Below are 57,671 nucleotides of genomic sequence, written 5' to 3'. Positions count from 1 at the left end.
CCGGGTCTTCAAACCGGTGCGCCTCAAAGGCGGGATGGTCCGCGCGCACGCGCCAGACCCCGTCCTCGAAGCGATAGAACTGATACCCGCGCCCGTCAAAGCGGGCGGCAAACCCGACATGCTGACCCGAAACCAGCGCCTCCTGGCGCGCCTCGTTGAGCGCGCGCACCAGCGCCTCGCCCTCCAGCTGTGCGGGCGAATCCTCGGGCTGGAGCATGACTACGGCCACGCCCGTCACCAGCGCGATGATCGCCAGCGCCGCCAGCGTCTCGATCAGGGAGACGCCAGCCTGAGAGGATCGGGGCAGAGGCGACATCAGTCCTGTTCGGCGGTCCAGTTGCCAATGTCGGCGTCTTCGCCCTCGCCGCCTTCGCGACCGTCCGCACCCAGCGTCCAGACGTCAAAGCGGCCATGCTCGCCCGGATAGAGGTAGAGGAAGTCATTGCCCCAGGGATCGGTGGGCAGATTGTTGATGAAGCCGCCCTCGGGGAAGCGCGTCGCGAGGCGGGCGTCGGCGGGCGGGGTGACCAGCGCGTCCAGCCCTTCATCGGTGCTGGGATAGCGACCCATGCGCAGGCGATAGGTCTCCAGCGCCTGTTCAAGCTGGCTGATCTGGGTCTGGGCGGTGGAGGAGTTGGCCTGGCCCAGCATGGGCAGGACATTGATGGTGATGATGGTGGCCAGGAGCCCGATGATCACCACGACCACCATGACCTCCACGAGCGAGAGCCCGGCTTCCTCATCCTCCAGACGGCGCGCGTCATGTTTGGTGAGCAGCATGTCTCAGTCTCCTTGCTGGCCGCGCTATCCCAGCGCAGCAGTGTTCAGTTGCAGGATCGGCAGCAGGATCGACAGGACGATCCCGACCACGATCACGGCCATGGCGATGATGATGCCAGGCTCCAGCAGGCTCAGACCCACCGTGATGGCGCCATCGACCTCGGCCTCCATATGCTCGGCGGAGCGCTGGAACATCTCCACCAGACGGCCCGAGCGTTCGCCCGCGGCCACCATGTAGACCATCAGGGGCGGGAACCAGCGCGCCTGACGAAGCGCATCCGCCAAACCCTTGCCAGTCTCGACCTGTTCGATCACCTCGCCCAGCATCGCCTGGAAGGGCAGATTGTCAGACGCCCGCCGCGCGGCGCGCAGGGCTTCGGGCAGCACCGCACCCGCATTGATCAGGATCGCCATGGTGCGCGCAAAGCGCGCCGCCTCGACCTTGCGCGCGAACCCGCCCAAACCCGGCAGGCCGAGCTGGCTGGTCTGGACCGCGCGTTTGACCGGCTCTCGCCGGATCAGCACCGAATACAGCAGGACCGCGCCCACGATCGCGACAAGGAGGATCGGCCAGCTGGCCTGAAGCCCGTCTGACAGCGCGATCATCACCCGCGTGATCAGCGGCAGGGTCATGTTCATGGTGTCAAACTGCTCGGCGATCTTCGGCACGATGGCCACCAGCAGCACGCAGACCACGAGGAGCGCAACGACGCCCAACACGCTGGGATAGATCAGCGCCGCGCCGACCCGACGCTTCAGCGCCCCCGCCTTTTCAAGATAGTCCGCCAGACGCTCGAGCACCTGCCCGAGCCCACCCGCGCTTTCCCCCGCCGCGACCATGGCGCGGTAGACGCCGGGAAAGCTGTCAGGATAGATCGCCATGGCGTCCGACAGACGTTCGCCCTCGGTGACCTTTTCGCGCACGCCCATCAGCACGCGGCCGACCTGGGCCTTGTCCGCCTGGCCGCCCACGAGACCCACTGCTTCCTCAACCGGCATGCCCGCATCAATCAGCGTGGCGAGCTGGCGCGTGACGCCGGTTAGATCATCTTCGGAGAGGCCCCCGGGCTTGAAGAGGTTCGCGACCGGGTTCGCGCCGGCGCCTTTCTCACTGGCGCGCGACACAGACAGGGGCGCCAGCCGGCGGCGGCGCAACTCCTTGCGCGCGGCGGCTTCGCTATCGGCGGACAACAGACCCCTGGTTCGCTTGCCCGCCGCGTCGAGCGCTTCGTACTCAAACGCCGCCATCGCGCTCGCCATCCTCGCGACACACCCGCATCACTTCGGCCAGTGACGTCTCACCGGCCTTGGCCAGCTCCACGCCCGAGCGCCACAGCGTATTGCGATGGGCGAAGGCGTGACGGGCGATCTCGCTCTCGCGCGCATCCTCGTGGATCATCGAGGCGACCGCGTCATCAACGACCAGAAGCTCATAGACGCCCCGGCGGCCCTGATAGCCCGACCCGCCGCAGCTGTCGCAGCCTTTGGGCTTGTACAAAAGCGCGGTTTCACCCAGCTCCAGCTCAAGCATGCGCTGCTCGCCCGCATCGGGCTCATAGGCCGCCTTGCAGGACGGGCACAGGCGCCGCACCAGACGCTGGGCCACCACCGCCTTGATCGTGGTCGCCAGCAGATAGCTTTCAACGCCCATATCCCGAAGACGCGTCACGGCTGCGGCCGCGGAATTGGTGTGCACTGTGGAGAGCACGAGGTGACCGGTCAGCGAGGCCTGCACCGCAATCTCGGCGGTCTCCACATCGCGGATCTCGCCCACCATCACCACATCAGGGTCCTGACGCAGAATGGCGCGCAGGCCCGCCGCAAAGGTCATGCCGACCTTGGTGTTCACCTGGGTCTGGCCCACACCCTCGACCGCGTATTCCACCGGGTCCTCCACGGTCAGGATGTTGCGCGTCTGGTCATTGAGCAGGTTGAGCCCGGCATAAAGCGTCGTCGTCTTGCCCGCGCCCGTGGGACCGGTCACCAGCACCACGCCATTGGGCTGGCTGAGCACCTTGCGGAAGTCTTCAAGCTGGCGCGGCGACATGCCCAGCTGGTCCAGCGTGAAGCGCGCGCTCTCCTTGTCGAGAAGGCGCAGCACGACGCGTTCGCCATAGCGCGACGGTAGGGTCGAGACCCGCACATCCACGCCCTTGCCCGCCAGCGTCAGGGTCAGACGCCCATCCTGGGGGATGCGCTTTTCAGCGATATCGAGCCGGGCCATCACCTTGATGCGGCTGGTCAGCGGCGGGGCGAGCCGCCCGCTCAGCGACACCATTTCGCGCAGCACGCCATCCACGCGCAGACGCACCGAGACCCGGTCCTCGAACGGTTCGACATGGATGTCCGACGCGCCCGAGCGCACGGCCTCGGCGATCAGACCATTGATCAGGCGAATGATCGGGGCGTCCGACGCGCTGTCGAGAAGATCCGCGGTCTTGGGAATGTCGTTGATGATGTCCGACAGGCTTTCGCCCGCCTCATCCTCGGCCCGGTCCGACATGGAATGGGCGAGGCCGTCAAAGGCGTAGATCTCCGACAGGGCGCGATCAAAGCTGCGCGCATCGAGCGTGCGTACTTCAAACGCCGTCCCAGCCGCCCGGCGCGCCTCCACCAGAGCCAGCGCATCCGCATCCTCGCGCAGGAGGAAGACCGGAACCTCCCCGGTCTGAAGGGCGACGCCGCGTTCGCGGGCAAAGGCGTAGTTCAGCGGCTTCAAGACTTACTCCTGCCCCGCATCGTCACCGGGGAGCGGGCCCGCAAACGGCTGCTGGCCGCGCATCATCATGTCGACAATGGATTCAAGGCTGGACGTGCCGCCCGTCGCTTCGCGCTGCTGGCCCACGGCGTAATCATAGCTCATCCGGGTGACGTCGCGCATGCTGGCCGCATCGCGCACGATGGTGGGCCGGATGAACACCATCAGATTGCGGCGCGTGGTGGAGCGGCTGTCATTGCGGAACAGACGCCCTGCGCCCGGAATCCGGCTGAGCCCCGGCACGCCGCTTTCCGCTTCCTGCTCATCGGTCTCGATCAGGCCGCCCAGCACGATGATCTCGCCATCATCAGCGAGCACAGTCGTCTCGATCTTGCGCTGATTGGTGATCAGCTCGACGAAATCGGCGCTGACCGGCCCGGCCACGGATGAGACTTCCTGGCGGATCTGCAGGCGGATGGCGTCGCCATCATTGATCTGCGGACGCACATAGAGCTGCACGCCCACGCTTTCGCGCTCGATCTGGCGGAAGGGGTTGGAATTGTTCGAGCCCAGGGTTTCTCCCGTAGTGATCGGGATTTCCTGACCCACCATCAGATTGGCTTCCTCGTTATCGAGCACCATCAGCTGGGGTTTGGACAGCACGTTGGAATCGGTATCGCTGTCGAGCGCATTGACGATGACGCCGAAGAGCGAGCCGTCATTGAGCTCGCCGCCAAAGCCGAACGAGCCGCCGCGTGAATTGACCAGCGAGGACAAAGCGAGATTGCGCAGATTCACATCGGTGCTGGAGGTGGTCTCGCCATCGCCAGAGCTGAGCCCGCCCGTCAGAAGCGCGCCTGTCAGCGCGAGGAGGTCAGGCTGGCGGGTCGAGCCATACCGGGTATAGGCGAAGGGCGTTGCGTCATCCCCGTCACCCGCCAGGAGGAACTGAACGCCCAGATCGCGTGCGGTCTGGTCGGAGATCTCCACCACGATGGCTTCCACCTGCACTTGCGGGCGGCGCACATCGAGACGGCTGATCACCTGCTCCAGCTCGCGCAGCACATCGGGATCGGCGTTCATTATGATCGAGTTGGTCGCCGGGTGATGGGCGATGGAGACCGGTCGGCCCGCGCTTTCAGGACCGCTCATCGCCTCGGCGAATTGCTGCAGGATCGGCAGCAGGTCATCGCCCTGGGCGTGGTTGAGCGCCACCACACGGAAGGTCTGGGTGGACGCGCTGACCGCATCAATGCGGCGCACCAGCGAGATCATTTCGCCCACAGCCGACGGCTCGCCGCGCAGCAGGAGCGCGTTGGAGGCCGGAACGGCGGCGACGGTGACATTGGACGGCGCCTGATCCTCGCCGCCCTGATTGCGCTCGCGCAGCCGGGCGATGACTGACGCCATCTCTTCCGCCGGCAGGTTCTCGAGCGTCAGCATCTCCACGGTGGAGGTGTCGCGGTCCGCTTCCCGCAGCGCCGCTTCGATGGCGCGGATATTCGAGGCGAAATCGACGATCACCACAAGATTGCCGGACTCCACCGGGTTCACCGCGCCCGACGGGCTGAGCATGGGCGTCACGGCGCGCACCGCCGAGCGGGCGGAGGTGTTGTTCAGGCGATAGACCCGCGTCAGGAAGACATCGCCATCCCGTGTCGCCGATTGCATGGGCGCGCCGGCGCGGGCGCCTTCGGCCTGCGGCACGATCTGGAACACGCCCGGCGCCGTCTGCACCGCCGTATAGCCGTTCACCCGCAGCGTGGAGAGAAAGACCTGGAACACTTCCTCATCGGTCAGCGGCGCTTCGGAGACGATGGTGACAAGCCCGCGCACATCAGGATCAAGCACGAAGGTGAAGCCCGTCATCAGGGCGATATCGTCGATCACCGCACCGATCTCGGCATTGCGATAGTTCAGTGTCTGCCCGCCATTGGACTGGGCGAAGGCCGCGCCGATCAGGAGAGCCGGAGCCAGGACGAGAACGAGGATGCGAGACAGCAGGGTCACGGTGCTTACTCCTGTCGGGCGGCGTCGGCCGCGGACGGTGTGAGGGTCAGGCGTCGGCCGTCCCGTTCGAGGCTCAGGCGGACATCGCCTGACGCCGAGAGGGCCCGGGCCAGCGCATCAGGCGCGCTGACCGGCGTATCATTGAGGGCGAGGATCACATCGCCCGGCTCGAGCCCGAAGCGGGCGAGCCAGTCGCGATTGGCGTCCGAGCCGATGTCAAAGCCGATCAGCTGGCCGTCGCGCAGATGCGGGCCCAGATCGAGCTCCTCGATCAGCTGGTCGAGTTCAGGCGTACGCGGAGAGGAAGACGGGGTCTGGGTTGCAGCAGGCGTCACGGGCGTCCCGCTGGCGGCCTGGCGCGCCTGTCGGCGTTCGCGGTCGCGCAGATATAGGGACTCCCGCGCGCCGCGGCGATTGATCTCGATCCGGTCGGGATGAATGGCCTCGACCGTAATGCCCGGGGCGATCTCGTCGCCGACGCGGACAATCTGCTGGCGCCCGTTCTCGGCGTCGATGATGGCGGATCCGTCCTGCTCGCTGGCGCCCACGCGCACCCCGCGCAGGGAGATGTTCAAACGGCTTTCAGGCGCCGCCTCGAGGGTCTGATCCGCCGGCCCGCCGCGCGCGGCGAACAAGCCAGTGGCGGGCGCTTGCGCCAAAGCGGGGTCAGAGGCGGAGGCGACGGACAAGGCGCGCGGCGGCTCGATGCGCACATCCAGAGCCGCAGCGCCGAACAGGCCGAACCAGATCGCCCGTGCGACAAGCCAGCCCAGCATGAGCGCCGCCAGGACAGCGCAGGCCGTGGCCAGTGCGCGGTTCACGCGCATCAGGGGGGTGGCTGTGGCTGGAGACTGGGTGCGGGTCATGGCTCTTGATGTTCGCCTCGGTCCGGAGCGGGCGGACTGTAACGGGAATTATCACGCAATGAGAAGCAGCAAGGCGGACTTTCCCGAAAGAAAGCCCGCCTCCCTGTCTCGGATCGAACCCTGGCCTAGAAGGATTTCTTCAGGCTGATCGAGAACGTGGTTCCCAGATCATAGGATTCAAAGTTGCGCTCTTCGCCAAAGGCTTCCTGGTAGGCGGAATAGTCCTCGCCCAGGATGTTGCGAATGGCGAAACGCAGGTCGACATCACCGGCGCGCGGCACGCTGAGGGTGCGGTTGTGCACCAGGTCCAGCGTGAGCGGCGGCTCTTCGATCACTTCCGGGAAGAAGGCCGAGCTTTCAACGTTCGGCGTGGTCGGATTGTCCACGGAGACGTTGAACTGGATGGTGCGAACGCGGTCGCTGTTCCAGTTGAGCAGCAGCGCGGTGCGCGTGCCGGTGCTCTTGGCTTCCCAGCCGATCTGCAGGTTGACGATGTGATCGGACTGACCGTTCAGACGCTGACCATCCAGGATGCGCGAGAAAGCGGCCACTTCGTTCGGCACCACCACGTCGGTGGAGCCGCCCGCCGGCACGCCGGCGGCGATCACGGTATCGGTCTGGTTCACCGAGATTTCCGACTGGCTGTAGGTGTAGTTCGTGTTCACGAACACCTCGGCGTCGCTCCAGAAGCCGTCATCGCCGAACGTGTCGGCCATGTCGAAGGTCTTCTCGAACTCGATCTCGAAGCCGTAGAGGGTGGCTTCGGGCGCGTTCAGATAGGAGTTCACCGGCTCTTCCGCGGCGTTGAAGAGATATTCAACGATCGGGTTTTCCAGCTCTTTGTAGAAGACGCCCGCGGTCAGGAACTGATCGCGGCCGAAATACCATTCCAGACGTGCGTCATAGTTGGTGATCTCGGTGTCCACGAGATACGGGTTGCCCACGAAGCGCTGGTCAAGCTCGGTGTCGGTGAAGAGCGCAAAGCCCAGTTCACGGAATTGCGGGCGGGTGATGGTTTCAGAGTACCCGAAACGCGCCTGCAGATTGTCCGCGAAGGTCCAGGTCAGCGTGGCCGCCGGCAGGAGGTAGTCTTCCTGGGTGGTCACCTGTGTGGACTGGCCCGCATTGTCGAAGTTGAAGGTGCGGGTAGACAGCTCGCCATCTTCCCAGCGCACGCCCAGCGCGGCGCGCAGGAACGGCGTGATCTCGACGTCAGTGGCGATATAGGCGCCTTGAACGTCCAGCTCGCCGGCATAGGCGTCAGCTGCGCCCGACGCGCCGCGTTCGCGGATCTGCCAGGTGCCGCCTTCCGCGGGAACGCCGATATTCGGATCGGCGAAGATGTAATCCACGCGCGCCGAGCGGAACAGGTTCGAGGACGAACCCGAGAACGCCATGTCCCGGCTGAACGCGGAGCGTTCGCGGGTGTTGGAGGCGTAACCGGCTTTCCATTCCCAGGACAGGCCCAGGGCTTCGACCGGCAGGGTGAAGTCGATGCCGTAATCGGTGACTTCCTCATCCACGCGGCTGAACGAGATGTTGTTGCCGCGGGTGTCCGGACGCAGCACCAGCTGTTCGACGCCGTTCACGGTCTCGAACTCGTAGCGGGCGCGACGCTGGTTCGGCGCATTGCGGGACGCGTCGGAGAAGGCGGCGCGCCAGCTGGCTTCCAGCTCGCCCAGCGATTCAAACATGTGATCGCCAGACAGCTGGTAGGTGTAGACCTGACGCTCGTAGAACGCGGTCGAATCGTCGCGGAAATCGTCTTCTTCGGTCGGCAGCAGATTGCCGAACTCAGAGCGGGTTTCCTTTTCGGTGGAGCGCAGGACCAGGGTCAGGAACTGGATCTCGTGCTCACCGAACTCGACGCCGATGGAGCCCAGCGCGTTCAGGGAGATGTCGTTGGTCGTCTCCATGAAGCGATAATCGGTGTTCTGGGTGATGGTCTCGCCCGACACGACCGAGCTGCCGGCGGTGATGTCGCCGCGGCGGCCGTCCTTGGACTGCCAGTCATTGTCAAAACCGACCGAGCCCAGAACGCCGAGTGCGAAATTGTCGAACTCGAAGCGCTGGCCGCCCGAGGCGTCCACGCCCCAGTTCGGCTCGATATCGCCTTCCTGGATGACCCAGAGCTTGGAGTTTTCGAGCGAGCGGCCGAACCGGGCCAGCGTCTCGTCATCCCAGATCCGGTTGTCGGCGCCCACGCGGCTGGTTTCGAACAGCGGCTTGAACTCGTCGGAGATCTCGCGCGTGTTGTCGCCGAAGCCCCAGCGGTCATTGCTGCCGCCATCATGGAGCAGGCCGGTGTTGAAGTTGGTCTCGGTGTCAGCCGACAGGCTCGTGCCGATCTCGAAGAAGCCTTCCGCCGGCAGGGCAGAGGTCTCGATGGAGATCAGGCCGCCGCCGAACTCGCCGGGGAATTGCGGCGAGAAGGTCTTCTGCACCAGAACGTTCGACACGACGCTCGTCGGGAACAGGTCCAGCGGCGCGGCGCGCAGAAGGGGTTCCGGCGAGGCCAGCGGCGAGCCGTTCAGCAGGGTGTTGGAATAGCGCTCGTTCAGACCGCGCACGACCGGGAAGCGGCCGTCCGAGATGGTGATGCCGGAAACACGACCCAGCGCATCAGCCACGCTGGAGTCGCCGGTGAGCACGAAATCGTCAGCGGACAGGAAGCTCGACACCTCGGAGGTGACGCGCTTGTCGTCCGGAACATACTGGTAGCGAACCACCACGACGTCTTCCGCCTGGGAGGCGTCGACCGCCTCTTGCGCTGAAGCCACCGTCAGAGGCGTCACACAGACGCCAGACAGCAGAGCCGCGGTGAACGCGATGCGAGATTTAAGCATCATAGTCCCCAATTCATTGGTTTCACAGGAGCGGCCGCCTCACCTGAGGGGTGAGGCGACCATCCAAGGGCTCTGGCCTTAGTTCGGTGCGCCGGCCGGCAGCAGCGTCCAGCCGGTGAAGCGATCGTCAGCCGCGTTCTCAACGGCGCCCACATAGTCGACGCTGGTGAAGAAGCTGCGGCGGCTCGCGTCGATCACCGTGTCGGTGCGCGGGTCGATCGCGATGACGGCGTTCTCGTTGGCGCCCGGCACGAAGACCTGGGTCAGCGAGGACGTGCCCAGAACGTTGTTCACGTTCGTGGTGTAGGGCGTGACGCCGTTGAAGAAGTCGGCGTGCACGAAGGACGGCAGCTCTTCATCCGCGAACGAGGTGGCGCAGGAGAAGAAGGTCGAGCGCAGGGTCAGGTCGCCATTGGCGGCCTGGGTCTGGGTCGAGCTGTCGTCGATGTGCAGGCATTCGTCGCCAAAGCCGGTGACGACGCCGTTCAGGAAATCGCCTGCGGTGCCTTCGCGGATCAGCATGCCGGTGTCCTGGGTGCCGATCAGGGTGAAGTTGGCGATGGTCGGGTTGGAGCGCGGCTCACGGTCGTCATTGTCTTCGAAGTTGTCGAATTCAAAACCGTTGTCGCCCGAACGCGAACCGTCGAGATCACCCTGGATCACCAGCACGAACTGGGCGTTGCCCGTCCAGCCATCGGTGTAATCCATGGAGTCGTCGCCGATCTGGGTCAGCAGCAGGTTCTTGACGTTGACCGCGCCGCCGAAGAATTCGACGCCATCGTCAAAGTTGTTGTGGACCTGGACGAACTCGACCGTGGTGCCGTTGCCGACGCCCTGGAAGGCAATGCCGTTCAGCTCGTTGTCCGCGGTCACTTCCGCGCCGGCGTACTGGACGCGGGTATAGCGGATGGAGCCGGAATTGTCAGACGCGTCCGCGCCGCCGAACAGGCCCGAAGAGCCTTCGCCGGACTTTTCGCAATCGATGGTGCCGCCGATGGCCGCCGGATCGTCACAGGCGTTGATCGGTGCGCGACCATTGATGATCAGGCCGCCCCACTCGGCGTTGTTGCCAGTGTTGTAGCCGCGGTCATTGCCAGCGGCCGTCGCCAGGATGTCCGCACGCGAGGTCATGATGACCGGCGCGCCGCGCGAACCGTTGGACTGCAGCTGCGAGCCGCGGGAGACCACGAGGTAGTCAGCGGTCGAACGGCCAAAGATCGTCACGCCCGGATCGATGGTCAGCGTCGCTTCCAGAGCGTTCGTGCTCGGGTTGGCGGCGTCCGGACCAGCGTCGATGCCGACGAACACGGCGCCCACGAGTTCATAGAGCGGGCCGGCGACCAGACGGACGTCACGGTCGACGGTGCCGGTGATGCGGCAGACGAACTGGTTGCCGATGGTTTCGCCCGAAGCCACGGTGCCCGTCGGGCATTCGGTGACTTCCGGGAACAGGCCGAAGGTCCAGCCGGTGGCCCAGGAGTTCCCTGCGGATTCGCTCGGCGAGAACGCGCCGATATAGTTCACGCTGTCAAAGAAGGCGCGACGGTCAGCGTCCACCACGGAAGCGGCGGTCGGGTTCAGCGCCGGGACAGCCAGCTCGTTGGCGCCCGGGAAGAAGGTGCCCACCAGGGTGGACGACGCCTGAACATTGTTCTGGTTGGCGGTGTAAGAGGGCGCAACGCCGTTGAAGAAGTCAGCATGCACGAAGGCCGGCAGTTCTTCATCCGCAAACGGGACGTCGCAGGAGAACAGGGTCGAGTTCAGCGTCAGGGCGCCGGCGGCGGCCTGGGACTGGGTCGAGCTGTCGTCGATGTGCAGGCACTCGTCCTGGAAGCCCGTGACGACGCCGTTCAGGAAGTCGCCCGCGGTGCCTTCACGGATCAGCATGCCGGTGTCTTGGGTGCCGATCAGGGTGAAGTTGGAGATGGTCGGGTTGGAGCGCGGTTCACGGTCGTCATTGTCTTCGAAGTTGTCGAATTCAAAACCGTTGTCGCCCGAACGCGAACCGTCGAGCGCGCCTTGCTGAACCAGCACGAACTGGGCGTTGCCCGTCCAGCCATCGGTGTAATCCATGGAGTCGTCGCCGATCTGGGTCAGAACCATGTGCTTGACGTTCACGGTGCCGCCGAAGAACTCGACGCCATCGTCAAAATTGTTGTGGACCTGGACGTAGTCGACTTCGGTGCCGTTGCCGACGCCCTGGAAGGCGATGCCGTTCAGCTCGTTGTCCGCGGTCACTTCCGCGCCCGCAAAGCGAACCTGCATGTAGTTCAGACGACCGGAATTGTCAGACGCGTCGTTGCCGCCGAAGAGGCCCGAATTGCCTTCGCCGGATTTTTCGCAATCGGCCGTGGCGCCGATGGCGGCCGGATCGTCACAGGCGTTGATCGGCGCGCGGCCGTTCAGGATGATGCCGCCCCATTCCGCGTTCGCGCCGTCATTGAAGCCGCGCGGATTGTCAGACAGGGTCGCTTCGAGATCGTCGGACGAGGTGAAGATCACCGGGTTGAACTGCTCGCCGTCCACGACCAGCTGGGAGCCGCGCGAAACGGTGAGGTAGTCAGCGGTCGTGCCGCCGACGATGTAGGCGCCAGCGCCAATGGTCAGGGTGGCGGAGGTCGAACCGGTCAGCGGGTTGGCCGCGTCGCCGCCCGCGTCGGTGCCCACGGCGACCTGGCCGTTCAGGAAGTAGATGGCGCCCTGGCCTGCGGTCGCGGACGCGCCCGGCAGGGTGGTGTCAGCCAGAAGGGTGCCCGAGGTCTGGCAGGCGGTGAGTTCAACGCTGCCCAGGGTCTGGGTCAGGGACGAGAAGCCCGTGGGGCAGCCGCCCGCCGGACGGGCGTCAACCGCCGCAGACGGCGGGGTCGGCGGGTTCGGATTGGTCGGAGCCGGCGGCGTCGGCAGCTGGCCTTCGCCCGGCGAAGAGATGGACGAATCCGAGCACGCGGCGATTACGGCGATAGACACGCCCGCCAACAGCAGCTTGATCTTGGACATTTGGACTTTCATCAGAGAACCCCCCGAGGGACTTTGAGTGGCGCAACACTTCAGGCACGCCGCACTGGCCAATGGCGCAGGCGGTCGCTCGGGGCGTGAAAAGACAGCAAGATTGTAACGCCGGGTTTTCAGAACCGTGACGAAGCCATGACACAGCCCGTTGCACGGGTTCAGGCTCGCATTGCACGGCGTGTCATCGCCCCATGCGCAGGCTGAATCCCGTGCCATGGCAGGCCTTCGCGCCAGGTGTGGCGCCCATGCACGATCCATTTTCGGTTTTATGAAATTTGAGTGACAGGCGCCGCCAGGGGCGAACCGCGTACTGCGTTCACCCGTGCGCGGCGTAACGCGCGTCGAACACGCTCCGCCATCGTGACAGGTCGTGGCCTGCTCCGCGCGCCAGCGCGATCAGCTCGTCAGCCGGCAGGTCCTCGGACCGGGCCAGAGCCCAGCCCAGCATGGACCGGGCGCCGGATCGGCAGAAGCCCAGCACCTTGCCCGTGGCCTGCTCGGTCAGGTCATGAATGCGTTCGACATCGGCAAGGGATATCTCGGCGCCGCACATGGGCGCATGCAGATACGCAAGCCCCGCAGCCCGCGCCGCCGCCTCGATGTCCATGGAATCAGGCTGATCAGGCGCTTCGCCATCCGGACGGTTGTTGATGAGCGCGACAAAGCCCTGTTCTGCAAGCGCCGTCACGTCTTCAGGCGCAATCTGCGCGGATATGAAGAAGCTCGGGCTGACCTGAACCGGCGTCATGGCTCTCTCCTACAGCGCGTCGAAGGGGATTTTCAGATAGCGCACGCCATTATCCTCGGCGGGCGGCAATTCCCCGGCGCGCATGTTCACCTGAACGCTGGGCAGAATCAGAGTGGGCATGTCCAGCGTCGCGTCCCGGCGTTCGCGCATGGCGACGAAGCTGTCCTCATCAATGCCGCCGCCCACATGAATGTTGCTGGCGCGCTCTTCGGCCACTGTGGTTTCCCAGGCGAATTCGTCCCGACCCGGAGCCTTGTAGTCATGACACATGAACAGGCGCGTCTCGTCCGGCAGGGCGAAGATTTTCTGGATCGAGCGATAAAGCGTACGCGCATCGCCGCCGGGAAAGTCACACCGCGCCGTGCCGAAATCAGGCATGAACAGCGTGTCGCCGACAAAGGCGGCGTCGCCGATCACATAGGTCATGCAGGCTGGCGTATGGCCGGGCGTATGCAGGGTGCGGGCCTCAAGCTCGCCAATGCTGAACCGCTCGTCATCATCGAACAGGTGATCGAACTGGGAGCCGTCGCGCTGGAATTCACTCCCCGCATTGAAGACCTTGCCGAAGACATCCTGCACGGTGCGGATATTGGCGCCGATCGCCAATTGACCGCCCAGCTTCTCCTTCAGATAGGGCGCGGCGGACAAATGGTCGGCATGGACATGGGTTTCCAGCACCCAGTCGACATCCAGCCCCTGCTCTTTCACATAGGCGATGATGGCGTCCGCGCTCGTGTGGCTGGTCCGGCCGGACTTCGCATCGTAATCGAGTACGGAGTCGATGATGGCCGCTTTTTGCGTCGCCGGGTCCGACACCACATAACTGACAGTGAAGGTGTCCGGATCAAAGAACGCCTTGACGGTCGGGATCGGGGTCGCAGATGGCGTGGTCATTGAGCGCCTCCCTTGCCGGCTTTGGGACCAAACGCCAGACACAGCGCCGCCACCAGTTTCTGGATGCGGGCGTCCGCGAGACTGTAATAGACATGCTTGGCGTCGCGTCGCGGCGAGACCAGACCGGCGTCGCGCATGCGCGCCAGATCGCGGGACAGATTGGGCTGACGCACGCCGGTGCGCATCTCGATTTCAGAAACCGAGCATTCGCCTTCCATCAGTTCACACGCCACAAGCAGACGCCCGGGATGGGCCAGGATCTTCATCAGGCTGGCCACCTCGTCCGCGCGTTCGCGCAGCTCGGTCAGTTCAAGTTCGGCCATGTCAGTCTCGGCGACCATGGGGCGACCCTTTGTCGGCTTTCAAGTTTCCAATTTTGATAATTGAAATCTTCGCGCGCGCTGACAAGTCTTCCACTCAGTCAGGACGTCTGATCTTATGACGTCAGACCATCAGCCTGATCGGACGGTCCACCCGTTCGGCGAGAGGAGCCTGTCCCGCACCATGAGCGTCCTGCCTTTGCTCGCCTTGAATCTGGCTGCAGTTCTGAGTTTGTTTTCAATCCTTTGGGCGATCGCCCAGTTTCATCGCGATCCCAGCTTCATTGATGCCTTCTGGGCGCTCGGGATCGTGCTCATCGCCCTGGTCGGCCATGCCGCCTCCCCCGGCGCGACATGGCGACACATGCTGGTGCTCGGCCTTGTTCTGGCGTGGGGGCTGCGCCTTGCCGCACATCTGCTGTTGCGGTGGCGTCGGGAGGGCGCGGACCGGCGCTACACGAAGCTGCTCAGTGATGTGCGCGAGAAGCGCGGCTGGAGCTATGCCCGCACGACGCTGGTCTTCATCTTCCTGCCCCAGGCCGTGCTCCTGTGGCTGACCAGCCTGCCGGTTCAGATGGGCCAGGCTTTCGCCACCCTGACGCCGCTCGGCCCCGTGGCCATGCTGGGCGGCGCGCTGGCCCTGTTCGGAATCGCATACGAAGCGCTGGCGGACCATCAGCTGCATCGGTTCCGCCAGGATCCGGGTCGGCACGGCCAGGTGCTCGACACCGGCCTGTGGGCCCGGAGCCGTCATCCCAACTATTTCGGGGAAATCTGTGTCTGGTGGGGGCTGTGGCTGATTGCAGCGGAAACCGGATGGGGCGTCCTGGCGCTGCCCGGACCGCTCTTCGTCACCTTTACCCTGTTCAGATTATCCGGGGTCCCCATGCAGGAAGCCGGACTGGAGGCCCGACGCCCCGAATACGCCGCCTACAAGGCGCGCACCCCGGCGATCATCCCGCGGCTGTTCCGCTTCAAGGGCTAAGTGCTAGCTGCGACGCACCGGCGCAAAGTCGAAACCGTCCGGCGCGCTGTCCAGAAAGCGCTCGACAAAGCGAATCGCTTCTTCCGTCTGTTGCTTGCAGAGACCGGTCTTCAGACCCGTCATCGCCAATCCGGCGACGCCCAGGCTCAACAGGCCCACACCGGCCATTACGATAATCAGTCGCATAGCGCCCTCCCCGGCGAATACGACAGAAGCGTAACATTACACGATGTTCATTAACAAGCAGAAAGGTACGGACTAGACCGAATCCCGGTCCTGCGCGTCCAGCATGTCAGACGCTGTGGGCGCGGACATGGCCGCTCCGGCGCGCTTGAGCGCTTCAAGCGCTTCATGAATGCTGGTCTCCATCAGGCTCGCCGCGCTTTCCACGCGCTGGCTGGCCGCATCATAACGATCCACATCCAGCTGGCCGACCGCCGCCTCGATACGCTGAGCGGCGCCATCCACACGCTGCCCCAACTCGCCAGACAGTGATTCAAGGCTGGCGCGGAAATCCGACAGGGTGTCATCCAGCCCGCCCGCCGGAATGGAGCGGGCGATGGCGCGCATTTCCTCACGGAACGCATTCAGCTCCGCGGCCACATCAAGATTGGACCCCAGGCGGGTCTCGTGCAGGGCGGACGCGGCGATATCATCGATATCGACCGTATCCACATCCTCGTCCCAGATTCCCGGATGGGGCGGACGGGATTCCTCGCCTTCAAGCACGAACTCTTCAAGCTCGTCCTCAATATCGAGGGAGTCCTGCGCTTGCGCATCCTGCTCCAGATCAAAGGACAGGTCCGGCTCATCATCGGATGCCGGCGCGGGGCCGCTCTCGAACGCCGGCTCATCAATCGTCGGCGCAGTCTCTGTCATCGGATCGGCCGCATGCTCGGCCATGTCCATCGAATCGAATTCGCCGCCCTCATCCACGTCCAAGGACGTTTCAGTCGTGTCCGGCGCACTCAGATCCTGCGACTCATCGTCGGAAGCCGCATCATCCGCGTCGGACAAGGCCGCTTCCAGCTCATCCTCGTCCAGAGCCAGGGTGTCCGCTTCCAGCGGACGTTCCAGCTCCCAGTCGTCCTGCGCTTCGGGAGACGGCACGAAATCATCAAGATCGATGGAATCCGCATCCTCATCCAGCGACGCAGACAGAGCCGAAGGCGCAGAGTTAGAACCGGCGCATTCCGTCTCTTCGTCGTTCTGACCGGTTCCGAAATCCCATTCGTGTTCCGCCAGATCATCCATGACAGCCTCGCCCTCCTCGTCGGAGAGCGACTGGTTGCTGATGTGATAATCCTCATCCCGGGGGTGATCGGGCTGGCGGGCCAGATGCACCGCTTTACTGGCGGGATCACCGAACAGGGTCTGCGCCAGCGCATCACAGGCCGCGTCCACGTCCTCGACGCTCGCTGAAGGCGCGCAAAGCGCCCAGGTCAGCGCGCCCAGCGGCGTGAAGCGCACATGATCTGTTGCTGCGCGTTCCAGATACAGAGAGGTGAAGCGCTCGAGCTCCGCGGCCAGCGCCTCGGCATGCGCCGTCGCCGGCGGACGCAATTGCAGGATGAACGCCGCCTCCCCGTCCCGGGGTTGAACAGCATCAGCGGTGGCCAGCTCCATACGTCCCAGCCGGAGCGAATCACCCCGGTCCCTAAGTCATTTAGACACACACCAGAGCGCACCGACCTTGCGAAGGTCTTAACATAGAGTGAAATGGGTTATTCGAAGCCCACCACGTTCGGCAGCCCCTGTCCGCCCGGCGCCATCGCCACGCCATCGGCGTGAATGATCGCCAGCGAATCCGGGCCCAGATAGGCGCCCAGCATGGAGGGCGCATCATCAATGGCATGCACCACAAGGCCGGGCGCGTAACGAGGTCTTGAATTCGCCTCGGTCGGCGCAAGCTCCGCGCTGGACACCTGCAGCAGGGTCAGGTTGGAGAGGGCGCGAACATCCACATCCATGCCCTCGCCTGCCTGCATGACAAGCCGGTCCGCATAGACCCGGAGCGGCGACTGGACATTGGCCGGCGCGTTGTTGATCGCCAGGAACGGCCGATCCACAGGCTCGGAGCGGCCATTGTCTGTCGGCACGAAGCGATAGCTCAGAGCCGCATCCGCCGGGGCGAACAGGGCGAGCGCCTCCGCCGTCACCCGCGCCATCACCAGACGCTGTCGAGCGCTCATCATATCAGGCAGGCGCACATCCAGACCGCCTGCGAACTGCTCGGGCAGGGCGGTGAAGCCCCGCTCTCGCCCGGAGCCGTCAAACAGAAGCGCGCTCTCGCTGGACAGCTGCACGGGGTAGCGCTGCTGGGAGATCTCGCAGCCGCCATCCTCGCGCTGGCGCTGAAGCGCCACGGCGATTTCGTTCGTCAGTCCCTGTCCGTTCTCCGGCAGGTCGACGCGGTACCGCACCTGGCCCGCCCCGGCCAGACGGCGGGAATCGATCAGCTGACCGTTGAGCGCCACATGGGCGACCGTGGTCACGCCGACCGGCCCGTCGGGGAGACGGAAATCAAGACCCACGCCGTCAGCCGCGCGACCACGGGGCGCATTCGCCAGCTCATAATCGAACCGCCATTCGCGACGATCGGAGACCTGCTGCACGCTGGTGTCCACGCCCAGAGCCTCGAGCGACAGCACCGCCGGGCCCTGCGCGTTCAGGAACTGGACCGGGTCGACCGAGACGCCGCGGGCGATGGTGGACAGCTCGCTGGTGAGGAAGCGGATCGTATCGATGCGCTCGGCATCGGTGACGGCGACCATGGTGGCGCCGGCGCGCCGCCACAGGCTGGCGCCCGCCGCAGCACTGTCGCCCACGGGCTGGAAACCAGCCCGCTGAAGGTTTTCACGCGAGGCCGCCAGGATCACGCCCTCAAGCCCCGATTCAACTGCAGCCGTGGCGTCAGCGAGATCCATCATGCTCACGACAAATCCGTTGCGGTTGAGGCGCGCCCCCAGACGCGTGGAGATTTCAAACCAGTCATCCCCCTCATCCATGGCGATCACCACATGACGCGGGGTCAGCGCCAGCACGTCACGCACCGAGGTCAGGGGCCCCTGCAGCTCGATCTCGAGCCCGGACTCTGGGGCGAGGCTCAGAACCGCGCCCATGGAACGGTCCGAATGACAGACCTCTGCGGACACATCGCCCGCGAGCTGCACGCCGATGCGCGCTTCTGTCGAGCCATCCACGATGTCGCTGAGATCAAACACCCAGTTGAAGTCCCGCTGGCCCGGCGCCAGCACGCGCTCCATGACCCGGCGCCCGTTCACCGTGACCCGCAGGGCGGTGACCGCCTCCACGCTGACATCCTGCCGGCCGTTCAGCACCAGCCGCACGGCACGCGACTTCTGGTCCCGAACCAGCGGCAGGGTGGCGGAGGCGTAGGAGGGATAACCGGACACGACGAGACCGTCCTCATGGCCGGCGTCGGCAAAGCTGACCTCATACTGGCCGTCACGCCCCAGGGCCGCCTGCGCGGTTGTGAGCCGATCAAAGACCTGGCGCACGAACAGACCGAACTCGCCCTGCCCCGCATTGAGCTGGCCAGAGACGAACAGGGTCGCCACGCTGGCGAGCGCGATCACGCCCAGCGAGGCGGAGAACCAGGGAAAGCGGCGCTTGTATTCGCGGTTGGTCTTCATCTCGGACCCGCCCTTCTCTCGATCGCGTGCAGGAAGGCTGATCCATCAGCGCCAGTCGCGTTTGAGGGTGAATATCTTCCGGTTCCGGCTGGCGTTCTCGCCAGTCCGGTCGATCTTGTTTCGGCCATCAGCATGAGTGTCGGCCCCTCACAGACTGAGCGAGAAGCCGGCGCGGAAGGTCGCGCCGTCATAATCGCGGGCCTGAATATTGGAGCGATTGTCCAGATAGCCCGCCGCCACAAAGGCGTTCACGCGCTCGGTCAGCTTGCGCTCATAGCGCGCCTCGACCTCGAAGCGTTCATCCGCACGCGCGAAGGGTTCCTGGGTCGAGAAGGCCGCCTCATAGTCCCGGTCGCGATAATCAGCGAGCAGAGCCGCAGAGCTGGCGTCATCGATATTCCAGATGATTTCGCCGCGCAGGCGGGTCTCATCAAAGGAGAAGCGATCCTCGTCCGCATCGGCCTGTTCGAAATAGGCCGACAGCCGCACGACAAGCGCTTCATCCATGGGACGGAAGAACTGTTCGACCCCGATGCGGACCCGCTCTGAGTCGAGCCCCTGCAGGTTCGCCCGTTCAAAGTCATAGGCATTGGCGCGCACCCGGAAAACGGTTTCAAGCGCGCGCCCGCCTTCGGGGCGATAGCGCAGCTGGGCCTCCGCTTCCGGACGGGTCCAGTGTGCGTCGCCATCCCGGCTCAGGGCGCTGTAACCCGCCGACAGGCGCAGTTGCAGCCGGTTGTCGGCGGTCGTGTTCCAGTATTGCAGGCGCGGCGTCACCAGCACCGAGTTGAGTTCGTCCCGGTCCGGGTAACCCCGCAGGCGCAGCTGGCCCTCAAAGCGCAAGACCTGACGCCCGGACAGAGGCTGGACGCGGCGGACCCAGGTGTTGGAATCCCAGCCTGTCTCAAGATCGAACACCCCAGCGCCCAGTGCGGTCAGTTCTTCATCCGCAGAAAACGGATCGGACCGGGTCAACATGTTGGTGGATTGCAGCTCGAACTGGCCGTCCGCCTGGGCCGCGCCCACGCCTGCGGTCGCAGCCAGTCCCACAGCAAAAATGCAGGTGCGCATGGAGTCGTTCATCGTCCCACCCTTGACCCATCTGCGAAGGCAGATGAATTGCCCTTCCGAAAACCAGACTTTAATGCTTCGTTAAGTCTGACAGTTAAACCAGTACGCGGGCGAACCTGAACGCGTCATGAAGCGGTAAGGCGTCGCGCCCATGCTCAAGGACACAGACCCGGCGCTTCGCACCCGCTCAGGCAAGCCCTATGCCGCTGATGCGCCTGCGGATTCCGTCCGGAAACGGGACACGGGGACATCCCACCTCGATGATCAGGGGCGCACCGCCGATTTCTTCAGATCCGTGGATTCAGCCCCGGCGGGCGTATCGATCGCCCGACCGAGATGGGTGCAGGACGTCGCGCTCGTGACCTTCACCTTTTTCGCGATCATCCTGCTGGCGTTGCCGGAACTGGCGCGCGCCACGCTCGACCTAGAGGTACCGCGAGATTTTGTCGGCTTTACGGCTGACCGGATGAATGCGGTTCTGCCGGTCCGCACCTTCCTTCTGAGCTTCTTTCTCACCTATGCGCTGTTCGCCCACGGCTCGGCGGGCAAGCGCACGGTCCTGCTGTTCAGCTTCGTGGTGAAATTCGCCCTGGCCTGCGTGCTGGTGGACCTGGCCGCCTGGGCGAGCTGGAGAGGCGCGAGCGCAGTCTGGCCGGTGCATTTCCAGCAATTTCTTGTCGGCATGGCCGGACTTGTGATCTTCCCGCACACGCTGATCAGCCAGGCCCGTCTGCCCATCGCCTCGGGCACGCCCGTCCTGCGTGGCGGCAAACTGCACGAATACGCCATCCTGTTCGTGACAGGCGCCATCGCCGCACTAACGGCCGTACTGGTCTCCACCGTGTACGCCCCCGAAGCGGAGTATCTACGCTCCATCGCCCTTCTGGGCGGGATGGGCCCGGGGGTGTTCCTCGCCCAGCAAGTAATGGGGGTTCAGCTTGCGCTGATCGGCTGGTTCCGCAATCAGGTTTCGCGCAGGCGCGCCTTCGCGCCGCCTGTCGCCGTGATGATCCCCGCCCATAATGAAGCGCACCAGATCCGCGAAACGCTGCTGGCCGTGGACGCCGCCGCTGCGCGCTATAAAGGCGATGTGCGGGTGATCGTGATGGAGAACTGCTCCAGCGACGACACCGCGCAACTGGCCGAGAACACGCTGGCGAAATGTGAGCATCTGGCCGGCTGGCGGGTAGACGCCAGCACCGTGCCCGGCAAGGCCCGGGCGCTGAACCGCGGTCTCGACCTGATCGAGGAAGGCTTTGTGGTCCGGATCGACGCCGACACCGTCATTGGACGCGACGCCCTGAAAGTCGCCATGCGCCATTTCGCCAGCAACAAGGTTGGCGGCGTGGGCGGCTTGCCCCTGCCCCATGAAGGCGAAGGCCTGCTCTCAAAGGTGCGCGCCATCGAGGTGCTGCTGCGCCATGGATTTGTCCAGGTCGGCTTTGGCGCGTTTGGCGGCGTCTTCGGCCTGCCCGGCATGTTCGTGATCTACCGCAAGTCCGCCCTGGACGAGGCGGGTGGTTTCACCGAAGGCATGAATGGCGAGGACACCGACATCACGCTGCGCATGGCGTCTCTGGGCTATCGGATGGTCGCGGACCCCAAGGCGAAATTCTACACCGAGACTCCCGATTCCCTGGCCTTCCTGCGTGAACAGCGCACGCGCTGGTTCCGTTCGCTTTATCATGTGACGGCGCATAACCGGGACGTGCTGTTCCGTCAGGGCTCGGTGATCGGCAATGTCTCCCTGCCCTTCACCCTCCTGAACGGCGCGCGGCGGGCGATGATGACGCCGCTTCTGATCTACGGCCTCGTGGTCTTCTTCCTGTTCGGCGGCGTCTACGGCCATCCCGGCTTCGCCACGGTGATCGCGGTGATCATGGGCATGCCGTTCGTGCTGGCGCTGTTCGTGCTGATCCTGTGGCGACGGCTCGATCTCATTCCGATCCTGCCGCTCTATATGGGATTCCGCTTCCTGCGCTCGTACTACACGCTCGGCTCGACGCTTTCTCTGATCTATCCCGACAGGGCGGCTGAGCGCGCCTTTGACGCGCCCAAGCCCCGTCAGAAACCGCCCTTCGCCAGCTAGGCCGCAGCCTTGCCCTCGACCTCGTCCGGTTTGATGCGGAAGAACAGGGCGTAAAAGACCGGCGTTGCGATCATGGTCAGCACGGTGGCGAAGGCGAGTCCGCAAATGATGGTCACCGCCATGCCCTGGAAGAAGGCGTCAAAGATCAGCGGCGTCATGCCGAGGATCGTCGTCCCCGCCGCCAGCAGCACCGGCCGCAAGCGACTGACCGAGCCCTTCACCATGGCGTCAAACCGGGCCTGGCCCTTGTTGATGCGCTGATCCACCTCGTCCACAAGAACGATGGCGTTCTTGATCAGCATGCCCGAGAGCGACAACAGCCCCAGAAGCGCGGTGAAGGAGAAGGCCACACCGGTCGCCAGAAGCCCCATCGAGACGCCGCAGATCGACATCGGCACGATCAGCCAGATGATCAGCGGCTGACGCACGCTCTGGAACAAGAGGAAGCTCGTCACCAGCATCACCAGGAAGCTCAGGGGCAGCACGCCGCCCAGGGATTCATTGGCTTCGCTCGAGGCTTCGTGCTCGCCGCCCCATTCCAGAGTGTAGCCATGGGGCAGATCGATCTGGCTGACGATCTCGGCGAAGCGCGGGAAGGCGGAGGCCGCGGTGGTCTCGTCCGATCCCGGATTGCCCTGCACGGTCAGGGTGCGCACCCGGTTGCGGCGCTGGATCAGGCTTTCATGCGCTTCAAGCTCGAACCCGCTCACCACCTGGCTGATCGGCACATAGGCGTTCTGCGACGGGCTCCAGATCAGACGGTCCGTCAGGCTGTCCGGCGTGGCGCGTTCAGCCTCCGGCGCCCGGGCGATAATGGGGATCAGAAGATCACCCTCCCGGAACACGCCCACGCGCGACCCGGATGTGGCGTAGCTCAGGGCCTCGGCGACATCGCCGCGAGTCACGCCGATGGTGCGGGCGCGCTCGGGCAGGATCTGGGGCACAAGCACCAGCTCGCGATTTCGCCAGTCGGTGCGCAGATCGCGGAACTCGCCAGCCTCGTTGAGACGGCGCATGGCCTCTTCGGCCAGCGTGCGCAGCACTTCGGCGTCCGGCCCCATGAAGCGCGCTTCCAGCTGGGCGCCCGACGGCGGGCCGAAGACGATTCTTTCGGACCGCGCCTCGAGCTGGGGATAGGTGTCGCTGACATAGGCCAGGATGGCGTCCGCCAGAGGCGGAATCTCATCCAGCGTCCGGGTCTGGACAATCAGCTGACCATAGGCCGGATTGGGCTGTTCGCTGGCATAGGTGAGCATGAAGCGCGTAGCGCCGCGGCCCACAAAGGCGTCAACAGACCGGGCATGCTCCTGCTCGCCGGCGAACCGGGCCACATCGCGGATCACCTCATCGGTGTCCAGGATGTCCGCGCCCTGGGGCATGGTCATGTTCACATAGAACATGGGCGTGTTGGAGTTGGGGAAGAACGCCTGGCGCACAAAGCCAAAGCCATAGATTGAGCCGATGAAGATCACCACCAGCGCCGCGACCGTGGCGATGCGGTGCCGGAGCGCCAGGACCAGCATGTTCCGGTAGACGCCATACATGCCGCGATCATGGGGGTCGGCGTCCGGGTCGGCCTTCTCGCCCTTGAACAGGTGATAGGCGATCATCGGGGCGACCGTGATGGCGAGGATCCAGCTCAGCATCAATGATATGCCGATCACGGCGAAGAGCGAGAACAGGAACTCGCCCGTGGAGTCCGGGGACAGCCCGATCCCAGAGAACGCCATGATGCCGATGATCGTCGCGCCCAGAAGCGGCCATTCGGTGGAGGAGACCGCATCCTCGGCGGCCTTCATCCGGTCCTCGCCGCGCTGGACGGAGACCTGAATGCCTTCGGTCACAACGATGGCGTTATCCACCAGCATCCCCATGGCGATGATCAGCGCGCCCAGCGAGATGCGCTGCATGGTGATGTCAAAGGCGTTCATGAAGAACAGCGTGCCGAGCACCGTCAGGAGCAGCACGACACCGACGGTCACGCCGGCCCGCCAGCCCATGAACAGGCACAGCACGCCGATCACGATGCCGACCGACAGGGCGAGATTGACGAGGAAGCCGTTGGTGGCCTCGGCGACGACAGTGTGCTGCTCATAGATCGGTTTGAGCTCGACCCCGACCGGCAGGTCCTGCTCGAGCTCGGCCAGACGGGCTTCGACCGCTTCGCCCACATCGACGATATTGGCGTCCGCCAACCCGGACACGCCCAGCGTGAAGGCGGGTTCGCCATTATGGTAGATGTAGACGTCTGCGCGTTCGACCGGCGCCCGGGTGACATTGGCGATATCGGACAGGCGCAGGGTCTGACCTGAATCGCGCGGCGAGATCAGAAGGTTCTCGATCGACTGCACCCCGCCGATGGACTGGGGCATCTCGATCCGCAGCAAGCGGTCGCCCGACGGCGCCTCGCCCGCGGACACCACGGCGTTCTCGTTGGACAGTGTGGACAGCACCGCTTCCACCGGCAGGCCCAGACGCGCCAGATCCTCTTGGGAAATCTCGATATAGATGCGCTCTTCGGGGACGCCGGAGACCTGGACCTTGGACACCCCGTCCACGACCAGAAGCTCGCGACGCAGATCATCGGCGATGTCGCGGATCTCGCGGTCCGTATATCCCGGCGCCACCACGGCATACAGAATGCCGTAGACATCACCGAAATCATCGAGCACCACGGACTCCCCGACACCCGGCGGCAGCGAGCTGGCGGCGTCGCGGATCCGCTTGCGCAACTCGTCCCAGACCTGCGGCAGCTCCGTGCCATCAAATTCGTCGCGCATGCGCACGTGAATTTCACTGACGCCGGGCGAGCTTTCGGAGAACACCTCGTCCAGCTGGCTCATCTGCTGGATGGCCGTCTCGAGCCGTTCGGTGACCTCGTCCTCCACCTCTTCCGCCGTGGCGCCGGGATACGGCGTGACCACAATGGCTTCCTTGATGGTGAAGGCGGGGTCTTCCAGACGTCCCACCGATGTGAAGCCCTGTATTCCGCCAAACAGGCAGAACAGGATCACCAGCCAGGTCAGGACCGGGCGTTCGATGGACAGGCGGGCCAGGTTGAACCGGCCGCCCGTTTCCGACTGTGCGCTCTTGCTCATGACTGTCGCTCCCGGACCCGATCAGTCAGCGATTGCTGGAATTGATGGGGCGAACGAGCATGCCCTCATGCAGGGCGGTCACGCCGGCGGTGACAATTTCCTCTCCGGGCTCGAGCCCTGAATGGATCACCACCTGCCCGCCCTCGATGGGGCCGGCCAGGACATCGCGACGGCTGACGGCGCCCGTCGTCCCGTCATAGATCCAGACCGAGAAAGAGCCGTCCGGATTGGAGCTGAGCGCAGACAGCGGGGCGACAACGCCCTGCTGGTTGGCGGACACGGTCTGGGGCAGGTTCACGGTCACCGACGCCGTCATGCCCGGCAGGATGTTGGCGGGCAGATTGTCCGGCAGGGCGAACAGCGCCGTATAGGTCTGAGACGCCTGATCCGGTTCGGCCACCAGCTCGCGATATTCCAGCGTGAAGCTCTGATCGGGCAGGAAGGGGAAGCGCGCAATCATGTCGGGCTTGTCTTCACGATCGACCTGGGCGATCAGGCTTTCGGGCACCTGGATGGCGACCCGCAACTCGCTGATGTCCTGGATCCGCACCACCGGCTGCCCCGGGGAGACCGTGGTGTAATTGTCCACCAGACGGCGACTGATCAGACCGTCAAACGGCGCCGAGATCGTCGCGTACTCCAGATTCTGGCGCGCATTGTCGAGCGCCACGGCCCGCAGATCATAGGCGGTCTGGGCGTCTTCCAGAGCCGCGTCAGACGCAATGCCGCGTTCGTTGAGCGTGCTCTGGCGGTCCAGATTCTGCCGCGCCTGCTGAAGCTGCACCTGCGCTTCGCGACGAGCGCGTTCGAAGTCCTGCGTCTCCAGACGAGCCACCATCGCGCCCTGCTGGATCAGCTCGCCTTCGGACACTGGAAATTCGGCGAGCCGCCCGCCCACCTGGAAGGACAGATCGACCGTAAGGCGCGCTTCGACGCGCCCCACGAATTCTCTCTGGTTCGAGGTCGCTGCAGCTTCGACCGCCTCGATGCGCGCCGCCCGCGGCGGCGCCTGCTCTTCTGGCTCGGCCGGAGAACAGGCCGCCAGAACGCCGATGGCGCAGGCGGTGAGGAGTACGGAACGGGCAATCATTGGGGAGACTCCGTCACAAGGGCGACGAGGCGGGCTTCTATGGCCCTGCGCTCATCAGGCGAACAGGTTTCAAGTCCGAGAATTTCGGCAAAGTGCAAGCCGTCAGAGGCCAGAAGCGCGATCCGGCCCAGAACCGGATCGGTCGCGTGCGCCAGCATGTCGTCACGCATCTGAACATGCACCTGACGCACAGGCTCGATCAGCTCGGGATTCTCGGCCAGCGCGGCCAGCAGGCCCATATAGACCTGCCGGTCCACATGCTTGTCGTCGAAGAAGGCGCACAGCATGGCGGGCAGTACAGGCGCATTGTCCGAAAGGGCGCGCGCCTTCGCCTCTTCATGACGGGCGAGGAAACGCCCGGTCATGCGTTTGATCATGCCTTCGATCAGCGCGACCTTTGACGGGAAGTTGTAGAGCACCCCGCCCTTTGAAAACCCGCTTTCCTTGACCACCGCGTCAATCGTCAGATGCGCGCCGTCACGCGCGACCACGCGCTCGGCCGCGTCCAGAATCAGGTCGGACGTGCTGACCTTTTCGGTCGCTTCCGGGTTGGGAATTTCAGGCTTCAACCGGTGCTCCATGGGCAGGACAAGACATTTTGCTGCACTGCATTTATACCGTCTGGACGGTTTTACAAGAGCCAAACCGTCCAGACGGTACACATAATGTTACACACGAGCGCCAAACACCTTCTGCGCGTGCTCCCGACCTGTCTGGAGGTGTCTTGATGTGACAGAATCTTGAAAAAGGCGGCTCCAACCGATCCTTTGACTTCCCGGCTCGCCTCGCCCTTGCTATCGGGAGGCGCGCGACGGGCTTACGCTCCGTCAGAGGCCGAACAATTAGGATATGATCTCATGGCGGATCTTGGGCAGCTGGGCATTTTCGGCGTCCCGCTCTTCGGGCTGATAGGCTTCATGTTCGCTGCGTACGCCATTGTGGCGAACGACGTGATCCAGACCCTCGGGACGTTCCTGGCGTCCAACTCCAAACGGCACTGGCTGGTCTTGTGGGCGTTCGCAGCCAGCATCATCGTCGCCGTCATGCTCTACGGATATTTCGGCAATCACGGCGATATCGCCTTTGGTCGCCTGAACCGCATTCCCTATCCCGAAACCGGCATTCATTGGTGGCATGTGCTGCCGCCTCTGGTTCTCCTGATCCTGACCCGCTTCGGCATTCCGGTCTCCACCACCTTCCTCGTGCTCACCATCTTCACCCTGACCGGCGGCTCGGCCACGGCCGGCGTTCTGGGCAGCATGATGATCAAGTCGGTGATCGGCTATCTGGTCGCCTTCGGCGCGGGCATGGTGCTGTTCATCCTGATCTCGCGCATGTTCGAAACCTGGGTCTTCAACACCGATGTGGAAGACCATGGCACGCCCAACTGGCACATCCCGATGGTGGGCGGCCTGACGGCGCTGCTGGTCTACCTGCTGGTCAACGGCCCGGTCCTGCCCGACCTGTCCCAGGCCAACTGGGTCGCGACGGGCATCGTCATTGTCGCCAGCGCCGTCGTTGCGTTCGCCACGCACCGGTTCAACACCTGGTATGTGCTGCAATGGCTGTCGACGGGTTTCCTCTGGTCGCAATGGCTGATGCAGGATCTGGCGAACATCTTCGTCTATCTGCCGCGCGAGACCGTGGTTGATCCGGTCACCGGCGACGTCACGGTCACCTTCTCGATCGGCCTGCTGATCTTCTCCACCCTTCTGATGCTGGGCCTGCATGCGCTGATCTTTGCGGCGCGCGGCGGCGAGATCCAGAAGATCGTCCTGTCCAAGACCAACACCGTGGACGTGCGCGCGGCCACCGTCGTCGACTTCGCCTTCGGCGTGATCCTGATGTACTTCAAGGAGATCAACGACATCCCGATGAGCACCACCTGGGTGTTCCTGGGGCTGCTGGCCGGTCGCGAGCTCGCCATCTCCGTGGTCGCGAAGCTGCGCGGCATCAAGGATGCGGCGTTTGACGTGCTGACCGACATCATCCGCGCCTTCATCGGCCTCGTCATCTCGGTCGTCATGGCTCTGGGCCTGCCCTTCCTGGCCACAGGCCACCTGCCCAATATCGGCGAGGCGCTCGGCTTCGCCCGGGCCGAGCAACCGGTCGCCGAGCAGACCGAACTGGTCCATTTGCCCGGCGCTGATGACAGCGTGCGCTAGCAGCCCGACAATCAAGACCCCTGGATCAACCCCGCTTTCCGGCGGGGTTTTTCATGTCGGTTCCCGTGAAAACTGAAAATTTCGCCATTGTGTGATGGCCCCTAGAGCGTGCCGTGCTAAATCGCGAATGGGCAGGCAATTGATCAGGGGAAGGGCGAGGCATGCAGACCTCTACCCAGAAAGACACACACGAAGCGGAAAAGAGCGGTTGGGTCGGCTGGCTGCAGATCGGCGCCATCATCGCCGTGATCGTGCTGGCCATGATTCTCACCACCGTCCTCTCCACAGGCGGCGAAGCGACCAGACAGACCGCACCGGAGCGTCCCGCCACGCCCGTCGAAATCGCCCGCCCTGTCGCCGAACACCATCAGATCGAGATCGCCCTGACCGGCGCCGTCTCCACGCCGGCCGATATCAGCCTGTCTCCTCAAGTGGGCGGACGGGTCATAGAGGTGTCGGACGCCGTGCGCGCCGGCGCCTTCTTTGAAGCCAATGACGTGCTCTTCCGGATCGACCCGCGCGATTATGAAGTTGCGGTGTCCCGTGCGCAGGCCGGCCTCGCCGACGCCCGCAGCGCCCTGGATCAGTTGACCGCAGAGGCGGAGATCAATCAGGCCGAATGGCGCCGCGAATACCCCGGCCGCGAAATCACGCCGCTGGCCGCGCGTGAGCCGCAACTGGCCGCCGCCCGCGCCGCGGTCGAAGCCGCCCAGGCGGATCTGGCCCAGGCGCGGCTCAATCTCGAGCGCACCAATATCCGCTTTCCGTTTCGCGGCCGCGTGATCGACAGCCGCATCGCGCCCGGACTTCTGGTCTCTGCGGGGCAGAGCTATGGCGCGGTCTATGACATCGAGAGCCTGGAAGTGGTCGCCCCGATCGCCCCGGCCGAGCTGGCGCGTCTGGATGAGGCTGTGGGACGACAGGCAATGCTGAGCATCACCGAGACGGGCCTGAGCCTGAACGGTGAGATCGTGCGCGAAGGCGCTGACCTGAACCCCCGCACCCGGTTCGTCGACCTCTATATCGCCCCCGACACCCCTGATCAGCTGCGCCCAGGCCAGTTCGTGTCCGTAACGGTGACCGGGCCGGACCTCGAACGCGGTCTGATGATGCCGGGCTCCGCGCTCGTCGGACTCGATCAGGTGCGCATCGTGCGGGACGGCCGCATCGAGGAAGTGACCATCGAGGTGCTGGACCGCTGGGACGGCGATGTCTTCGTGGCGCCTTTTGACTATGCCGAAGGCGTGATCCTGACCCCGGTTCCGGAAAACGCGCTCGGTCGCCGGGCCAATATTCTCAATGCGGACGAGGCGCGCCCGTGAGCGATCCTGTCCTGCCCCCGTCCGCCCATGCCGGTTGGCCCGGCAAGGGGCTGATCGCCTGGTTCGTGAGCAATCCGGTCGCCGCGAATCTTCTGATGATCCTGTTCCTACTGGGCGGCGCCATCACCGCCTTCACCATGCAGACCGAGGTCTTCCCCACCCTGCAGCCGCGAACGGTGCAGGTGGCGGTGATCTATCCCGGCGCCACGCCGGGCGATGTGGAGGACTCCATCACCCGCCGCATCGAGGAAGCGGTGATCGGGCTTGAAGGCGTGGACCGGGTCCGCTCCGTGGCGTCTGAAGGCCGCGGCACGGTGACCGTCGAGTTGCAGGACTTCGCCGACGCCCAAGTGGTCAAGGACGATGTGGAGACCGCCGTCTCCGCCATCGCCGACTTCCCCCCCGCCGACGCCGAACAACCCCAGATCCGGGTGCCCCAGCCGGTCACCACGATCCTCACCTTCGCGCTTACCGGCCCTGTGGACGAAGCCGCCCTGCGCGAGGCCGGCTCCCGGCTGGAACGCGACATGCTGGCGGAAGACGGCATTTCCACCGTCCGGCTTCGCGGCGTTCGGGCGCTGGAGATTTCCATCTCCGTGTCCGAAGACGCCCTGCGCGAGTACGGGCTGACCTTCACCGAAGTGGCGGACGCTGTGTGCGCCGCCTCGGTGGACCTGTCAGGCGGCGAAATCCGCACCCGGTCGGGCGATATCCTGTTGCGCACCAATGCACGCCGGGAGACCGGGGACGAGTTCGCGAACATCATCCTGCGCTCGTCTGAAACCGGCGCGCGGGTTCGTCTCGGCGATGTGGCGGTGATCAATGACGGGTTTGAGGAAGACCCGCTGATCTCGCGCTTCAACGGCCAGCCCGCCGTCTTCATCGATGTGCAGACCCAGGGCTCCGAGGACCTGCTGGGCGTCAGGAACGCCGCCATCGCCTTCGCCGAGACCGCAAGCCTGCCGCCGGGCGTGGCGCTCGAAATGGTCGTCGACCAGTCTCAGGTCTTCCGCGACCGCATTTCTCTGCTCGCCCGTAACGCCATCATCGGCTTCACGCTCGTCTTTCTGCTGCTCGTGCTGGTGCTCGACCTGCGTCTGGCGTTCTGGGTGTCCATGGGCGTGCCGATCTCCTTCCTCGGCGGCTTCGCGCTGTTCGGCATGGCGGGCGTGACGCTGAACTTCATCACCACGTTCGGTCTGATCGTGGTGCTGGGCATCGTGGTCGATGACGCCATCGTGGTGGGCGAGAACACCGACCGTGAACGTCAGAAAGGCCGCTCTGAAGAAGAAGCCGCCATCGCCGGGGTGACCGGCGTGGCCGCGCCGGTTCTGGTGGGCGTTCTGACCACCATGGCCGCCTTCGGACCGCTGATCTTCTCGGGCGGCACCTTTGGCGAGATCACGCGCCCCATCCCGATCGTGGTGATCTCGATCCTGGCCGTGTCGCTGATCGAGGCCTTCTTCATCCTGCCCTCTCACCTCGCGCATGGCGGTCACTGGTCGCGCGGCCCGCTGGCGCGCATTCAGGACAAGGTGGCTCAGATCCTGACCGCCTTTGCGGAGGGAACCGTCAGCCGCTGGGCGCATTTCGCCGCCCGCATGCGCTGGCTGGTGGCTGCGGCCGGCATCGCCATCCTCATTCTGGTGATGACGCTCGCCACCTCCGGCATTGTCCGCTTCGTCTTCTTCCCGGCGATTGAATCCGAACAGATCACAGCCGATATCAGCTTGCCGGACGGCGCGCCTTTCACGGCCACCCGCAACGCCGCCGAGCAGATGATCGCCGCCGCCGAATCCATCCAGCGCGAATACGCCGAGACTGGCGAGCCGGTGTTCAAGTCCATCGAGGCGACCATTGGCGGGCGCACGAGCCTGTTCGGAGGTCCGGGCTCGAGCTCGACCACCACGATCGCGTCCAACGCCGCCCAGATCCAGATCCAGCTGACCCCGTCCGCCGATCGCACCACCAGCTCCTCCGAGCTGGAATCCCTGTGGCGGGAACGCACCGGACAGCTGGCCGGGGTGGAGCAATTGTCCATCATCTCCTCGGCGGGACCACAGGATGCGGACATCGCCTATGAATTGTCCCACCCAGAGAACGAGGCGCTGGAAGCCGCAGTGCGTCAGCTGGCGGACTGGCTGGCGGAGATCGACGGCGTGTCCGAGATCGAGGATGGACTCGATATCGGCAAACGCCAGCTCAACTTCACGCTGACCCCCGCTGGCGAAGCAGCCGGGCTGACGCCGCGCGATGTGGCCCGCCAGGTGCGGCAGGCCTTCTTTGGCGAGGAAGTCCAACGCATCCAGCGCGGTTCGGACGAGCTGCGCGTCTTCGTGCGCTATCCGGACGAAGAACGGGTCGGCCTGTCCGAACTCGGTGATCTGCGCATACGCACGCGCGATGGCGAGAGCCTGCCGCTCAGCGTCGCCGCGACCATCACCGAGAGCCGCAGCTACACCCGGATCGAGCGCATAGATGGCCGCCGCATCGTGGAGGTGACCGCTGATGTGAACGAGGCGCGCCTGACGCCCGGCGAAGCCCGGGCGCGGGTTGAAAGCGAGATGCTGCCGCAACTCGTCGACGCGTATCCTGAACTGCGCTGGACCCTCGCGGGCGCCGGGCGTGAACAGGCCGAGGACTTCGCCAGCCTCGGGCGCGGCCTGCTGATCGCGATCGTGATCATGTATGCGCTGCTGGCGACCCAGCTTAGAAGCTATATCCAGCCGCTGATCATCCTGATCGCCATTCCCTTCGGCATTGGCGGCGCGATCCTGGGCCATTTCATACTGGGCTATCCGCTCTCCTTCCCGTCCATCTTCGGCATGGTGGCGCTGTCGGGCGTGGTGGTGAACGCCTCCATCGTGCTGATCGACCGCTACAATCTGAACGTCAACGAGCGGGACATGAAAGCCGAGGACGCCATCGCCGAGGCGGCGGGGCGGCGCTTCCGCCCGATCCTTGTGACCACGCTGACGACCGCGCTCGGCCTGTTGCCGATCATCGCCGAGCAGAGCCCCCAGGCCCAGTTCCTGGTGCCCATGGCGGTGTCGCTTGGAGCGGGCCTCGTCTTCGCCTCCATCACCATCCTGATGCTATTGCCGGCTCTGGTGATGATCGTGGACGATGTGCGCGCTTCCCCCCTGACCAGCCTTGCCGTGATGGCCGGACTTGTCGTCGCCCTGATCCTGCTCAGTGTCGCGGGCCTGATCGGATTGCTGGTCCTGCTGGCGGTCGGCGGATTGATCGGCTGGCGCGTCTGGCGCAAGCGCCGTTTGGCCAAAGCCTGATCATACTCTGACATGCCCACACAAAAACGCCGGCCCGAGGGCCGGCGTTTCCATGTTCGACTGCCCCCTCGCCTATTCAGGCTTGGGCAGGTCAGTGCGCCCTGATTGCTCCTTGGCGATGCGGGCGATCAGGTCTTCGACCTTCATCGTGCCCATATCGCCATGGTCGCGGTGACGCACGGCCACTTCCCCGTTCTCCGCCTCTGCATCGCCCACCACCAGCATATAGGGGATCTGGCGGTGCTGGGCGTTGCGGATCTTCTTCTGCATCCGCTCGGAGGCGAAATCCGTCTCGGTGCGGATGCCGGTATTCACCGAATCCACCTCGGAGAAGAACAGCTGGTCGCGGACCTTCTGGGCGTACTCCTCGTGACGGTCGGCGATCGGGATCACCACCGCCTGGGTCGGGCTCAGCCAGGTCGGGAACTTGCCGGCATAGTGCTCGATCAGGAAGGCGGCGAAACGCTCATGGCTGCCCATGGGCGCACGGTGGATCACATAGACCGGCTGCTTGGAGCCATCCTCTGCCGTGTAGACGAGGTTGAAGCGCTTGGTCGCCATGAAGTCGAGCTGGTTGGTGGAGATGGCGTATTCGGTGCCCACGACCGATTTCACCATGAAGTCCACTTTAGGGCCGTAGAAGGCGGCTTCACCCTCGACTTCCTTGTACGGATAACCGGACTCGTCCATCGCCTGCTTCAGGATCGACAGAGCCGTCTTCCAGCCTTCGGCATCATCGACATACTTGTCGAGATTCTCCATGTCCGGCAGGGACAGACGCATCCAGAAATCCTGAATGCCGAAGAGGCGGTAATAATCGGCGTGCATGTGCATGACGGCCAGGAACTCGTCCTTCGCCTGGTCTGGACGGCAATAGATATGCGCGTCGTTCTGGCAGAAGCCGCGCACCCGCATCAGGCCCGACAGGCCGCCCGAGGCCTCATAGCGATAGACCTGACCGTATTCGGACAGACGCACCGGCAGATCGCGATAGGACCATTGGTCATGCGCGTAGATCATGTGGTGGTGCGGGCAGTTCATCGGCCGCAGATAGTATTCCTGCTCGTCGATCATGATCGGCGCGTACATGTCTTCGGCATAGTACGGCAGGTGACCGGAGCGGTGATACAGATCGCCCTTGGTGATGTGCGGGGTGGAGACCCGCTTGTAGCCCGCGCGGTGCTCGGTGATGCGGGCGAGCTTTTCAAGCTCGTCGCGGATCACATTGCCCGCAGGCAGCCACATGGGCAGGCCCGCGCCCACTTCCTCGACCAGCGTGAACAGGCCCAGCTCCTTGCCGATCTTGCGGTGATCGCGCTTGGCCTGCTCTTCCAGACGAGTGACTTCGGCTTCGAGCTCTTCCTTGGTCTCGAACGCCAGCGCATGGATGCGCTGAAGCTGGGCGTTGTTCGCATCGCCGCGCCAATAGGCCCCTGCGATGGAGCGCAGCTTGAACTCGCCCACCTGGCCCGAATGGTCCACATGGGGACCGCGGCACAGATCGACGAAATCGCCGGTGCGATAGAAGGTGATCTCATCAAGACCTTCGCCCGCGACGGATTCGTCACCCGTTTCCTTGGCGATGGCGGTCGAGCCCTTGTCGCGCAGCAGTTTGAGAAGCTCGACTTTGAAGTCCTGGCCTTCCTTGGCCATGTATTCGATGGCTTCATCGATGCCGTGGGCTTCGCAATAGAACTTCTTCTTTTTCTTGCGCAGCTCTTTCATGCGCTTCTCGATCTTCGGAAGATCCTCGACCGTCAGCGGCTCTTCGAGCTGGATGTCATAGTAAAAGCCTGTGGCTGTCGCCGGACCCACGCCGAATTTGGCGTTCGGCCAGAGGTCCTTGATCGCCGCCGCCATCAGGTGGGCGGCGGAGTGACGGCGCGTCTCTACCGGGAAGTTGTCCTGCGACATGGTGTTTAGGCTTCTTTGACAAAAAAGAGAGGTTGGATTGCACGTAAGAACATTACGCTCTTCGACGTTTAAATCCTCGCTTCGCGCCTGTCCACAAAGCCCGCTGCGCCGCAGCGCATCAAACCCTTAGACCGACACCGAGTGCCGCGCCGCGCCGGTGGCGAGATAGCCGTCAAACGCCGCCGCAACGAGCCGCGCCAGCGGGCGATAGGCCGGATTGACGGTGATGAGCCCGCCTTCAACACTGACGACGCCCGAGCGCACCAGATCGTCCAGATCCGCCTGCGGCGCCGGCCTGTCATACAGGGCGGCGACCGCTTCAGGGTCCACGCGCAGATAGGTCATCACCTGTTCGATAATCGCGGCGCGCATCGCGTCCTCGCGGGTCACCTCAACGCCTTTGCCGACAGGCAGGCGGCCCGCCTCCACATCCTGCATCCAGCTTCTGACGTCCGAGCGGTTCTGCACATAGCCGTGCGGTGTGCGGCCTATCGCCGACGCGCCCAGTGCGATCAGGGTGTCCGCCTTGTCGGTGGTGTAGCCCTGAAAGTTCCGCCGCAGCGTGCCGTTTTCCAGCGCCTGCGCCATGGGGTCATCCGGGCGGGCATAATGGTCGATGCCAATCAGAGCGTATCCGCACTCGATCAGCGCATGCTCCATCGCATCCGCCTGCGCCAGACGCGCCTTCGCGCCGGGCAGAGCCTCGTCCTTGATCAAACGCTGATGCGATTTCATGTGCGGCACATGAGCGTAGCCGAAGACAGCGAGCCGGTCCGGATTGAGCGCCGCCGCCGCTTCCGCGCTGGCGCGGGCGCTGTCGGCGGTCTGAAGCGGCAAGCCATAGAGAAGGTCGGCATTGATCTTCATCACGCCCGCTTCGCGCAGGCGATTGAAGGACGCTTCCACCACTTCATAGGGCTGGATGCGGTTGATGGCGCGCTGCACCGCCGGATCAAAGCTCTGCACGCCCGTCGAGGCGCGGGTGAAGCCATTACGCGCCAGCGCCTGAGCGTCGTCTTTGCTGAAATGGCGCGGATCGATCTCAATGGCGCGCTCGGCGCCCTCCTCGAATTCAAACCGGTCATAGATCGCGGCCATCAGCCGGTCCATCTGATCCGGGTTCAGGATCGCCGGCGTGCCGCCGCCCAGCGCCAGATGGGATACTCTCATGCGACCCGGCAGGCGGTCCGCCACCAGCGCGAGCTCTTTCAACAACACCTTCAGATAGGCCTCGATCGGGCCGTCCTGCGTGGTCGCGCGGGTGTTGCAGCCGCAATACCAGCACAGGGATTTGCAATAGGGCACATGAAGATAGAGCGAGACCGGCTTGCCGCGATCCAGCGTTTCGAGCCAATCGCCATAGACCGCTCCGGTCACGCCCTCATGAAAATGCGGGGCGGTGGGATAGCTGGTGTAGCGCGGGCTGCGTTGCTGGCCGTAGCTCAGCAAGTTGGTGATCCGGGACGCCATGACGGGCTCCATTCCTCTGCAAGGACACCCCGCTTAGCCCGACTTTGATATGCGCATCAGCTGACCACTCGCCGCAGCGGCGACCGGTCGCAGGGTCAGCTCAGCGTGCGTCGCACCGCATCATGCCAACCCGCCATCTGGCGCTGGCGCGCGGCCTCATCCAGCTTGGGCGCGAAGGCGCGTTCAGCCTGCCACAGGGTCGCGGATTCGGAGAGGTCCGAGAACATGCCGATGCCAAGCCCTGCAAGGAAGGCCGCGCCCCAGGCGGTGGCTTCGGCGTTGACCGGTCGCACGGTCTCCACCGCGCAGATATCCGCGAGCCGCTGCATCAGGGCGTCATTGACCGCCATGCCGCCATCCACCTTCAGAGTGCGCACTTCAACCCCGTCATTGGCCACGGCGGTCAGAAGATCCTGGGTCTGGTAGACGGTGGAATCGAGCGCCGCGCGCGCGATCTCCGCCCGACCGCAGCCCCGGCTCAGCCCGCAGATCAGGCCCCGCGCATCCGGATCCCAATGCGGTGCGCCGAGGCCTGAAAAGGCCGGCACCAGATAGACGCCGCACTCAGGATCGGCGCTTTGCGCCAGCGCCTCGATTTCAGACGAGCGCGCAATCATCCCCAGACCATCGCGCAGCCATTGCACCGTCGCGCCGGCGGACAGGATCGAGCCTTCCAGCGCAAACGCGGACCGCCCGTTCAGACGCCAGGCTGTCGTCGCCAGCAGCCGGTTTTCTGATTTCACCGGCTGGTCGCCCGTGTTCACCAGCAGGAACGCGCCCGTGCCATAGGTCGATTTCACTTCGCCCGGATGAAGGCAGGCCTGCCCGAGCGCCGCCGCCTGCTGGTCCCCCGCTGCGCCACAAATGGGGATGGCGCGCCCCAGAACAGACGGGTCGGTGTCGCCATAACGACCGGCGCTGTCGACGATGTCAGGCAGGACCGCACGCGGCACATTGAAGAGCTTCAGAAGCTCCTCATCCCAGTCTGCGGTCTTGAGCGCATAAAGACTGGTGCGGCTGGCATTCGTGGCGTCAGTCACATGGACCCGCCCGCCGGTGAGCCGCCAGATCAGGAAGCTGTCCACCGTGCCGAAGGCGAGCTTGCCGGCCTCGGCCTTCGCTCGCGCGCCGGGCACGGCGTCGAGAATGTAAGCGAGCTTTGAAGCGGAAAAATACGGGTCCAGAACCAGCCCGGCCTTGTCGCGCACCAGCGCTTCGGCGCCGTCGGCTTTCAAAGCCGCACAGGTTTTTGCGGTCCGCCGGTCCTGCCAGACTATGGCGTTGTGGATGGGCTGGCCGGTGGCGCGATCCCACACCAAGGTCGTCTCGCGCTGATTGGTGACGCCAAGGGCCTCGACCGTCCAGCCCTGTTCCTCGGCCGCGCTCATCGCCTTGCGGGCCGTGGAGAGCACCGTCGCCCAGATCACTTCCGGGTCATGCTCAACCCAGCCCGGCTTGGGATAGCCCTGTGCGAATTCCTCCTGCGCGGACGCGATGACGCGTCCTGTCTCGTCAAACACCAGCGCGCGGGACGAGGTGGTGCCTTGATCAAGCGCAAGCAGTGCAGGACGGGACATGGTGAAACGCTCCGGGCAGTCTTATGGTGTCGCCAAGCTAAGCGGTTCTGACCGGATGGAGAATGCCCCGATGGCGTTTGTTGCGGAAACTTTTCAAAGCCCCACGGGCGCAAGCCTGCGCCTGCATGTGCAAGAGGCCGACGGCCAGCCGCTGGGCGTGGTCCAGATCCATCACGGCCTCGCCGAACATTCGGCCCGCTATGCGCGCTTCGCGGCCTATCTGGCGGGTCGTGGTTTCCACGTCGCCGCCCATGACCATCGCGGACATGGCGAGACAACCGCTGAAGATGCGCCGCGCGGCGTGTTCGGCGCGCCGAAAGGCTGGAGCAAGGTCGTGGAGGACGCGCTGGCGGTGGAAGACCATCTCAAGGCGCGTTTTCCGGGCCTGCCCCATATTGTATTCGGTCATTCCATGGGCGGCGTCGTGGCGATGAACCACGCCATGGAGCGCAAGGGCGAGCTTTCCGGCCTTGCGGTCTGGAACTCGAACCTGGCGCTCGGCGGTCGAGCCGGGCTGATGCGCGCGGTTCTCAATATCGAGAGCCTGTTCAAGAAGTCCCAGCAAGGCTCGACCTGGATCGAAGCCCTGACCTTCAAGGCCTGGGGCAAGGCCATCAAGGGCCGTCGCACCGATTTTGACTGGCTGTCGCGCATCCCCGAGGAAGTGGACGCCTATGTGAACGATCCCGATTGCGGCTGGCCGGCCTCGATCTCCATGTGGCGCGATCTGATTGACGGGACCGAGCTCGGGGAGAGTGAAAATCGCCTGCGGGGCATGCGCACCGATCTCGCCATTCATCTGGCGGCCGGCGGCGAGGATCCCGCGACAGACAAGGGCCAGGCGGCCAAGGTCTTGGCCTCGCGACTTTATAATGCGCGTTTTTCGGATGTGACCATGCGGCGTGACCCGCAGGGCCGTCATGAAACGCTCAATGATATCGGCTTTGAAACCGCCCAGTCAGATTTCGCAGACTGGGCCGAGCGCGTGGCGCGCCAACAGGGCTAGGACGCCTTCGCCGGCTCCTCGCCTTGCGCCGGCGCCAGATTCTCATACGCCTGGACAGGGCCGATCGCGGCCGCCAGCAGCTCGTGATCCATGCGCGCGCCCTCGAACCGGGCCGCGTGAAGGGATGCGCCTTCGAAGGACGGATGGAAAACCCGTCCGGTGCTGCCCGTAAAGGATCGAAGGTCCGCGCCCTGCATAATGGCGTGATTGAGATTGCAGTCGCGGAAAGTGACGCCCTTGAGATTCGCGCCCGTGAAGTTCGCTCCGCGCAAATCCGCTCCGGTGAAGTTCGCGCCAATGAAAGACGCGCCCGAGAAATCCATGCCCACGGCGCAGACGCCGCGCATATTCGCGCCGATCAGTCCCTTGCCCTGACAGGCGCGTCCCAGGACACGCAAATCCTCGCCCTCAAAGACGGCCCGCCGCCCCTGTTCGCCGCGAGACTGTGTATAGAGATCACTTTGTTCGAGCAGTTTCATCAGGTCTGACGCCCGCGCCAGCGCCGCCTGAGCCGGATCGCGCACCACATTGTCCAGATTGGCGCCGTCCAGACGCGCGCCCTTCATGTCCGCACCCGTTAGAACCGCGCCTTTGAAATTGGCGTCTCGAAGATCAGCCTGGTGCAGATCAGCGCCTTCCATCATGGCGCCGGAAAAGTCCGCGCCCTTGAGTTTCGCCGAACTCAGTCGCGCGCCGCGCAGGGAGCAGTCGCGGAAATCCACGGCGCCGTCACGACCATCCTCCAGGTCCTGGACCCAGTCGTTCTGCTTGAATTCCTTGTCGCGCTCATCCTTGTAAAGGACCGCCTTGCGAAAGTCCGCGCCATCCAGATTGGCGCGATACAGATCCGCCCCTCGCAGGATCGCCCCGCGCAAGTCCGCACGCGACAGATCCGAACCACGCAGATCCGCGCCTTTCAGGCTTGAACAATAGAAGGACGCCGTCACCATGGAAGCCAGGGCGAAACTGGAATCCTTGAGATCACATCCGATGAACTCGATCCCATCGAGTTTGCGCTTCATCAGATTGACGCCTGTGAGATCCTGGAAACGGAAAAAGGCGCGACAACCGCCATTGCGGCCCGCGATGAATGCCTCGTGAGCCGCGATGACCGCCTGGTCAATTGGCATGCCCGTCTCTCCCTAAAGCTGCAAACAGAGTGCGGATTTGAGCTTAAGGATCAGTGTTTCATCTGCGCGGTTATGCGCTCATTCACAGGAAGCGCTTGTCAGTGTGGTGAAAACCGGAAAGGCTGAACGTCCTGAGAAAGAAGGAGAGCCGCGTGATCGAAACGGTCGGCAAGCAAAGCGCTCTGAGCCTCCGCCGCCTTCTGGCGCGGCACATGGCGCGCACGGCGGGGAAGACGGTGATGTCTCCCGAAAATCCGCGCCAGATCGCCCGCAAGCGTATGGATGCGGGTGCGGACCGGTTGCCCACCCCTGCTGATGTGCGCGTCGAGAAGACGGAGATTTCAGGGCTTTCAGCGCTGACCTTCACGCCGGACGAGCATCGTCCGGGACTGCTTCTGTTCCTGCATGGCGGCGGGTATTGCCTGGGCTCCGCCAAGAGCCACAAACCCCTCGTCACGCGTCTCGCAAAGGGCCTGCGCATCAAGGCGGTCTCTGTCGATTATCGCCTGGCCCCCGAGCATGTCTTTCCCTGCGCCGTCGATGACGGGGCCGCAGCGCTTAACTGGGCGATGGCTCACAGCGATGGTCCGGTTCTGATCGCAGGCGACAGTGCGGGCGGCGGTCTGGCGCTGGCCAGCCTGTTGCGCCAGCGTGAACAGGGACGCTCCCTGCCCCAGGGCGTCTATCTGATCTCGCCCTGGACCGACCTCACAGCCAGCGGGGACAGCGCCCGGACACGCGCGAACGCCGATCCCATGCTGAAGCCGGACTGGCTGGCGGCCGGGGCCCAGCTCTATCTGGAAGACACTCCGGCGAGCACGCCGGAAGCCTCGCCGCTGTTTGCCGATCTCACAGGCCTGCCTCCCATGTTCATCCAGACCGGGGACGATGAGATCCTGCGTGACGATTCCATCCGCTTCGCCGAGAAGCTGGAGCAGGCGGGCGTGCCGGTTCATTGCGAAATCTGGAAAGCGCTCTGGCACGATTTCCCGCTCTTCGCTCCACTTCTGCCAGAAGCGGACCTGGCGCTGGAGCGCCTGAAAACCTGGGCCGAGCCCATCCTGTCAGCGGACTAGCGCGGCTCGAGCGCGAAGGCGTCCCGATCCTGCCCGGATACGGCCAGTGCATACCGGCTGGCCGGACCGGCCCAGTTATTGACGATGATCCCGTCCGCACTCTTGTACCAGGACGGGCATTCGCCCGCCCAGACCGTGCCTTCAAGGCGTTTCTGGAGACGGGCGTTGAACATCGCCTGCGCCTCGGGTCGGACTTCAAGACTTTTCCCGCCCTCTTCCAGCAGGCGCACGACCTGCCTGCGGACATACTCTGTCTGGCGTTCGATCATGAAGATGATCGAGTTGTGACCCAGATTGGTGTTCGGCCCATACAGGGTGAACAGGTTCGGAAATCCGGTCATCGCCACCCCCTTATAGGCGGCCGGGCTGTCGCCCCAGACCTCCTTGAGGCTCTTGCCGCCACGCCCTCTGACCTCCAGGCTGGGCAGGAACTCGCTCGCCTTGAAGCCGGTCGCGAGGATGATGAGATCCGCGCTGATGCGCTCTCCCGCGCCGGTTTCGACCCCGTCAGACGTCAGGCGCTGCACGCCGTCCGTAATCAGTCGCACATGAGGCTGGTTCAGGGTTGCAAAGAAATCATTGGACAGCAGGATGCGTTTGCAGCCCGGCGCATAATCGGGCAGCACATGGTCCAGAAGCGCCTCGTCCTTCACTTCGGCCTTGATGCGCCGGGTGAGGCGATGGCGGGTATAGGCCGTGGCGAGCCCCCCCGACCGGAAGGCCGGCCAGCGGGTCTCATGGAGGAGAAAACTCCCCATGCGATAAAGCCAGTGATAGCCCGGCATGTGCCGGAACAGCCATTTCTCCACGCCTGTGAAGGCGCGGTCCGGCTTGGGAATGATCCAGTTCGGCGTGCGCTGGAACACGGTCAGCTCAGACGCCGCCTTCGCCGCATGGGGCAGGACCTGGATCGCACTCGCCGCGCTCCCGATCATCGCGACCCGTTTGTCCGCCATGTCGATGTCCGGCGTCCATTCAGCGGTATGAACAATACGGCCCTGATAGCCTTCCTGGCCCTCAAGGGCCGGAGAGAAGGGCTCGGAAAGCTGCCCCACCGCGCTGATCACGATGCGCGCTTGGAGTCGGGCGCCATCTTCAAGACCAACGCGCCAGACGCCGCCGCTCTCATCATAGATCAGTTCACGGACCGAACGGCCGTAATGGATATGCGGATCCAGTCCGAATTTTTTGCTGGCGCGTTCGAAATAGGCCTTGATCTCGGACTGGGGCGCGAATTTCCGGCTCCATTCCGGATTGGGAAAGAAGGAGTAGGAATACAGATGGCTCGGCACGTCACAGGCAGCGCCGGGATAGGCGTTGGCCCGCCACACCCCGCCCGCCCCCTCGGCGCGCTCGGCAATGATGAAGTCCTCAACACCTGCTCGCTTGAGCTGGCGGCCCATGGCGAGGCCGGACATGCCGGCCCCGATAATGAGAACATCTGTCCGGGCAGGCAGGTCAGATGTCGTCATGGCCTTCGGCATACATCGCATCCACCAGCGCCTGATTGCGCGAGATCACCACATTGCGCCGCACTTTCAGGGTTGGCGTCAGCTCGCCGGTCTCAACGCTCAGAGGCGCGTCCAGCACCCGAAACTTGCGAATGTTCTCCACGCGCGCATAGCGCCGGTTCATCGCATCGACAGCGGCCTGGAGCTCATCGTGAAGCGCCTGGCTCTGCCGGGCCTCCTCCACGCTCTGGCCATGCTTGCGGGCGAACTCGGCCAGCGCGTCTGCGCTCAGGGTCACAAGCGCGCTGAGATACGGGCGAGCGTCGCCCACCACCACCGCATGCTCCACGAGGGGCGCATTCATCAGGTCGGTCTCGAGATTGGCCGGCGTGATGTTCTTGCCGCCCGAGGTGATGATGATGTCCTTGATCCGCCCCGTGATGAAGACGAAGCCGTCCTCATCGATCCGCACCACATCGCCGGTCTTCATCCAGCCATCGCGGGTGAAGGTGTTCTCGGTGGCCTCGTTATTGTTCATGTAGCCGACAAAGACGTTCGGACCGCGCACCTGCAGTTCGCCCTCCTCGGACACGCGCGCCTCCATGCCGTCGATCATCTTGCCGACGGAACCGATCCGCATCATGCCAGGCATGCTGAATGCGGTCGGGGCGCTGGTTTCCGACTGGCCATAGCCCTCGCAGATCAGAAGATCGAGACCGGTGAAGAACCACAGCACTTCTGGGCTGATCGGGGCGGCGCCCGAGATCAGAAGCCGGGAATCGTCCAGCCCCAGAGCCGCCTGCACCTTCTTGATCACCAGCGCATTGGCGAGGGGTTTCTGCAAGGACAGGAGCGGGTTGGGAGATCGGCCATCAAGCTTGGCTTCATGCCATCGACGGTTCACGCCCATGGCCCATTTTGCGAGCTTCGCCTTGATCCCGGTCGCCTCGGCCAGACGGCCGCGAATGGTTTCGGACATCTTCTCCCAGACCCTCGGCACCCCGAAGAACACGTTCGGGCGGCAGGCCTGAAGATCATCGGCGAGGGTTTCCATGGACTGGGCGAAATGCATGATCGCCCCGCTCATCACATGGTTGTGCACGCTCGACTGCTGTTCGGCCACATGGGCGATCGGCAGATAGGACAGCGTGCGGTCGCCGGGTTGGGCCTTGAACATCTCGCTGAGCTTGGCCGCGCTCCATGAGATATTGCCATGGCTGAGCATGACCGCCTTGGGCGGGCCGGTGGTGCCGGATGTATAGATCAGGGAGCCGATGCGGTTCTCGTTGATCGCCTTCATCCGCTCACTGACGGTATCCTGATGCTCTTCAACGCCCAGCGCCATGAATTGCGCCCAGCTCAGCACGTCGGGATGGTCGCCCGCCCCGCCTTCCATAACGATGATGTGTTCGAGCTCGGGACATTCAGCGCGCAGCTCCAGCGCCTGCTCCACATGTTCTGCGGTCTCCACCAGAAGCACGGGCGCCTTGGAGTGTTGCAGGATATAGGCGACTTCGGGCGGCGCACTGGTCCAGTACACGCCGGCTGGGCGACCGCCCGCCATCATCGCCGCGATCGCCGTTATCGTCCATTCGGGGCGGTTATAGCCCAGAATGGCGACGGTCTCGTCTTCCTCGAACCCCAGCGCGATCAGCGCGCGGGCGGCAGTCCGGACCTGCTCGGCGTACTCCGCCCAGCTCGTATAGGCCCACCCCTCGCCCAGCCGCACGGCATAGGCGGGATCCGAGCCACGGGTCTCCGCCTTTTCCAGCAAGCGGGCTGGCGTGGACGGATACCAGTTCTCCGCCCCTATGCGGGGCAAATCACTCGCGCGCGCCTCCATGCGTCTCCTCCCTGTAAAACATGTCAGGCATGCGCGGTCTCCGCCGCGTTCAGGCCCATGATCTCGCGCGCCTCTTGCGGCGACGCGATCTCCCGCCCGGCGTCGCGGGCGCATTGCGCCAGAGCCTCGATCAAGGCTCCGTTGCCCGTGGCGCGTTCGCCATCAGGCAGATAGAAGGTATCCTCAAGTCCGGTGCGAAGCATACCGCCTAAATCGGCGGTGGCCTGATGAACCGGCCAGATTTCCTGACGCCCGATCAGGGTCGTCTGCCAGGGATCGCCCGCGCGCTTGTAGTTGAGCAGCAATTTCAACAGCTCGGCGTCCACCGGCATGCCCGAGGCCACGCCCATCACGAAATTGTAATGCGCGGACGGGGCCATGCCGTTCTCGATATACATGTTCACACAGCGCACGATGCCGACGTCAAAACACTCGAACTCGGGGTGCGCGCCCACTTCGGCCATGGCGTCGAGCATCGCCTGGACCTTCTCGACCGGATTGTCGAACATCATGGGCGGCCAGGCCCAGGACCCGTCCCGCTTGAGCTTGAGATAGTTCAGAGAGCCGGCATTGCAGGCGGCGATCTCGGGTTTCACCCGCTTCACGCAGGCCGCAGGGCCGGACACGTCCGGGCCGACAATCCCCGTGGTGGAATTGATGATCACGCCCGGACAGGCGTCGCGGATCGCATCGATCAGGCTGGCGGCCACGTCCGGATCCCAGCTTGGGAAATGGCCGTGATCCTCGTCCTGCATGCGATAGTGAACGTGCATGACGCTGGCGCCGGCGTCGAACGCCTCTTTCGCGCTGGCGGCCATCTGTTCAGGGGTGACCGGGACCGGATGGGTCTTGGGATTGGTCAGCACGCCATTGAGCGCGCATGTCAGAACGGCCTTATCCATCAGTCTGCTCCTGTGAGTTGAGCGTCAGCTCGATCAGCACCGCGCCGTTCGCGGCCTGTGCGCCGGCTTGCGCGTTCACCAGGGCGATTTCGCCATCGGCTGCAGCGCTCAGGCGCATTTCCATTTTCATCGCTTCCATGACGACCAGCACATCGCCCGCCTTCACCCGGTCGCCGGGTTTGACATTCACCGCCACCACGGCGCCGGACACGGGCGCGGTGATCTTGGAGGGATCAGACGCCGCGTCCGCGCCCCAGGGCGAGGCCTCGGCTATGACGCGGATCTGATCGCCCAGCGCGATATGAAGGCTGCCGTCTGCAGCACGCGCCACATGGGCGCGTTGATCCACGCCATTCAGTCGGAACGCGATCTCGCCGGGCGCATCCTCCTCAAGGAGTTGAACCTGACAGGGCGTCTCTTCACCCGCGACAGAGACCGAGACCGCATCAGGACCCGTCTGTTCAACACGCACCGTCACCGCATCGCCATTGACGATCAGCGACAGATCAAACCGGCTGACAGAACCCGACCGGATCACCCCTGCCGGAGCCGCAGCCAGGAGCGCGGCGGCCAGCGCGACGGCATCATGACCCAGACCCGGCTTCGCAAACGGGCCCGACGCCTCTTCCGCCCACTGATCGAGATCGGCGGTGCAAATCACGCCGGTGCGGAAAGCCTCGCCATCCACCAGCGCCAACAGGAAGTCGCGATTGGTCGTCACGCCCAGCAGCGGATCGTTTTTCAGGGCGGCGCGCAGGGAGGCGATGGCCTCATCCCGGTTGGCGCCCGTGCCGATTACCTTGGACACCATCGCATCGTAATCGGTCCCGATCCGGTCGCCGGTCTCAACCCCTGAATCCACGCGCCCGCCCGCGCTTGAGACCTCGCCGTCATAGGCGAGGATCAGGCCTGATTGCGGCGCAAAACCGTTGAAGGGGTCTTCGGCGTATAGCCGCGCCTCGATGGCCCAACCCTCAATGGTCACATCCGACTGGCTCAGCGGCAGCGGCGCGCCGGACGCGATCTCGAACTGCCATTGCACAAGATTGGTTCCGGTCACTTCTTCGGTCACCGGATGCTCGACCTGAAGCCGGGTATTCATTTCGAGGAAGTAGTAATCGCCACTCTCATCGAGCAGGAATTCCACCGTCCCCGCGCCCACATAGCCGACAGCCTTCGCCGCTGCGACGGCGTCCGCGCCCATGGTCTCGCGCAGCTCGGGGTTCACTGCCGGAGACGGTGCTTCCTCGATCACCTTCTGGCGACGACGCTGGGCCGAGCAATCGCGCTCACCCAGATGAATTGTATTGCCCTCGACATCCGCGAAGACCTGGATCTCCACATGGCGACCGCGCTCGACGAATTTCTCGATCAGCACGGCGTCATCGCCAAAGGCCGATTTCGCTTCGCGACGGGCCGCGGTCAGCGCCTCGTCAAACTCGCCTGCGCTGCGGACAATCCGCATGCCGCGACCGCCACCGCCCGCCACCGCCTTGATCAGGAGCGGATAACCCACCTTGTCGGCTTCGGCCTTGAGGTTGGCGTCTGACTGGTCATCCCCCTGCCAGCCCGGCAAGGTGGGCACGCCCGCCTTGATCATCAATTCCTTGGCGCGCGCCTTGTCGCCCATGGCGTCAATGGCGTCAGGCGGCGGACCAATCCAGACCAGACCCGCCTCGATCACGGCGCGCGCAAAACCGGCGTTTTCCGACAGGAAGCCATAGCCGGGATGGATCGCCTCGGCGCCGGTTTTCTTCGCTGCGTCCAGCACAGCATCGATATCGAGATAGCTCTCGCTCGCCAGCGCCGGGCCGATGCAGACCGCCATATCCGCCTGACGCACATGCAGGGCGTTGGCGTCCGCTTCGGAATAGACGGCGATCGCCGTACGCCCGGAATCACGCGCTTCGTTCAGCACACGGACAGCGATCTCGCCGCGGTTGGCGACCAGCACGCTGGAGAAAGACTTCGCGGTCATGCTCACCCCTCCTCGGCCCAGCGGGCGGGACGTTTTTCAAGGAAAGCCGTCATGCCTTCCGCGCCTTCCTGGGACCGCGCTGCCTTGGCGAAGGCCATGGCGGCGTCCTTCACAAGGCTCGCCGGCGCTTCCAGCCGCGCCCGGCGCATCAGCGCCTTGGTCGCCGCGATCGCATTGGGCGCGCCCTTGCGGATCTGGGCGAGCTCGGCTTCCAGCGCAGAATCGAGCGCGCCAGTCTCATGCACCGCATGCACCAGCCCGACCTTGAGCGCTGCAGCGGCGTCAAGCTTGCCGCCCGTGACCGCCAGGCGACGCGCTTCGGAGTAGCCCAACCGCTCCACCAGGAAGGGCGCAATCTGGGCCGGGACGATCCCGAGCCCGGTTTCGGGCAGACGGAACAGCGCCGTTTCGGACGCCAGCACCACATCGGCCACGCAGGCGAGGCCGAACCCGCCGCCCATCACCGCGCCCTCGACCACCGCCATCACGGGCAAGCCGGTATTGGCATAGGCGACGCAAAGCTCGCCAAAGCGCGCATTGACCGCCGCAATCGGGTCATGTCCGTCCGTGACGGGCTGGCCCTGGGCCGCACCCATATCCTTGATATCGCCGCCCGAGCAGAAATGCCCCCCTGCCCCGCGCAAGACGATGGCGCGATCGCCTGCCTGTTCGGCATCGGCCAGCGCCGCGATCAGCTCGTCCACCATTTCAAGCGACATGGCGTTGCGCAGTTCGGGCCGGTTCAAGGTGACATGCAGAACCCGCGCGCGGCGCTCGACCAGAAGGGTGCGAGGCGCAGACATGCTAGTTGTTGCCTTCGGGCTTGCGGCGCCTGGGCAGCGTGCCTTCAAGCTTGGCGATGATGCCGAGCATGATCTCGTCCGCGCCGCCGCCAATGGAAATCAGACGGCCATCGCGGAAGGAACGGCTGACGAGATTGTCCGCCGTATAGCCCATGCCGCCCCAGAACTGCAGGCAGCTATCAGACACTTCGCGCGCCAGACGGCCGCATTTGAGCTTGGCCATCGAAGCGAGCTTGGTGATGTCCTTGCCCTCGACGAAATCATCCACACAGCGATAGACGAGCGAGCGCAGCAGCTCGACTTCGGTGCGAAGCTCGGCGAGGCGGAAATGGATCGCCTGATTGTCCAGCAGCGGCTGACCGAAGGCGTGACGGTCGCGCGTATACTCGATGGTCAGGTCGATCTGCTTGTCGAGATTCTTCAGAGAGGACGCCGCGCCATAAATGCGCTCTTCCTGGAACTGGAGCATCTGATAGATGAAGCCCGCGCCCTCATCGCCGATGCGATAGCGCTTGGGCACCCGCACATCATCAAAGAAGAGCTGGGCGGTGTCGGACGAATGCATGCCGATCTTGTGGATCTTCTGCTTCTCGATGCCCGGCAGGTCCATTGGCACCATGATCAGCGACTTGCTTTCATGGGGTTTGCCGTCAGACGTGTTCGCCAGAAGGCAGCACCAGTCCGCCTTCAGACCATTGGTGATCCACATCTTGGTGCCGTTGATGATGTAATCATCGCCATCGGATTTGGCGGTGGTCTTCACCGCCGCCACATCCGACCCGCCTCCCGGCTCTGACACCCCTAGGCAGCCCACCATGTCGCCTGCGATCGCCGGGGCGAGGAATTGCTTGCGCAGCTCATCGGATCCAAAGCGCGCAAGCGCCGGGGTGCACATATCGGTCTGCACGCCGATCGCCATCGGCACGCCGCCGCAATCGATCATCCCCAGCTCTTCGGCGAGGACGAGCGAATAGGTCATGTCGAGCCCTGCGCCGCCATACTCCTCGGGATAGCGCAGGCCCAGCAGGCCCAGATCGCCCATCTTCTTGAAGACCTCATGTGAGGGGAACTGATCGGCCGCCTCCCATTCATCCACATACGGATTGATATCGTTGGCGACGAACTTGGCGACCGTATCGCGAAGCTGTTCGTGGGTCTCGGTGAACTGCATTCTCGTCTCCTCCCGGATCGGGTCACGGCCTAGAAGCGCGCGACTCCGAAAGTGTTGGGGTTGAGCTGGCGGTCATCCGCTTCAGCACAGGTGTTCAGGCATTCAATCAGGACGGCGCGGGTGTCCCGCGGGTCGATAATCCCGTCATCCCAGAGCCGAGCGGTCGCGAAGAGCGCCTGGCTCTGCTCATCGAGACTCTGGGTGATCATGGCGGTCATCTGGGCGAGCGCCTCTTCATCGGTCTCGACCCCGGCGCGCGCATTCTTGCCCCGGGTGACGATCTCCATCACCTTGGCGGCTTGCGCGCCGCCCATCACGGCGGTGCGGGCGGTGGGCCAGGCGAAGATGAAGCGCGGATCAAAACCGCGCCCGCACATGCCGTAATTGCCTGCGCCGAAGCTGCCGCCCAGAACGATGGTGATCTTGGGCACGCGGGCATTGGCCACCGCCTGGATCATTTTAGAACCATGCTTGACCGCGCCCGCGCGCTCGGCCGCCGAGCCCACCATGTAACCGGTGGTGTTCTGCATGAAGATGATCGGCGTGCCGGACTGGTCGCACAGCTGGATGAACTGGCCCGCCTTGGTCGAGCCTTCAGGCTGGATCGGCCCGTTATTGCCGATGATGCCAACGATCTGGCCACCGATACGCGCGTGCCCGCACACGGTTTCAGAGCCATAGCGCGCCTTGAACTCGAGAAAGTCCGAACCGTCCACGACCCGGGCGATCACATCCTTGACGTCATACGGCGTGCGATCATCGGCGGGCACGACGCCCATCAGCTCTTCGGCGTCATAGAGCGGCGCGTCGCCTGCCCCCGGCGCACGGGCCGGCGACCAGTTGAGCTTGTCCATGATCTCGCGCGCATAGGCGAGCGCCTGGGCGTCATCCTCGGCGACATATTCGCCCAGCCCCGTCACCTCGCCATGCAGATCCGCGCCGCCCAGGCTTTCATCATCGGCGTCTTCACCAATGGCGGCTTTGACGAGCGGTGGGCCCGCGAGGAAGATTTTCGACTTCTCGCGCACCAGAACGACATAATCGCTCATCCCCGGCAGATAGGCGCCGCCTGCGGTCGAGCTGCCATGCACCACCGCGATCTGGGGAATGCCCGCCGCGCTCAGGCGCGCCTGATTGGCGAAGCTGCGCCCACCATCCACGAAGATCTCGGCCTGATACAGAAGGTTCGCGCCGCCTGATTCCACAAGGTGGATCATGGGCAGCTTGTTCTCGAGCGCGATTTCCTGCGCCCGCAGGGATTTCCTGAGGCCCATGGGCGCGACTGTGCCGCCCTTGATGGCGCTGTCAGAGGCCGCGATCACGCAGCGCTTGCCCGCAACAACGCCGATCCCGACGACGGCGCCGCCGCCCGACGCGCCGCGACCGCCGTCATCATCATGCATTTTCAGACCCGCCAGAGGCGCGATCTCGAGGAAGGGCGCTCCACGGTCCACCAAGCGCGCCACGCGTTCGCGCGGCAGAAGCTGGCCGCGCTCTTCAAAGCGAGCCTTCTTGGCGGCGGAATTGTTGCGCACCTGCTCTTCGGCCGCACGCACGGCGGCGAGCTTCTCGCTCATAGAGGCGTGGGCGGCCTTGAACTCGTCAGAACCCGGATTGAGGCGATTGGGCAGGACGCTCATGTCTCCGCCCCCTCGCCACGCAGAACGGCCGGATCGACCGCACGATGGAAGCCGTTGAAAACCTCCGAATTCTCATGCGGGGTAAGCGGGAAATGGCGCTCGCCCAGAGGCGCGCCGCCATCCACCTGAAGCTGGACGCCGGTAATGAAGGCCGCCCCCGGCGAGAGCAGGAAGGCCACCGCCGCCGACACTTCGGCTTCGGAGCCCATACGCTGGGCGGGCAGGTTCTGCTTGAGCATGGGGATGATGGCGCGGAAGGCGCCGCCATAGGTGTCCATGCCGGAGCTCGCGATCCAGCCCGGCGCGACGGCGTTCACACGCACGCCCTTGGGCGCCCATTCAAAGGCGAGGGTCTTGGTCAGGTTCTCCATCCCCGCCCGCGCCGCGCCCGAATGGGCCATGCCCGGCATGCCGTGATGCATGTCTGCGGTGATGTTGACGATGGCGCCGCCATGTTCGGCCATGGACGTCTTGAACACTTCCCGGCTCATCAGGAAACCGCCGGTCAGATTGGTGGCGATCACCGCGTCCCAACCCTTCTTGGAGATATCCTCGGCATTGGCGGGAAACTGCCCGCCCGCATTATTCACAAGGCCATGGATGCGGCCATGGCGGCTGGCCATGTCGGCGATGGCCTCCGTGACCGCGTCCTCATCGCGAATATCGAAAGACGCGGTTTCGCACGAACCGCCATCCCCGGCGATTTCCTCCGCCACCGCATCGAGCTTCTCGCGCTTGCGCCCCACCAGAATGGCGTGGGCGCCCAGAGCCGTCAGCTCATGAGCGATGCAGCGACCGATTCCCGAGCCGCCGCCTGTGACGATGATGACCTGTCCCTTGAACAGGTCATCGCGAAACACGCTGTCATAGCGGGCGTGTGTGGCGTTATCGCTCATCGTGCGCCCGTCTCCTCCCTGACTGGTCCGGTCTGTCATCGCCGGTATGAAGGAAGCTTCGCAGGGCTTAACGTATACGTCAAGCGCATCTTGTTTGCGGAAACGCATCGGCGTATGAAGGAGGGAACAAGGACAGGCAGATGACCCAAGCGCCCGATACAAAGACCCCGAACGCCCTTTATGGGATCGCCGAGCTGGCGGACGCCTTCGGCATCACCACGCGGACCATTCGCTTTTATGAAGACAAGGGGCTTCTGAAGCCCCAGCGCGTCGGCGGACAGCGGGTCTACACCGAGGCGGACAGAAAGCGCCTGAAGCTGATCCTGCGCGCCAAGACGATCGGCACCAAGCTCAGCGACATCAAGACCTTTCTCGAGCTCTATGGCCAGGAAGGCGAAGGCCGCGTGCGGCAGCTCGAATTCGTCATCAACATGACCGCGCAGGAAATCGAACGTCTGGAAGAGAAGAAGGCCGAGATCGAGACCACGCTCAATGAATTGCGCGTGATCCATGAAGGCTCTAAGGCCCGCCTCGCCAAGCGCCGGGGCGGCGAGGCCTAGGCGGTCCGGTGCACTTACAGGCTGGATCAGGCGACCTGATTGGCGGCGACGCGCGCCTCTTCCGTTGATGAGCTGATCGCCCGGGTGGCGTCAGCAATGCCTTGCACCGCCGCGTTGACCTGAGCGACGCTCTCGGCGGCCGTGTGCATGTTTCGGGAAATGTCCGCCGTCACGGCAGACTGTTCCTCGACGGCGGCGGAGATGGTCGAGGAGATCTGATCCACACGCTCCACCGTGCCTGCGATCTGCTCCATGGCGCTGACCGCGCCGGAGGTCTGGCTCTGAACAGACTGGATCTGCGCGGAAATCTCTTCAGTGGCCTTTGCGGTTTGACCCGCCAGGGTTTTCACCTCGCTGGCGACAACCGCGAATCCCTTGCCCGCCTCGCCGGCGCGAGCCGCTTCGATGGTGGCGTTCAGCGCCAGCAGATTGGTCTGGTCCGCAATACTGGCGATCAACTCTGTGACCTTGGTGATGGCGTCCGTGGTCTCGGCGAGCTGATTGACAAGGTTGGCGGTAGACCGGGCCTGATCGACCGCCGAGCGAGTCACGCTGACAGCCTGTTCAACATTGCGCCCGATCTCGCTGAATGACGCCGCAAGCTCCTCCGCACCAGCCGCTACAGTCTGAACATTGCCGGATGCGCCGTTGGAGGAGTGCGCGGCGCGTTCCGCCTCGGCCTTGGTCTGCTCGACCGCCGAAGCAATCTCGTTCAGCTGGGCCCCGATATCACGCTGCGCCTGCCGGCGCGCCTCGCGCGCCAGGGCGCGGTCAGTGATGTCAGCCGCCAGCTTGATCACGCCGACCGGCTTCCCATTGATATCCAGAACCGGATTATAGGTCGCCTGCAGCCAGAGCGGATCACCGGATTTCTTGAATCTCTCGAATTCACCGCTCTTGAACTCACCCTGACCCAGGGCGTCCCAGAACGCCTTGTATTCCGGGCTCGACACATAATCAGGGTCACAGAACTTGCGATGGTGCGCCCCGACGAGCTCGGAGGCGTCATACCCCGTCACCTTGCAGAAATTGTCGTTCACAGACTTGATCGTGCCGTCCAGCTGAAACTCGATCACGGCCTGTGAGCGATTAACAGCCAGCATCTGGCTTTCAAAATGATAGCGCTCCTGACGAATGGCGGTCATGTCGAGCGCGAGCTTGACGACCCGCGTCACCTTTCCGCTGGAGTCCTTGATCGGGATATACCCGGCCGCCAGCCAGACGCAGTCGCCAGAGCGGGTCTGCCGCACCGCCTCACCGGTCCAGCCCTCGCCCTGGGCCAGCGCCTGCCAGAACAAGGCTTAATCGGGACTATCCGCCTCACCCTCACACATGAACATGCGGTGATGCGCGCCAAGGATCTCGCTCTGCGCGTATCCCATGACTTTGCAGAACGCATCATTCGCCGAGAGAATTCGACCATCAGGCGTGAATTCGATCACGGCGAAATTCGCCAGCACGGCCGACTCGAAATACGACTCCTGCTTGCCAAACATGCGCATCTGCAACCCCTCAAACCCGAACCGGCTTCAAGCGTTGACGTTCGCGCTCTCGCATTAAGAGTCTCTTACAGATGTTGTCTTCGCGCCGAGATGGAATGCGGCCAAATACCTGACTTTTAGTTGTTTTTCAGACCCGCCCTTCCGCTGCAACAGACGACCTAGGCGCGCTCCGTCTCTCGACGCGTCAGCCAGCGCACCAGAGGCGCCGGCGAAAACCGCATCAGCCAGATCGCCCGGCGCATGGCGGCGCCGGTGATGACCTCCTCAGCGCCCCGATCGATCCCCTTGAGGATATCGGACGCGACTTCAGCCGCCGTGGTCGCCGTAAAGCTGGAAAAGGTTCGCACCCCGTCCATGGCGGCGCGATCCTTGAAGGGCGTGTCTGACACGGCAGACGGACAGACCGTCATCACCCGCACAGGGCTGTCGGCCGCCCTGAGCTCCTGGTTCAGGGCCAGTGAGTAATGGCGGACAAAGGCCTTGGTCGCGGCATAGACGGCAAGCCCGGGCGTGGGCACGAAGGCGGAATTGGACGCCACATTGACGATCAGCCCGCCACCGGCATCCTCCATAAGCGGCAGGAAAGCGCGCGCCATGGCGTGAAGGGCGCGCGCATTGACGTCGATCATGGCCTGTTCGGCCTCAACGGTCAGGTCCCGGGACGAGCCGTAAACGCCGAAACCGGCATTGTTGACCAGAAGATCAATACCGCCTTCGCCCTGCACCCATTGCACGATCCGCGCGACAGAGTGCGTCTCGGCCAGATCCAGGGCGCGCCCTTCAATCTCGGCATCAGGAAAGCGCTTGAGCAAACCCTCTCGGGAGCGAATGATTTCACCCTCATCCAGCGACACCCAGAACAGGCGATAGCCGCGTTCGAGCAGGCGCTCGGACAGGGCAAGGCCAATCCCGCTCGACCCGCCTGAAATCAGGGCGCGCCTGCTCATTGCACGGCCTCGGGCATGGCGTAGGCGTCAACGCCGTCCCGTTCGAGCCCGGCCACCCAGAGCATCCCCTGCCAGGGCGTCACGGTGGTGACGCCGAAGGGCGCGTCATCCGGCCCATAGAGCACGCGCTGAGGCTCGCCCGCGGCATCCACCGCCATCCCCATCACCGGACGCGGCGGGAGGGGCGGCAGACCGGCGAGCTGGATCCAGCGCCAGGCGAGACGCTTGAGGAAGGGATTGGGGTGGAGCCCCTCGATCTGGGGCGAGCGTTGCGACGGAAGCGCAATCCAGATGAGCCCCGTCTCCTCGTCGAAGGCGAGATTGTCCGGATAGCCCGGCAAGCCGTCGATCAGCACCTCATAGGCGCCCGTTTCCGGATCAAGCGCAATCACGCGCCCCGCCCAGGTCTCATTGACATAGACCCGACCCGTCTCCGGGTCATGATCAACGCCATTGATGAAGCCGAACCCTTCAGCGAGCACCGTGAACTCACCGGGGCCGGTGACCTTGTAGATCACGCCCGTCTGCTCACCTTCCAGTAGCGAGGTCATGTATTCGCCATAGCCATAGCGGCGCGAGGCGTCGGTCAGGATGACGCCGCCATCTTCCAGAACCGTCAGATCATCGGTGAACACCAGCGGCCCGCCCTCGCTCTCATCAGCCAGCCAGGTCTCGAACGCGCCTTCATCATTCAGGCGCAGCAATCCCTTGAGGGCGTCCGCGACGAACAGCGCGCCATCCGGACCGAAGGACAGCCCCAGCGGGCGGCCGCTGGTGTTGGCGAATTCGGACCAGCCGCCTTCGGCCTCTCGCACCATTATGCGGCCATCGGCGAGGCTGGCGTACAGGCGACCATCGGGGCCTGGCTCCAGATCCTCAGCCCCATGCAGATCGGGGATTTCCCGACGCACAGGCTGGGCCACCTCCTCATAGAGCGCCATGAGGTCAGGATCAGGCGGCGTGGGATTGAACGGTTGTGCGTCCAGCGCGCCCGGCCCATAGGCGGCAAGGCCCAGAATGATCAGAAGGGCGGCCAGACCGCCCAGTATCCAGCGCAGCATCGCGCCCTCCCCTGATGTGTTTTTCTTTCACCTTGGGGGAGACGCGCGGAACGGGCAAGCGGCTTCAGGTCACCGCCTTGCGGGCGAGGAATTCAGGCTTGTCCCAGGCGCGCGTCCCGATCACATCGGCCAGCGCCTCGGCGGCGTCAAACACCTCGACATAGGAATTGTAGAGCGGGTTGAAGCCAAACCGCATCAGATCCGGCGCGCGGAAATCGCCGGTAATTCCGCGCGCAATCAGCGCCTGAACAATGGCGTAGCCCTGTTCATGGCGCAGCACCACATGGCCGCCGCGACGCTGCCCCTTGCCCGGACAGGCATGCTCGAGGCCCAGCGCTTCGGCCTTCTCCAGCAGGATATCGCCCAGCGCGATAGCCTTGGCTTCCACCAGCGCCATGTCCACGCCGTCATAGGCGCTCACCGCGCCATCAAGGGCGGACAGGGCGAGAATGGAGGGCGAGCTGGTGCGCCAGCGCACAATCGTGTCGTCGGGTTCGTAGGCGTCTTCAAAGCCGAAGGGGCGCTTGTGCCCCAGCCAGCCCGACACCGGATGTTCGAGCGTTTTGATCTGATTTTCAGCGCAATACAGAAACGCCGGCGCGCCCGGCCCGCCCGACAGGAATTTATAGCCGCATCCCACGGCATAGCGTGCGCCCCAGGCCTTGAGCTTGAGGTCAACCAGCCCCGTGGCGTGGCTGAGATCCCAGATGATATTGAGACCGCGCGCCCTGGCTTCGCGCTCATAGCCTTCGAAATCCGCGATCTCGGCGGACTTGTAGTGCACGGCGGACTTGATGAAGACCGTCACGCCCTCGGGCAGGTCTTTGGGGCGCGTATTCGCCGCCACGCGATGCATGGGGGCGCCCGTGATTTTGGCGATTCCCTCCATCACATGGTTGTCGGTGGGGAACTCACCCGCTTCCGCCGCAATCGCGCCGACATCGCGCGCCAACAATGCGGTCGCCAGCTTGAAGAGGTTGATCGTGACCGTATCGACCGCGATCACCTCTTCGGGATCAACACCGACAAGCCGGGCGAGCTTGGCGCCCAGGGTCAGCGGCAAGTCCATCCAGCCCGCATCGTTCCACGAGCGGATCAGCCCCTTCGCCCATTCGGTTTCAGAGGCTTCCCGCAAACGCGCGAGCGCCGCCCTGGGCGGCACGCCCAGCGAATTGCCATCAAGATAGATCTCGCCTTCGGGCAGTGCGAACAGATCGCGTTTGTCCTTGAGCGGATCGGTCCGGTCCAGCGCCTCGCAGGCCTCGCGCGTCAGCATAAAAGTCCCCCTTACAGCGGACCACGCTCGGTGATGCCGCCATCCACGACGAATTTCTGGCCCGTCATATAGCTTGATGCGTCGCTGGCGAGGAAGTGGATCGCAGCGGCCATGTCTTCAGGCTGGCCGACGCGCTTGATGGAGAAATTGCGGTTCATCATGTCGGCAAGGTTCGGATCGGAGGTCAGCGCCGAGGCGAGCTTGGTCTCGGTCAGGCCCGGACAGAGCGCGTTCACGCGCACGCCCAGATGTCCGCATTCCTGCGCCAGCACCTGGGTGAGGGAGATCACCGCAGCCTTGGAGATGGAATACGCGCCCTGGAAATAGCCCGGCCGCATGCCGTTGATCGAGGCGACATTGATGATCGAGCCCTTGCCCTGATCCTTCATAAAGGTGTTGATCGCCAGATTGGACAGGAAGAACGGGCCTTTGACATTCACGTCGAACGTCTTGTCCCAGGCGTCCTCGGGCGTGTCCTTGGCTTCGCCGAAATAGGGGCTGGTCGCGCCATTGTTCACCAGCACGTCGAGC

44 protein-coding genes (1 of these 44 only partly in view) are annotated in these 57,671 nt (G+C 64.3%); 8 read left to right on the top strand and 36 right to left on the bottom strand.

The genetic code is table 11. The features are described from left to right. From B2Z70_RS04310 to B2Z70_RS04260, 11 genes are all read right to left on the bottom strand, one after another. Positions 1-316, bottom strand: partial view of a GspH/FimT family pseudopilin gene (locus B2Z70_RS04310; protein ID WP_292981437.1) — the 5' portion only. 227 nt of this gene lie to the left of the window's left edge; the window shows 316 of its 543 coding nt (coding positions 1-316); it begins with the start codon at positions 314-316; its stop codon lies beyond the left edge, outside the window. Next, entirely contained in the window at positions 316-780 is a 465-nt protein-coding gene (gspG, locus tag B2Z70_RS04305; RefSeq protein ID WP_292981434.1) for a type II secretion system major pseudopilin GspG, read from the bottom strand. The genes B2Z70_RS04310 and gspG overlap by 1 nt, the downstream gene beginning before the upstream one ends. Positions 781-804: 24 nt before the next feature. Continuing rightward, a complete protein-coding gene (gene gspF, locus B2Z70_RS04300; RefSeq protein ID WP_292981430.1) occupies positions 805-2,028 on the bottom strand; it encodes a type II secretion system inner membrane protein GspF in 1,224 nt (407 codons plus the stop codon). Beyond that, entirely contained in the window at positions 2,015-3,499 is a 1,485-nt protein-coding gene (gene gspE / locus B2Z70_RS04295) for a type II secretion system ATPase GspE (RefSeq protein ID WP_292981427.1), read from the bottom strand. The genes gspF and gspE overlap by 14 nt, the downstream gene beginning before the upstream one ends. 3 nt (positions 3,500-3,502) lie before the next feature. Next, positions 3,503-5,488: a type II secretion system secretin GspD gene (gene gspD / locus B2Z70_RS04290; RefSeq protein WP_292981424.1), complete on the bottom strand. Its 1,986-nt coding sequence runs from the start codon at positions 5,486-5,488 to the stop codon at positions 3,503-3,505. A 5-nt stretch (positions 5,489-5,493) separates the two neighbouring features. Then, the gene (locus B2Z70_RS04285) at positions 5,494-6,354 is read right to left on the bottom strand and encodes a type II secretion system protein N (RefSeq protein WP_009802785.1); all 861 of its coding nucleotides are present in this window, start codon (positions 6,352-6,354) and stop codon (positions 5,494-5,496) included. A gap of 125 nt (positions 6,355-6,479) precedes the next feature. Beyond that, positions 6,480-9,200 carry a TonB-dependent receptor domain-containing protein gene (locus B2Z70_RS04280; protein ID WP_009802784.1) on the bottom strand — a complete coding sequence of 907 codons (2,721 nt, stop codon included), beginning with the start codon at positions 9,198-9,200 and terminating at the stop codon, positions 6,480-6,482. Between the two features lie 78 nt (positions 9,201-9,278). Continuing rightward, on the bottom strand, positions 9,279-12,209 hold the full coding sequence (locus B2Z70_RS04275) for a beta-helix domain-containing protein (RefSeq protein ID WP_292981416.1): 2,931 nt from the start codon (positions 12,207-12,209) through the stop codon (positions 9,279-9,281). Between the two features lie 316 nt (positions 12,210-12,525). Further along, positions 12,526-12,957 carry a protein tyrosine phosphatase family protein gene (locus B2Z70_RS04270; RefSeq protein ID WP_292981413.1) on the bottom strand — a complete coding sequence of 144 codons (432 nt, stop codon included), beginning with the start codon at positions 12,955-12,957 and terminating at the stop codon, positions 12,526-12,528. 9 nt (positions 12,958-12,966) lie between these two features. Then, the gene (locus B2Z70_RS04265) at positions 12,967-13,851 is read right to left on the bottom strand and encodes an MBL fold metallo-hydrolase (protein ID WP_292981410.1); all 885 of its coding nucleotides are present in this window, start codon (positions 13,849-13,851) and stop codon (positions 12,967-12,969) included. Continuing rightward, positions 13,848-14,192 (bottom strand): ArsR/SmtB family transcription factor, encoded by a 345-nt coding sequence (locus B2Z70_RS04260; RefSeq protein WP_009802780.1) that lies wholly within the window; start codon positions 14,190-14,192, stop codon positions 13,848-13,850. The genes B2Z70_RS04265 and B2Z70_RS04260 overlap by 4 nt, the downstream gene beginning before the upstream one ends. 163 nt (positions 14,193-14,355) lie before the next feature. Between B2Z70_RS04260 and B2Z70_RS04255 the strand changes: the two genes are divergently transcribed. Then, positions 14,356-15,156 carry a DUF1295 domain-containing protein gene (locus tag B2Z70_RS04255; protein ID WP_009802779.1) on the top strand — a complete coding sequence of 267 codons (801 nt, stop codon included), beginning with the start codon at positions 14,356-14,358 and terminating at the stop codon, positions 15,154-15,156. A 3-nt stretch (positions 15,157-15,159) separates the two neighbouring features. Here B2Z70_RS04255 and B2Z70_RS04250 read toward each other — a convergent pair whose 3' ends face one another. The 4 genes from B2Z70_RS04250 to B2Z70_RS04235 all read right to left on the bottom strand — a co-directional run bounded on the left by B2Z70_RS04250 (position 15,160) and on the right by B2Z70_RS04235 (position 19,895). Next, entirely contained in the window at positions 15,160-15,342 is a 183-nt protein-coding gene (locus tag B2Z70_RS04250) for a hypothetical protein (RefSeq protein ID WP_156776231.1), read from the bottom strand. A 72-nt stretch (positions 15,343-15,414) separates the two neighbouring features. Continuing rightward, on the bottom strand, positions 15,415-16,782 hold the full coding sequence (locus B2Z70_RS04245; protein ID WP_292981404.1) for a hypothetical protein: 1,368 nt from the start codon (positions 16,780-16,782) through the stop codon (positions 15,415-15,417). 98 nt (positions 16,783-16,880) lie between these two features. After that, the gene (locus B2Z70_RS04240; protein ID WP_292981401.1) at positions 16,881-18,812 is read right to left on the bottom strand and encodes a hypothetical protein; all 1,932 of its coding nucleotides are present in this window, start codon (positions 18,810-18,812) and stop codon (positions 16,881-16,883) included. 147 nt (positions 18,813-18,959) lie between these two features. Then, entirely contained in the window at positions 18,960-19,895 is a 936-nt protein-coding gene (locus tag B2Z70_RS04235; protein ID WP_292981398.1) for a hypothetical protein, read from the bottom strand. 139 nt (positions 19,896-20,034) lie between these two features. Between B2Z70_RS04235 and B2Z70_RS04230 the strand changes: the two genes are divergently transcribed. Beyond that, the gene (locus B2Z70_RS04230) at positions 20,035-21,972 is read left to right on the top strand and encodes a glycosyltransferase family 2 protein (protein ID WP_292981395.1); all 1,938 of its coding nucleotides are present in this window, start codon (positions 20,035-20,037) and stop codon (positions 21,970-21,972) included. Here B2Z70_RS04230 and B2Z70_RS04225 read toward each other — a convergent pair. The 3 genes from B2Z70_RS04225 to B2Z70_RS04215 are packed head-to-tail and all read right to left on the bottom strand — an operon-like array spanning position 21,969 to position 26,729. Further along, on the bottom strand, positions 21,969-25,070 hold the full coding sequence (locus B2Z70_RS04225; protein WP_292981392.1) for an efflux RND transporter permease subunit: 3,102 nt from the start codon (positions 25,068-25,070) through the stop codon (positions 21,969-21,971). The two genes, B2Z70_RS04230 and B2Z70_RS04225, sit on opposite strands and share 4 nt — an antisense overlap. Before the next feature lie 25 nt (positions 25,071-25,095). Then, on the bottom strand, positions 25,096-26,160 hold the full coding sequence (locus B2Z70_RS04220) for an efflux RND transporter periplasmic adaptor subunit (RefSeq protein WP_292981389.1): 1,065 nt from the start codon (positions 26,158-26,160) through the stop codon (positions 25,096-25,098). Beyond that, positions 26,157-26,729, bottom strand: a complete 573-nt coding sequence (locus B2Z70_RS04215) for a TetR/AcrR family transcriptional regulator (protein ID WP_162010993.1) — start codon at positions 26,727-26,729, stop codon at positions 26,157-26,159. The genes B2Z70_RS04220 and B2Z70_RS04215 overlap by 4 nt, the downstream gene beginning before the upstream one ends. A 288-nt stretch (positions 26,730-27,017) precedes the next feature. Here B2Z70_RS04215 and B2Z70_RS04210 point away from each other — a divergent pair, with 288 nt between their 5' ends. The 3 genes from B2Z70_RS04210 (at position 27,018) to B2Z70_RS04200 (ending at position 32,937) form a co-directional block, all read left to right on the top strand. Next, the gene (locus B2Z70_RS04210; protein WP_009802770.1) at positions 27,018-28,325 is read left to right on the top strand and encodes a hypothetical protein; all 1,308 of its coding nucleotides are present in this window, start codon (positions 27,018-27,020) and stop codon (positions 28,323-28,325) included. Between the two features lie 161 nt (positions 28,326-28,486). Then, on the top strand, positions 28,487-29,647 hold the full coding sequence (locus B2Z70_RS04205) for an efflux RND transporter periplasmic adaptor subunit (RefSeq protein ID WP_009802769.1): 1,161 nt from the start codon (positions 28,487-28,489) through the stop codon (positions 29,645-29,647). After that, entirely contained in the window at positions 29,644-32,937 is a 3,294-nt protein-coding gene (locus B2Z70_RS04200; protein ID WP_292981381.1) for an efflux RND transporter permease subunit, read from the top strand. Before B2Z70_RS04205 ends, B2Z70_RS04200 begins: the two co-directional genes overlap by 4 nt. 72 nt (positions 32,938-33,009) lie before the next feature. Here B2Z70_RS04200 and thrS read toward each other — a convergent pair whose 3' ends face one another. The 3 genes from thrS to glpK all read right to left on the bottom strand — a co-directional run bounded on the left by thrS (position 33,010) and on the right by glpK (position 37,898). Beyond that, complete coding sequence (gene thrS / locus B2Z70_RS04195) at positions 33,010-34,851, bottom strand: threonine--tRNA ligase (RefSeq protein ID WP_292981378.1); 1,842 nt, start codon at positions 34,849-34,851, stop codon at positions 33,010-33,012. 126 nt (positions 34,852-34,977) lie between these two features. Further along, positions 34,978-36,321, bottom strand: a complete 1,344-nt coding sequence (hemN, locus tag B2Z70_RS04190; protein WP_292981375.1) for an oxygen-independent coproporphyrinogen III oxidase — start codon at positions 36,319-36,321, stop codon at positions 34,978-34,980. Between the two features lie 95 nt (positions 36,322-36,416). Further along, positions 36,417-37,898 carry a glycerol kinase GlpK gene (gene glpK, locus B2Z70_RS04185; RefSeq protein WP_292981372.1) on the bottom strand — a complete coding sequence of 494 codons (1,482 nt, stop codon included), beginning with the start codon at positions 37,896-37,898 and terminating at the stop codon, positions 36,417-36,419. A 70-nt stretch (positions 37,899-37,968) separates the two neighbouring features. Between glpK and B2Z70_RS04180 the strand changes: the two genes are divergently transcribed. Continuing rightward, positions 37,969-38,904, top strand: a complete 936-nt coding sequence (locus B2Z70_RS04180; protein ID WP_292981369.1) for an alpha/beta fold hydrolase — start codon at positions 37,969-37,971, stop codon at positions 38,902-38,904. On the opposite strand, the gene B2Z70_RS04175 is transcribed toward B2Z70_RS04180, so the two are convergent. Next, positions 38,901-40,034, bottom strand: a complete 1,134-nt coding sequence (locus B2Z70_RS04175) for a pentapeptide repeat-containing protein (RefSeq protein ID WP_292981366.1) — start codon at positions 40,032-40,034, stop codon at positions 38,901-38,903. The genes B2Z70_RS04180 and B2Z70_RS04175 overlap by 4 nt on opposite strands. Positions 40,035-40,186: 152 nt before the next feature. Between B2Z70_RS04175 and B2Z70_RS04170 the strand changes: the two genes are divergently transcribed. Beyond that, complete coding sequence (locus B2Z70_RS04170) at positions 40,187-41,110, top strand: alpha/beta hydrolase (RefSeq protein ID WP_292981363.1); 924 nt, start codon at positions 40,187-40,189, stop codon at positions 41,108-41,110. Here B2Z70_RS04170 and B2Z70_RS04165 read toward each other — a convergent pair. The 8 genes from B2Z70_RS04165 to B2Z70_RS04130 are packed head-to-tail and all read right to left on the bottom strand — an operon-like array spanning position 41,107 to position 51,794. Further along, positions 41,107-42,582: a flavin-containing monooxygenase gene (locus tag B2Z70_RS04165; RefSeq protein WP_292981360.1), complete on the bottom strand. Its 1,476-nt coding sequence runs from the start codon at positions 42,580-42,582 to the stop codon at positions 41,107-41,109. The genes B2Z70_RS04170 and B2Z70_RS04165 overlap by 4 nt on opposite strands. Then, positions 42,569-44,404: an AMP-dependent synthetase/ligase gene (locus B2Z70_RS04160; RefSeq protein ID WP_292981358.1), complete on the bottom strand. Its 1,836-nt coding sequence runs from the start codon at positions 44,402-44,404 to the stop codon at positions 42,569-42,571. The genes B2Z70_RS04165 and B2Z70_RS04160 overlap by 14 nt, the downstream gene beginning before the upstream one ends. Positions 44,405-44,427: 23 nt before the next feature. Continuing rightward, entirely contained in the window at positions 44,428-45,306 is an 879-nt protein-coding gene (locus B2Z70_RS04155) for a beta-keto acid cleavage family enzyme (protein ID WP_292981355.1), read from the bottom strand. Then, on the bottom strand, positions 45,299-47,284 hold the full coding sequence (locus tag B2Z70_RS04150) for an ATP-binding protein (RefSeq protein WP_292981352.1): 1,986 nt from the start codon (positions 47,282-47,284) through the stop codon (positions 45,299-45,301). The genes B2Z70_RS04155 and B2Z70_RS04150 overlap by 8 nt, the downstream gene beginning before the upstream one ends. 2 nt (positions 47,285-47,286) lie before the next feature. After that, entirely contained in the window at positions 47,287-48,087 is an 801-nt protein-coding gene (locus B2Z70_RS04145; protein WP_292981349.1) for an enoyl-CoA hydratase/isomerase family protein, read from the bottom strand. A 1-nt stretch (position 48,088) separates the two neighbouring features. After that, positions 48,089-49,258: an acyl-CoA dehydrogenase family protein gene (locus B2Z70_RS04140; protein WP_292981346.1), complete on the bottom strand. Its 1,170-nt coding sequence runs from the start codon at positions 49,256-49,258 to the stop codon at positions 48,089-48,091. A 29-nt stretch (positions 49,259-49,287) separates the two neighbouring features. Beyond that, the gene (locus B2Z70_RS04135) at positions 49,288-50,898 is read right to left on the bottom strand and encodes an acyl-CoA carboxylase subunit beta (protein WP_292981343.1); all 1,611 of its coding nucleotides are present in this window, start codon (positions 50,896-50,898) and stop codon (positions 49,288-49,290) included. Beyond that, positions 50,895-51,794, bottom strand: coding sequence for an SDR family oxidoreductase (locus B2Z70_RS04130; RefSeq protein WP_292981340.1), 900 nt, complete (start codon positions 51,792-51,794; stop codon positions 50,895-50,897). The genes B2Z70_RS04135 and B2Z70_RS04130 overlap by 4 nt, the downstream gene beginning before the upstream one ends. Before the next feature lie 140 nt (positions 51,795-51,934). Here B2Z70_RS04130 and B2Z70_RS04125 point away from each other — a divergent pair, with 140 nt between their 5' ends. Next, on the top strand, positions 51,935-52,354 hold the full coding sequence (locus B2Z70_RS04125; RefSeq protein ID WP_009802753.1) for a MerR family transcriptional regulator: 420 nt from the start codon (positions 51,935-51,937) through the stop codon (positions 52,352-52,354). A 26-nt stretch (positions 52,355-52,380) separates the two neighbouring features. Here B2Z70_RS04125 and B2Z70_RS04120 read toward each other — a convergent pair whose 3' ends face one another. The 6 genes from B2Z70_RS04120 to B2Z70_RS04095 all read right to left on the bottom strand — a co-directional run. Then, positions 52,381-53,652 carry a methyl-accepting chemotaxis protein gene (locus tag B2Z70_RS04120; RefSeq protein WP_292981335.1) on the bottom strand — a complete coding sequence of 424 codons (1,272 nt, stop codon included), beginning with the start codon at positions 53,650-53,652 and terminating at the stop codon, positions 52,381-52,383. A gap of 3 nt (positions 53,653-53,655) precedes the next feature. Further along, on the bottom strand, positions 53,656-53,856 hold the full coding sequence (locus B2Z70_RS04115) for a PAS domain S-box protein (RefSeq protein WP_292981332.1): 201 nt from the start codon (positions 53,854-53,856) through the stop codon (positions 53,656-53,658). A 158-nt stretch (positions 53,857-54,014) separates the two neighbouring features. Further along, on the bottom strand, positions 54,015-54,803 hold the full coding sequence (locus B2Z70_RS04110) for an SDR family NAD(P)-dependent oxidoreductase (protein WP_292981330.1): 789 nt from the start codon (positions 54,801-54,803) through the stop codon (positions 54,015-54,017). After that, positions 54,800-55,864 carry an SMP-30/gluconolactonase/LRE family protein gene (locus B2Z70_RS04105; protein WP_292981327.1) on the bottom strand — a complete coding sequence of 355 codons (1,065 nt, stop codon included), beginning with the start codon at positions 55,862-55,864 and terminating at the stop codon, positions 54,800-54,802. The genes B2Z70_RS04110 and B2Z70_RS04105 overlap by 4 nt, the downstream gene beginning before the upstream one ends. A gap of 64 nt (positions 55,865-55,928) precedes the next feature. Beyond that, positions 55,929-57,140 (bottom strand): kynureninase/PvdN C-terminal domain-containing protein, encoded by a 1,212-nt coding sequence (locus B2Z70_RS04100; RefSeq protein ID WP_292981324.1) that lies wholly within the window; start codon positions 57,138-57,140, stop codon positions 55,929-55,931. Positions 57,141-57,151: 11 nt separating this feature from the next. Continuing rightward, a partial coding sequence (locus tag B2Z70_RS04095; protein WP_292981321.1) for an SDR family oxidoreductase occupies positions 57,152-57,671 on the bottom strand: 520 nt, incomplete at its 5' end.

It is taken from the genome of Oceanicaulis sp. UBA6590 (genome assembly GCF_002433705.1).
Lineage (GTDB): Bacteria > Pseudomonadota > Alphaproteobacteria > Caulobacterales > Maricaulaceae > Oceanicaulis.
The sequence above is the reverse complement of the archived record's forward strand: the minus strand, read 5'-3'. Positions and strand labels throughout refer to the sequence as shown.

Excerpts from the sequence above, each read along its gene's own strand:
- gspG (WP_292981434.1), bottom strand. The coding sequence starts at position 780 with ATGCTGCTCACCAAACATGACGCGCGCCGTCTGGAGGATGAGGAAGCC.
- gspF (WP_292981430.1), bottom strand. The coding sequence starts at position 2,028 with ATGGCGGCGTTTGAGTACGAAGCGCTCGACGCGGCGGGCAAGCGAACC.
- B2Z70_RS04285 (WP_009802785.1), bottom strand. The coding sequence starts at position 6,354 with ATGACCCGCACCCAGTCTCCAGCCACAGCCACCCCCCTGATGCGCGTG.
- B2Z70_RS04280 (WP_009802784.1), bottom strand. The coding sequence starts at position 9,200 with ATGCTTAAATCTCGCATCGCGTTCACCGCGGCTCTGCTGTCTGGCGTC.
- B2Z70_RS04275 (WP_292981416.1), bottom strand. The coding sequence starts at position 12,209 with ATGAAAGTCCAAATGTCCAAGATCAAGCTGCTGTTGGCGGGCGTGTCT.
- B2Z70_RS04270 (WP_292981413.1), bottom strand. The coding sequence starts at position 12,957 with ATGACGCCGGTTCAGGTCAGCCCGAGCTTCTTCATATCCGCGCAGATT.
- B2Z70_RS04265 (WP_292981410.1), bottom strand. The coding sequence starts at position 13,851 with ATGACCACGCCATCTGCGACCCCGATCCCGACCGTCAAGGCGTTCTTT.
- B2Z70_RS04260 (WP_009802780.1), bottom strand. The coding sequence starts at position 14,192 with ATGGTCGCCGAGACTGACATGGCCGAACTTGAACTGACCGAGCTGCGC.
- B2Z70_RS04255 (WP_009802779.1), top strand. The coding sequence starts at position 14,356 with ATGAGCGTCCTGCCTTTGCTCGCCTTGAATCTGGCTGCAGTTCTGAGT.
- B2Z70_RS04250 (WP_156776231.1), bottom strand. The coding sequence starts at position 15,342 with ATGCGACTGATTATCGTAATGGCCGGTGTGGGCCTGTTGAGCCTGGGC.
- B2Z70_RS04245 (WP_292981404.1), bottom strand. The coding sequence starts at position 16,782 with ATGGAGCTGGCCACCGCTGATGCTGTTCAACCCCGGGACGGGGAGGCG.
- B2Z70_RS04240 (WP_292981401.1), bottom strand. The coding sequence starts at position 18,812 with ATGAAGACCAACCGCGAATACAAGCGCCGCTTTCCCTGGTTCTCCGCC.
- B2Z70_RS04235 (WP_292981398.1), bottom strand. The coding sequence starts at position 19,895 with ATGAACGACTCCATGCGCACCTGCATTTTTGCTGTGGGACTGGCTGCG.
- B2Z70_RS04230 (WP_292981395.1), top strand. The coding sequence starts at position 20,035 with ATGCTCAAGGACACAGACCCGGCGCTTCGCACCCGCTCAGGCAAGCCC.
- B2Z70_RS04225 (WP_292981392.1), bottom strand. The coding sequence starts at position 25,070 with ATGAGCAAGAGCGCACAGTCGGAAACGGGCGGCCGGTTCAACCTGGCC.
- B2Z70_RS04220 (WP_292981389.1), bottom strand. The coding sequence starts at position 26,160 with ATGATTGCCCGTTCCGTACTCCTCACCGCCTGCGCCATCGGCGTTCTG.
- B2Z70_RS04210 (WP_009802770.1), top strand. The coding sequence starts at position 27,018 with ATGGCGGATCTTGGGCAGCTGGGCATTTTCGGCGTCCCGCTCTTCGGG.
- B2Z70_RS04205 (WP_009802769.1), top strand. The coding sequence starts at position 28,487 with ATGCAGACCTCTACCCAGAAAGACACACACGAAGCGGAAAAGAGCGGT.
- thrS (WP_292981378.1), bottom strand. The coding sequence starts at position 34,851 with ATGTCGCAGGACAACTTCCCGGTAGAGACGCGCCGTCACTCCGCCGCC.
- hemN (WP_292981375.1), bottom strand. The coding sequence starts at position 36,321 with ATGGCGTCCCGGATCACCAACTTGCTGAGCTACGGCCAGCAACGCAGC.
- glpK (WP_292981372.1), bottom strand. The coding sequence starts at position 37,898 with ATGTCCCGTCCTGCACTGCTTGCGCTTGATCAAGGCACCACCTCGTCC.
- B2Z70_RS04180 (WP_292981369.1), top strand. The coding sequence starts at position 37,969 with ATGGCGTTTGTTGCGGAAACTTTTCAAAGCCCCACGGGCGCAAGCCTG.
- B2Z70_RS04175 (WP_292981366.1), bottom strand. The coding sequence starts at position 40,034 with ATGCCAATTGACCAGGCGGTCATCGCGGCTCACGAGGCATTCATCGCG.
- B2Z70_RS04165 (WP_292981360.1), bottom strand. The coding sequence starts at position 42,582 with ATGACGACATCTGACCTGCCTGCCCGGACAGATGTTCTCATTATCGGG.
- B2Z70_RS04160 (WP_292981358.1), bottom strand. The coding sequence starts at position 44,404 with ATGGAGGCGCGCGCGAGTGATTTGCCCCGCATAGGGGCGGAGAACTGG.
- B2Z70_RS04155 (WP_292981355.1), bottom strand. The coding sequence starts at position 45,306 with ATGGATAAGGCCGTTCTGACATGCGCGCTCAATGGCGTGCTGACCAAT.
- B2Z70_RS04150 (WP_292981352.1), bottom strand. The coding sequence starts at position 47,284 with ATGACCGCGAAGTCTTTCTCCAGCGTGCTGGTCGCCAACCGCGGCGAG.
- B2Z70_RS04145 (WP_292981349.1), bottom strand. The coding sequence starts at position 48,087 with ATGTCTGCGCCTCGCACCCTTCTGGTCGAGCGCCGCGCGCGGGTTCTG.
- B2Z70_RS04140 (WP_292981346.1), bottom strand. The coding sequence starts at position 49,258 with ATGCAGTTCACCGAGACCCACGAACAGCTTCGCGATACGGTCGCCAAG.
- B2Z70_RS04135 (WP_292981343.1), bottom strand. The coding sequence starts at position 50,898 with ATGAGCGTCCTGCCCAATCGCCTCAATCCGGGTTCTGACGAGTTCAAG.
- B2Z70_RS04130 (WP_292981340.1), bottom strand. The coding sequence starts at position 51,794 with ATGAGCGATAACGCCACACACGCCCGCTATGACAGCGTGTTTCGCGAT.
- B2Z70_RS04125 (WP_009802753.1), top strand. The coding sequence starts at position 51,935 with ATGACCCAAGCGCCCGATACAAAGACCCCGAACGCCCTTTATGGGATC.
- B2Z70_RS04115 (WP_292981332.1), bottom strand. The coding sequence starts at position 53,856 with ATGCGCATGTTTGGCAAGCAGGAGTCGTATTTCGAGTCGGCCGTGCTG.
- B2Z70_RS04110 (WP_292981330.1), bottom strand. The coding sequence starts at position 54,803 with ATGAGCAGGCGCGCCCTGATTTCAGGCGGGTCGAGCGGGATTGGCCTT.
- B2Z70_RS04105 (WP_292981327.1), bottom strand. The coding sequence starts at position 55,864 with ATGCTGCGCTGGATACTGGGCGGTCTGGCCGCCCTTCTGATCATTCTG.
- B2Z70_RS04100 (WP_292981324.1), bottom strand. The coding sequence starts at position 57,140 with ATGCTGACGCGCGAGGCCTGCGAGGCGCTGGACCGGACCGATCCGCTC.